At 72.9% G+C, this 56,979-nt stretch carries 53 protein-coding genes and 1 other RNA gene (1 of these 54 only partly in view); 39 read left to right on the top strand and 15 right to left on the bottom strand.

The genetic code is table 11. The annotated features are described in order from the left end of the window. On the bottom strand, nt 1–47 hold the start of the coding sequence (locus FB454_RS31215) for a carbohydrate kinase family protein (RefSeq protein ID WP_145824033.1). 814 nt of this gene lie to the left of the window's left edge; the window shows 47 of its 861 coding nt (coding positions 1–47); its start codon is at nt 45–47; its stop codon lies off the left edge, out of view. 86 nt (nt 48–133) lie between these two features. Between FB454_RS31215 and FB454_RS31210 the strand changes: the two genes are divergently transcribed. Further along, the gene (locus FB454_RS31210) at nt 134–3,370 is read left to right on the top strand and encodes an SNF2-related protein (protein ID WP_145824032.1); all 3,237 of its coding nucleotides are present in this window, start codon (nt 134–136) and stop codon (nt 3,368–3,370) included. Continuing rightward, nucleotides 3,367–4,485: an SWIM zinc finger family protein gene (locus FB454_RS31205; protein WP_145751699.1), complete on the top strand. Its 1,119-nt coding sequence runs from the start codon at nt 3,367–3,369 to the stop codon at nt 4,483–4,485. Before FB454_RS31210 ends, FB454_RS31205 begins: the two co-directional genes overlap by 4 nt. Before the next feature lie 51 nt (nt 4,486–4,536). Here FB454_RS31205 and FB454_RS31200 read toward each other — a convergent pair whose 3' ends face one another. Further along, a complete protein-coding gene (locus tag FB454_RS31200; protein ID WP_018787065.1) occupies nt 4,537–4,794 on the bottom strand; it encodes a DUF3040 domain-containing protein in 258 nt (85 codons plus the stop codon). 450 nt (nt 4,795–5,244) lie between these two features. On the opposite strand from FB454_RS31200, the gene FB454_RS31195 reads away from it, so the two are divergent. The 5 genes from FB454_RS31195 to FB454_RS31175 all read left to right on the top strand — a co-directional run bounded on the left by FB454_RS31195 (nt 5,245) and on the right by FB454_RS31175 (nt 11,498). Then, complete coding sequence (locus tag FB454_RS31195) at nt 5,245–7,290, top strand: DUF1800 domain-containing protein (RefSeq protein WP_145824031.1); 2,046 nt, start codon at nt 5,245–5,247, stop codon at nt 7,288–7,290. A 14-nt stretch (nt 7,291–7,304) separates the two neighbouring features. Next, nucleotides 7,305–8,678, top strand: a complete 1,374-nt coding sequence (locus FB454_RS31190; RefSeq protein WP_244879787.1) for a DUF1501 domain-containing protein — start codon at nt 7,305–7,307, stop codon at nt 8,676–8,678. Next, entirely contained in the window at nt 8,675–10,090 is a 1,416-nt protein-coding gene (locus FB454_RS31185; protein ID WP_145824030.1) for a ferric reductase-like transmembrane domain-containing protein, read from the top strand. The genes FB454_RS31190 and FB454_RS31185 overlap by 4 nt, the downstream gene beginning before the upstream one ends. Before the next feature lie 14 nt (nt 10,091–10,104). After that, the gene (locus FB454_RS31180; protein ID WP_145824029.1) at nt 10,105–10,698 is read left to right on the top strand and encodes an FMN-binding protein; all 594 of its coding nucleotides are present in this window, start codon (nt 10,105–10,107) and stop codon (nt 10,696–10,698) included. A 74-nt stretch (nt 10,699–10,772) separates the two neighbouring features. Beyond that, nucleotides 10,773–11,498, top strand: coding sequence for an FAD:protein FMN transferase (locus tag FB454_RS31175; RefSeq protein ID WP_145824028.1), 726 nt, complete (start codon nt 10,773–10,775; stop codon nt 11,496–11,498). 511 nt (nt 11,499–12,009) lie between these two features. Here the strand turns inward: FB454_RS31175 and FB454_RS31170 are convergent. Next, complete coding sequence (locus FB454_RS31170; RefSeq protein ID WP_071098208.1) at nt 12,010–12,681, bottom strand: bifunctional DNA primase/polymerase; 672 nt, start codon at nt 12,679–12,681, stop codon at nt 12,010–12,012. A 217-nt stretch (nt 12,682–12,898) separates the two neighbouring features. On the opposite strand from FB454_RS31170, the gene FB454_RS31165 reads away from it, so the two are divergent. From FB454_RS31165 to mctP, 7 genes are all read left to right on the top strand, one after another. Then, complete coding sequence (locus FB454_RS31165; protein ID WP_013287790.1) at nt 12,899–14,128, top strand: helix-turn-helix domain-containing protein; 1,230 nt, start codon at nt 12,899–12,901, stop codon at nt 14,126–14,128. Next, nucleotides 14,125–14,706, top strand: a complete 582-nt coding sequence (locus FB454_RS31160; protein ID WP_145824027.1) for a flavoprotein — start codon at nt 14,125–14,127, stop codon at nt 14,704–14,706. The genes FB454_RS31165 and FB454_RS31160 overlap by 4 nt, the downstream gene beginning before the upstream one ends. A 94-nt stretch (nt 14,707–14,800) precedes the next feature. After that, entirely contained in the window at nt 14,801–15,673 is an 873-nt protein-coding gene (locus FB454_RS31155; protein WP_013287788.1) for a Nif3-like dinuclear metal center hexameric protein, read from the top strand. Continuing rightward, complete coding sequence (locus FB454_RS31150; protein WP_030273148.1) at nt 15,663–16,400, top strand: zinc ribbon domain-containing protein; 738 nt, start codon at nt 15,663–15,665, stop codon at nt 16,398–16,400. The genes FB454_RS31155 and FB454_RS31150 overlap by 11 nt, the downstream gene beginning before the upstream one ends. 5 nt (nt 16,401–16,405) lie before the next feature. After that, entirely contained in the window at nt 16,406–17,554 is a 1,149-nt protein-coding gene (locus tag FB454_RS31145) for a bifunctional RNase H/acid phosphatase (protein ID WP_145824026.1), read from the top strand. 127 nt (nt 17,555–17,681) lie between these two features. Then, on the top strand, nt 17,682–17,924 hold the full coding sequence (locus FB454_RS31140; RefSeq protein WP_018787053.1) for a DUF3311 domain-containing protein: 243 nt from the start codon (nt 17,682–17,684) through the stop codon (nt 17,922–17,924). Beyond that, a complete protein-coding gene (mctP, locus tag FB454_RS31135) occupies nt 17,924–19,576 on the top strand; it encodes a monocarboxylate uptake permease MctP (RefSeq protein WP_013287784.1) in 1,653 nt (550 codons plus the stop codon). Before FB454_RS31140 ends, mctP begins: the two co-directional genes overlap by 1 nt. 55 nt (nt 19,577–19,631) lie before the next feature. Here mctP and FB454_RS31130 read toward each other — a convergent pair whose 3' ends face one another. Then, nucleotides 19,632–20,099 (bottom strand): MarR family winged helix-turn-helix transcriptional regulator, encoded by a 468-nt coding sequence (locus tag FB454_RS31130; RefSeq protein WP_013287783.1) that lies wholly within the window; start codon nt 20,097–20,099, stop codon nt 19,632–19,634. A gap of 56 nt (nt 20,100–20,155) precedes the next feature. Between FB454_RS31130 and FB454_RS31125 the strand changes: the two genes are divergently transcribed. Next, a complete protein-coding gene (locus tag FB454_RS31125) occupies nt 20,156–21,379 on the top strand; it encodes an MFS transporter (protein ID WP_145824025.1) in 1,224 nt (407 codons plus the stop codon). A gap of 24 nt (nt 21,380–21,403) precedes the next feature. Here FB454_RS31125 and FB454_RS31120 read toward each other — a convergent pair whose 3' ends face one another. Beyond that, on the bottom strand, nt 21,404–22,165 hold the full coding sequence (locus tag FB454_RS31120) for a sulfite exporter TauE/SafE family protein (protein WP_013287781.1): 762 nt from the start codon (nt 22,163–22,165) through the stop codon (nt 21,404–21,406). A gap of 234 nt (nt 22,166–22,399) precedes the next feature. On the opposite strand from FB454_RS31120, the gene rnpB reads away from it, so the two are divergent. Further along, nucleotides 22,400–22,808: RNase P RNA component class A (gene rnpB / locus FB454_RS31115), an RNA gene on the top strand. A 199-nt stretch (nt 22,809–23,007) separates the two neighbouring features. Here rnpB and FB454_RS31110 read toward each other — a convergent pair. Continuing rightward, entirely contained in the window at nt 23,008–23,385 is a 378-nt protein-coding gene (locus FB454_RS31110) for an ADP-ribosylation/crystallin J1 (RefSeq protein ID WP_123111273.1), read from the bottom strand. Nucleotides 23,386–23,484: 99 nt separating this feature from the next. Here FB454_RS31110 and FB454_RS31105 point away from each other — a divergent pair, with 99 nt between their 5' ends. From FB454_RS31105 to FB454_RS31090, 4 genes are all read left to right on the top strand, one after another. Further along, nucleotides 23,485–23,823 carry an immunity 51 family protein gene (locus tag FB454_RS31105; RefSeq protein ID WP_030273135.1) on the top strand — a complete coding sequence of 113 codons (339 nt, stop codon included), beginning with the start codon at nt 23,485–23,487 and terminating at the stop codon, nt 23,821–23,823. A gap of 183 nt (nt 23,824–24,006) precedes the next feature. Next, nucleotides 24,007–24,351 (top strand): DUF6331 family protein, encoded by a 345-nt coding sequence (locus tag FB454_RS31100; protein WP_013287776.1) that lies wholly within the window; start codon nt 24,007–24,009, stop codon nt 24,349–24,351. A 68-nt stretch (nt 24,352–24,419) separates the two neighbouring features. Then, complete coding sequence (locus FB454_RS31095) at nt 24,420–24,815, top strand: VOC family protein (protein ID WP_145824024.1); 396 nt, start codon at nt 24,420–24,422, stop codon at nt 24,813–24,815. A 179-nt stretch (nt 24,816–24,994) separates the two neighbouring features. Further along, nucleotides 24,995–25,951, top strand: a complete 957-nt coding sequence (locus tag FB454_RS31090) for a threonine/serine dehydratase family protein (RefSeq protein WP_013287774.1) — start codon at nt 24,995–24,997, stop codon at nt 25,949–25,951. Nucleotides 25,952–26,111: 160 nt separating this feature from the next. Here FB454_RS31090 and FB454_RS31085 read toward each other — a convergent pair whose 3' ends face one another. After that, nucleotides 26,112–26,597, bottom strand: coding sequence for a roadblock/LC7 domain-containing protein (locus FB454_RS31085; RefSeq protein WP_013287773.1), 486 nt, complete (start codon nt 26,595–26,597; stop codon nt 26,112–26,114). After that, nucleotides 26,594–26,965: a hypothetical protein gene (locus tag FB454_RS31080; protein ID WP_013287772.1), complete on the bottom strand. Its 372-nt coding sequence runs from the start codon at nt 26,963–26,965 to the stop codon at nt 26,594–26,596. The genes FB454_RS31085 and FB454_RS31080 overlap by 4 nt, the downstream gene beginning before the upstream one ends. Before the next feature lie 238 nt (nt 26,966–27,203). Here FB454_RS31080 and FB454_RS31075 point away from each other — a divergent pair, with 238 nt between their 5' ends. Both FB454_RS31075 and FB454_RS31070 read left to right on the top strand, forming a co-directional pair. Beyond that, nucleotides 27,204–27,530: a PadR family transcriptional regulator gene (locus FB454_RS31075; RefSeq protein ID WP_013287771.1), complete on the top strand. Its 327-nt coding sequence runs from the start codon at nt 27,204–27,206 to the stop codon at nt 27,528–27,530. Beyond that, the gene (locus FB454_RS31070; RefSeq protein ID WP_486485480.1) at nt 27,524–28,489 is read left to right on the top strand and encodes a hypothetical protein; all 966 of its coding nucleotides are present in this window, start codon (nt 27,524–27,526) and stop codon (nt 28,487–28,489) included. Before FB454_RS31075 ends, FB454_RS31070 begins: the two co-directional genes overlap by 7 nt. A 3-nt stretch (nt 28,490–28,492) precedes the next feature. Here the strand turns inward: FB454_RS31070 and FB454_RS31065 are convergent, their stop codons facing one another. Then, nucleotides 28,493–28,909: a M48 family metalloprotease gene (locus FB454_RS31065; RefSeq protein WP_145824023.1), complete on the bottom strand. Its 417-nt coding sequence runs from the start codon at nt 28,907–28,909 to the stop codon at nt 28,493–28,495. A gap of 195 nt (nt 28,910–29,104) precedes the next feature. Here FB454_RS31065 and FB454_RS31060 point away from each other — a divergent pair, with 195 nt between their 5' ends. The 4 genes from FB454_RS31060 (at nt 29,105) to npdG (ending at nt 32,399) form a co-directional block, all read left to right on the top strand. Beyond that, entirely contained in the window at nt 29,105–29,308 is a 204-nt protein-coding gene (locus tag FB454_RS31060; protein ID WP_030273123.1) for a hypothetical protein, read from the top strand. A 77-nt stretch (nt 29,309–29,385) separates the two neighbouring features. After that, entirely contained in the window at nt 29,386–30,135 is a 750-nt protein-coding gene (locus tag FB454_RS31055; protein ID WP_222947130.1) for a histone, read from the top strand. Nucleotides 30,136–30,197: 62 nt separating this feature from the next. Beyond that, on the top strand, nt 30,198–31,634 hold the full coding sequence (locus FB454_RS31050) for an RNB domain-containing ribonuclease (RefSeq protein ID WP_145824022.1): 1,437 nt from the start codon (nt 30,198–30,200) through the stop codon (nt 31,632–31,634). A gap of 66 nt (nt 31,635–31,700) precedes the next feature. Continuing rightward, nucleotides 31,701–32,399 (top strand): NADPH-dependent F420 reductase, encoded by a 699-nt coding sequence (npdG, locus tag FB454_RS31045; protein ID WP_013287766.1) that lies wholly within the window; start codon nt 31,701–31,703, stop codon nt 32,397–32,399. A gap of 86 nt (nt 32,400–32,485) precedes the next feature. Here npdG and panB read toward each other — a convergent pair whose 3' ends face one another. Beyond that, nucleotides 32,486–33,331, bottom strand: coding sequence for a 3-methyl-2-oxobutanoate hydroxymethyltransferase (gene panB, locus FB454_RS31040; protein WP_013287765.1), 846 nt, complete (start codon nt 33,329–33,331; stop codon nt 32,486–32,488). 119 nt (nt 33,332–33,450) lie between these two features. Next, nucleotides 33,451–35,211, bottom strand: a complete 1,761-nt coding sequence (locus FB454_RS31035; RefSeq protein ID WP_145751719.1) for an NAD+ synthase — start codon at nt 35,209–35,211, stop codon at nt 33,451–33,453. 204 nt (nt 35,212–35,415) lie between these two features. Here FB454_RS31035 and glnA point away from each other — a divergent pair, with 204 nt between their 5' ends. The 5 genes from glnA (at nt 35,416) to FB454_RS31010 (ending at nt 41,693) form a co-directional block, all read left to right on the top strand. Beyond that, nucleotides 35,416–36,765, top strand: coding sequence for a type I glutamate--ammonia ligase (gene glnA, locus FB454_RS31030; RefSeq protein WP_013475676.1), 1,350 nt, complete (start codon nt 35,416–35,418; stop codon nt 36,763–36,765). A gap of 80 nt (nt 36,766–36,845) precedes the next feature. Next, nucleotides 36,846–37,271 (top strand): DUF350 domain-containing protein, encoded by a 426-nt coding sequence (locus FB454_RS31025; RefSeq protein WP_013287762.1) that lies wholly within the window; start codon nt 36,846–36,848, stop codon nt 37,269–37,271. Nucleotides 37,272–37,303: 32 nt separating this feature from the next. Further along, nucleotides 37,304–37,996 (top strand): helix-turn-helix transcriptional regulator, encoded by a 693-nt coding sequence (locus FB454_RS31020; RefSeq protein ID WP_030273108.1) that lies wholly within the window; start codon nt 37,304–37,306, stop codon nt 37,994–37,996. A 97-nt stretch (nt 37,997–38,093) separates the two neighbouring features. After that, a complete protein-coding gene (locus FB454_RS31015; RefSeq protein WP_030273106.1) occupies nt 38,094–38,459 on the top strand; it encodes a VOC family protein in 366 nt (121 codons plus the stop codon). 207 nt (nt 38,460–38,666) lie between these two features. Continuing rightward, the gene (locus FB454_RS31010; RefSeq protein WP_145824021.1) at nt 38,667–41,693 is read left to right on the top strand and encodes a carbohydrate binding domain-containing protein; all 3,027 of its coding nucleotides are present in this window, start codon (nt 38,667–38,669) and stop codon (nt 41,691–41,693) included. 133 nt (nt 41,694–41,826) lie between these two features. Here the strand turns inward: FB454_RS31010 and FB454_RS31005 are convergent, their stop codons facing one another. Further along, nucleotides 41,827–42,375: a hypothetical protein gene (locus FB454_RS31005; protein ID WP_030273102.1), complete on the bottom strand. Its 549-nt coding sequence runs from the start codon at nt 42,373–42,375 to the stop codon at nt 41,827–41,829. A 181-nt stretch (nt 42,376–42,556) separates the two neighbouring features. Between FB454_RS31005 and FB454_RS31000 the strand changes: the two genes are divergently transcribed. Next, nucleotides 42,557–43,450, top strand: a complete 894-nt coding sequence (locus tag FB454_RS31000) for a virginiamycin B lyase family protein (protein ID WP_145824020.1) — start codon at nt 42,557–42,559, stop codon at nt 43,448–43,450. 66 nt (nt 43,451–43,516) lie between these two features. On the opposite strand, the gene FB454_RS30995 is transcribed toward FB454_RS31000, so the two are convergent. Beyond that, nucleotides 43,517–44,398: a S66 peptidase family protein gene (locus tag FB454_RS30995; RefSeq protein WP_486485481.1), complete on the bottom strand. Its 882-nt coding sequence runs from the start codon at nt 44,396–44,398 to the stop codon at nt 43,517–43,519. Between the two features lie 112 nt (nt 44,399–44,510). Between FB454_RS30995 and FB454_RS30990 the strand changes: the two genes are divergently transcribed. Beyond that, on the top strand, nt 44,511–45,278 hold the full coding sequence (locus tag FB454_RS30990; RefSeq protein WP_145824018.1) for a type 1 glutamine amidotransferase: 768 nt from the start codon (nt 44,511–44,513) through the stop codon (nt 45,276–45,278). A gap of 2 nt (nt 45,279–45,280) precedes the next feature. After that, nucleotides 45,281–48,304: a bifunctional [glutamine synthetase] adenylyltransferase/[glutamine synthetase]-adenylyl-L-tyrosine phosphorylase gene (locus FB454_RS30985; RefSeq protein WP_071098238.1), complete on the top strand. Its 3,024-nt coding sequence runs from the start codon at nt 45,281–45,283 to the stop codon at nt 48,302–48,304. Nucleotides 48,305–48,489: 185 nt separating this feature from the next. Here FB454_RS30985 and FB454_RS30980 read toward each other — a convergent pair whose 3' ends face one another. Next, nucleotides 48,490–50,133, bottom strand: coding sequence for a hypothetical protein (locus FB454_RS30980; RefSeq protein WP_145824017.1), 1,644 nt, complete (start codon nt 50,131–50,133; stop codon nt 48,490–48,492). A gap of 36 nt (nt 50,134–50,169) precedes the next feature. Between FB454_RS30980 and mptB (FB454_RS30975) the strand changes: the two genes are divergently transcribed. Continuing rightward, entirely contained in the window at nt 50,170–51,582 is a 1,413-nt protein-coding gene (gene mptB / locus FB454_RS30975) for a polyprenol phosphomannose-dependent alpha 1,6 mannosyltransferase MptB (RefSeq protein WP_036311264.1), read from the top strand. Nucleotides 51,583–51,593: 11 nt separating this feature from the next. Then, nucleotides 51,594–53,096, top strand: coding sequence for a polyprenol phosphomannose-dependent alpha 1,6 mannosyltransferase MptB (gene mptB / locus FB454_RS30970; protein WP_145824016.1), 1,503 nt, complete (start codon nt 51,594–51,596; stop codon nt 53,094–53,096). Nucleotides 53,097–53,590: 494 nt separating this feature from the next. Here mptB (FB454_RS30970) and FB454_RS30965 read toward each other — a convergent pair whose 3' ends face one another. Continuing rightward, a complete protein-coding gene (locus tag FB454_RS30965; RefSeq protein ID WP_145824015.1) occupies nt 53,591–53,986 on the bottom strand; it encodes a hypothetical protein in 396 nt (131 codons plus the stop codon). A 411-nt stretch (nt 53,987–54,397) separates the two neighbouring features. Between FB454_RS30965 and FB454_RS30960 the strand changes: the two genes are divergently transcribed. The 3 genes from FB454_RS30960 to FB454_RS30950 form a co-directional block, all read left to right on the top strand. Next, on the top strand, nt 54,398–56,281 hold the full coding sequence (locus tag FB454_RS30960; protein WP_145824014.1) for a hypothetical protein: 1,884 nt from the start codon (nt 54,398–54,400) through the stop codon (nt 56,279–56,281). An 18-nt stretch (nt 56,282–56,299) separates the two neighbouring features. Continuing rightward, entirely contained in the window at nt 56,300–56,485 is a 186-nt protein-coding gene (locus FB454_RS30955) for a tyrosine-type recombinase/integrase (RefSeq protein WP_225319551.1), read from the top strand. A gap of 103 nt (nt 56,486–56,588) precedes the next feature. Continuing rightward, the coding region (locus tag FB454_RS30950; RefSeq protein ID WP_145824013.1) for a leucine zipper domain-containing protein at nt 56,589–56,979 on the top strand (391 nt) is incomplete at its 3' end.

Genomic DNA, 56,979 nt, shown 5'->3' with positions numbered 1-56,979 from the left:
GCGCGGATGTCCACGCCGAGCCCGCCGATCACGAGAAGGTCGACCATGGCGCCGACGATAGCGGCGTCCGGCGGCCTATCCTGGCTCCCCGGGCGCCGTCTTCCGGCCCCGGGGACGTCGTCGAGGGGGAACAGTGCTGGTCATCCACGGGTTGTGGCTGCCCGGCGCCGGGCTCGCCCTGTGGGCCGAGGACAGCACGCTTCCGGCCCGCGCGCCCCGCCGTCCCGGCCGCGTCCCGCGCGAGCGCCCGCACCCGTTCGCCGCCGGCCACGCCGCGCTCGCCGCCGCGCTCGACGGCATGCCGGGCGAGCCGATCTCCGTCCTGCTGGACCTGCCGACCCGGGCCGGCTCGCCGCTGGACTCGCCGGAACTGGTCCGGGCCACCGTCGGGGAAGCGGTCCGCGGCCCGATCACCCGCGCCGGATGGCGGGCTCCCGCCCTGGGGTACGCCCCGGACGACGCGTACGCGTTGCTGCGCGCGCCGATGCCGGGCCCGGTCGGGGCGAGCCTGCGGCACCTGTGCGAGCTGGCCGACTTCGCCGCCGACCTGGTCGTACGCGGGCGGCTGCTGCCGGGCGTGCTGGAGGCGTACCCCGGTGGTGTTCCCGACGGTGGACCGGCCGCGACCGGCCGGCGGACCTCGGCGGTGCGGGTGCCGGCGGCCTCGGGCGTCGCGGGGTCCGGGCGGCGGTTGCGGGCCGTGGGGGAGGACGACGTGGCGACCGGGTGGGCGCTCTGGCGGCCGCTGCTCACCGGCACCGACGCGACCTGGGCGCGTGACCTGGCGATGGCGTTGCCACCGGCGGCCCGCGCCGCCCGGGAATGGCGGCCCGAGCCCTGGGGTGCGCCGGTGGCCGTCGCGGCGGCACCGGTCGGGGCGGGCGGTCCGGTGGAGGACGCGTGGGGCGGGCGGGCCGACGACATCGGGGCCGGTGAGCTGGTCGCGGAGGCGCTGGACGCGCTGGTCGACGCCGCCGCCCGGGTGGCGCTGGCCGACACCCGGCTGCACCGGGGGATGCGCCCGGTCGGCGCGGTGCCGCGCTGGCTGGCCGCGCTGACCGGCCCGGAGCGCTCCTTCCCGGCCGAGCCGGACGCGCTGGCGACGCTGCGCGACGAGCTGGACGCCTGGCAGCGCGACGCCGCGGGCGGCGCGGTACGGGCCACGTTCCGCCTCGTCGAGCCGGCCGTCGACCCGGTCGCCGAACTGGTCGAGGACGCCGCCTGGCGGGTCGAGTTCGGCCTGCACCCGGCCGACGAGCCGGGGCTCGTGGTGGACGCCGCACACATCTGGCAGCGGCCCGCGCCGGCGCTCGCCGCCCGGGGCGTGGAACCGCAGGAGACGCTTCTCGCCGAGCTGGGCCGGGCCAGCCGGCTGTGGCCCGAGGTGGACGCCGCGCTGCGTACCGCCGCGCCCGAGGGGATGGAGCTGGACGCCGAGGGCGCGCACCGGTTCCTGCGCGAGGGCGCGCCGGTGCTGCACGCGGCCGGGTTCGGGGTGCTGCTGCCGTCGTGGTGGCGGCGTTCCTCGTCGCGGCTGGGGGCGCGGTTGCGGGCACGCAGCCGTACCGCCCCGGGCGCTGTCGCCACCACCGCCGGGAAGCTGGGGCTGGACGCGCTCGTCGACTACCGCTGGGAGCTGGCGCTCGGCGACGAGCCGCTGACCGCCGAGGAACTGGCGTCGCTGGCCGACCTGAAGTCGCCGCTGGTCCGGCTGCGCGGCCGGTGGGTCGAGCTGGACCCGCAGCGGCTGGAGGCCGGGCTGAAGCTGCTGCGCTCCTCCGGTGAGCTGACAGTGGCCGACCTGCTGCGGATGGGACTGTCCGGTGACGACCGGGCCGGTGAGCTGCCGGTGCTGGACGTGGTCGCCGACGGCGCACTCGGCGAACTGCTGGCAGGTGAGGCGGAACGGCGGCTCACCCCGGCCGACCCGCCGCCGGGCTTCAGCGGGACGCTGCGGCCGTACCAGCGGCGCGGGCTGGCCTGGCTGGCGTTCCTCCAGTCGCTCGGACTCGGCGGGATCCTCGCCGACGACATGGGTCTGGGCAAGACCGTGCAGTTGCTCGCGCTGCTCGCCGGTGACCCGCCGGAGGCCGGGCCCACACTGCTGGTCTGTCCGATGTCGCTCGTCGGCAACTGGCAGCGGGAGGCCGCGAAGTTCGCGCCGGGGCTGCGCGTCCACGTGCACCACGGCGCCGAGCGCACCCGCGGCGAGGGCTTCGCCGCCGCAGTGGGCGAGGCGGACCTGGTGCTCACCACGTACTCGGTGGCCGCCCGGGACGCGTTCGAGCTGGCAGGCGTCGACTGGCACCGGGTGGTGGTGGACGAGGCGCAGGCGATCAAGAACGCCGCGACCCGCCAGGCCGAGGCGGTCCGGTCGCTGCCCGCGCGGCACCGGGTCGCGGTCACCGGTACGCCTGTGGAGAACCGGCTCGCCGACCTCTGGTCGATCATGCAGTTCGCGAATCCGGGGCTGCTCGGACCGGCCGCGACGTTCCGCAAGCGCTTCGCCGAACCGATCGAGCGGCACGGCGACGCCGAGGTGGCCGAGCGGCTGCGCCGGATCACCGGCCCGTTCGTGCTGCGCCGCCTCAAGACCGACCCGTCGATCATCACCGACCTGCCGGAGAAGCTGGAGATGGAGGTGGTCTGCAACCTCACCGCCGAGCAGGCCGCGCTCTACCGCGCAGTGGTCGACGACATGATGGCGAAGATCGAGTCCAGCGACGGGATCGAGCGGCGCGGACTGGTGCTCGCCACCATGACCCGGCTCAAGCAGGTCTGCAACCATCCCGCCCAGCTGCTGCACGACGGCTCCGCGCTGGACGGCCGATCCGGCAAGCTGGAACGCCTCGACGAGATCGTCGACGAGGTACTCGCGGCGGAGGAGAAGGCGCTGCTGTTCACCCAGTACGCCGAGTTCGGCGGCATGCTGCGCGGGCACCTGTCGGCGCGTACCGGCCGGGAGGTGCTGCTGTTGCACGGCGGCGTCGGCAAGGCCGAACGGGACGCCATGGTGACCCGGTTCCAGACGCCGCAGGGTCCGCCGCTGTTCGTCCTGTCGCTCAAGGCCGGCGGCACCGGGCTCACCCTGACCGCCGCCAACCACGTGGTGCACGTGGACCGGTGGTGGAACCCCGCCGTCGAGGACCAGGCCACCGACCGGGCGTTCCGGATCGGACAGCGCCGCCGCGTGCAGGTACGCAAGTTCGTCTGCGCCGGCACGGTCGAGGAGAAGGTGGCCGCGATGATCGCCGACAAGCGCAGCCTGGCCCGGTCGGTGGTGGGCAGCGGCGAGCAGTGGGTCACCGAGCTGTCCACGGACACACTGCGCGACCTGTTCCGGCTGGAGTCCGGGGCGGTGGTCGAGTGAGCCCCGGGTTTGACGACTACGGCCCGCCGGTACGGGTCGAGGGTGGCCTGCGGGCGCGCAGCACCCGGGGCGCGATCGGGCAGTCCTGGTGGTCCCGGCGGTTCGTCGAGGTGCTGGAGTCGTTCGCGCTCGGCTCCCGGCTCACCCGTGGGCGGGCGTACGCGCGGCGGGGGCAGGTGCTCCGGCTGGATGTGTCGCCGGGGACTGTCACCGCCGAGGTGCAGGGATCCCGGCCGCGGCCCTACCCGGTGCGGATCGGGCTGGCCGCGTACCCGGAGGAGACGTGGCGGCGGATCGAGGCCGAACTGGCCGGGCAGGCGTTCTTCAGCGCCCGGCTGCTCGCCGGTGACCTGCCGGCCGAACTGGAGGAGCTGTTCGCCGAGGCGGGCGCGCCGCTGTTCCCGGCTGCGATCGGCGAGCTGGACCAGCGCTGCGGCTGCCCTGATTTCGCGGTGCCGTGCAAACATCTGGCGGCCACGTTCTACCTGCTCGCCGAGGCGTTCGACGCGGACCCGTTCCACCTGCTGCACTGGCGCGGCCGGTCCCGCGCCGAACTGCTCGACCGGCTGCGTACGCTGCGCGGCGCCGACGCCGGCAGCTCAGGTGGAACCGGCGGTGCGGGCGGAGCCGGTGGTGCGGGCGGAGCCGGCAGCTCAGGTGGAACCGGCGGTGCCGGCGGAACCGGCGGTGCCGGCGGAGCCGGTGGTGCCGGCGGAGCCGGTGGTGCGGGCGGAGCCGGTGGCGCGGGCGGAAACGGCGGTGCGGGCGCGGAGCCGGGCCCGGGTGCCGGGCCGGAGTCGGGCGCCGGGCCGGAGCCGGCCGGGACGACCGGTGTGCCGGTGGTCGGCGCGGCGCGGGCCCTGGCCGGGTTGCCGCCGGTCGAGGCGGAAGCCGAACCGGACCGGTTCTGGCTGTCGCCGGTGCCGCTGCCGGACCGGCCGCCCACGCTCGCCACCGGCTCGGAGCTGCTGTTGCGCCAGCTCGGTTCACCCGGTGCCATGATCGGCGGGCCGGGCCTGGCCGAGCGGCTGCGCCGGGCGTACCGGGAGTTCGGTCGCGGCGAGGCCGCGTCCCCCAGGGAGTTCGGTCGCGGCGAAGCCGCAGGCGAGCGTTAATAAGGGGCCCTTCCTCTACCGGAAGCGTTAAGAAGGGGCCCTTCCTTGCACCTAAAGGAGGCGGCGGCGGAAGCGCCACATCACTGCGGCGTTGGCGACGAGCACCACCGCGCAGATCGCCCCGGCGAGCCGTCCGACGAGCACTGTCATCGCCGGCAGCGACGCCCACAGCACGATCGTCAACAGCATCATGTACCGGCCCCGGCGGCCCTTGATCCGGCTGTCCAACCGGGCGAAGAAGCGTGGATCACTCTCCCGCAGATGACGGGTGATCTGTTCGAACCTGCGCTGATCCTCTTGGCTGAGCATGGCGGTGCCCTTCCCCTCACGGCTTCAGCGGTTCGGCGGCATACCCGGATCGGAGGCCGGTCACGCGCCGCCGCTGCTGCTGTTTCGGCGGACCGGACAGGCGGAACGAGGTTCTCAGCGCAGGCTTATCCGTACCTTAATTTTCGGTGAGGCAATGAACGCCCCCGGCGGCGTCGCCGCTGTGCGAAACCTCGCATCCGGGCGGTGCGCGCCCGGGTCGGCCCTGCTCCGGACGCCGCCGCGCCCCCGCCGCCGCGACGGGCCCTCCGCGGCGGGCCTGAGCACCGTCTTAAGTGCGCTCACGAGCGCGTTCGGCGCGCCTTGAGCGGCCGGGACGGCATGGCTACTTTCCCGTAGGCAACTTCTCCGGCAACCGTCGCCGCCCCTGCGCCACCCCGACCCCCATCGGGTGGCAGGCGTGCCGGCGCTCGAAGAAAACGGGATAGGTACATGGCCGACCTGAACGTGCCACCGCGTCGACCCCGGGACGACCGCGGCTGGGACGGATACCAGCACCCCCATCCGGACGGGTACCGCGACCCGCACGCGCCGCACCCCGGCGCCCACCCCGCCCAGGGCCCGCAGTGGGTCGGGCCGAACGGCTTCGCCCCCGCCGCGCCGGCCCCCGCCGGCTACCCCCAGTCCGGCGGTTACGCCCAGCCCTCCGGCGGGTACGGCCCGCCGCCCGGCGGTGGACTGCCCGACCTGGACGACGACGGCGACGAGGCCCCGAAGCGGGGCCGGCGCCGGGCGCTGGCCACCCTCGGCGGTGCCGTGGTGGTCGCCGGTGGCGCCGCCCTGGCCATGTCCCCGCAGGTGCGCGGCCTGTTCAGTGACGCGCCGGCCGGTGACGCCACCGGTACGGTGACCACCGACGGCAACGCCGCCCGGCCCAGCGGCCAGCAGCCGAGCACGGTACGGACCTACACCGAGCAGAACGAGAGCTACATGGGCTCCCGTGCCGGCGAGGCGCTCAAGCGCAACGCGCCGTCCGGTGGCCGGCTCTACGGCAGCCCGGCCGCCGCCGCCGAGGCGACCAAGGTGACTGTGAAGACGGTCCTCGCCAAGGACCCGATCCGGCACCTCGCCACCCGCACCACGTTCGCCGCCACCCCGAAGGTGATGGCCGACATCAAGCGGCTCGGCATCGACGACTGGCTGCGCCAGCAGCTCGAACCGGAGAAGATCGCCCCGACGAAGGCCGAGCTGAAGCTGGCCGAGCTGCAGTCGCTCAAGCTCAGCCCGACGCAGCTGCGCGACCAGCGCGAGCAGCTCAACGAGAAGGGCGTCGACCCGGCCCGCGAGACGGTGGACGCCACCATCGCCCGGCAGATCTGGTCGGACCGGCAGCTCTTCGAGGTGATGGTCGACTTCTGGAACGACTTCCTGCACGTCGCCGCCGACTTCGACGGCGGGGAGAACTACCGCAACGCGTTCGACCGGGACGTCATCCGCAAGCACGCGCTGGGCAGCTACCCGGAGATGCTCGTCGCCGCGAACAAGCACCCGGCGCTGCTGCTCTACCTGAACCAGGTCGACTCGCGTAAGGACGCGGTCAACGAGAACCTGGCCCGGGAGAACCTGGAGCTGTACTCGGTCGGCGTCGACGGCGGCTACACCGAGAAGGACGTCCGCCAGGCCGCGCTGCTCCAGACCGGACGGGGTGTCGCCGACGGCAAGTACAAGTTCTTCGCCGAGCGGCACTACCTCGGCAAGGTGAAGATCCTCGGGTTCAGCCACGCCAACAACTCCGACGACCCGGTGGCCGCCGACAAGGTCATCGACTCGTACATCCGCTACATCGCGATGCACCCGTCGACCGCCCGGTACGTGGCACAGAACCTCGCCACCCGGTTCGTCTCCGACACCCCGCCGAAGTCCGTGGTGGACCGGCTCGCGAAGGCGTACACCACGAACAAGGGACAGATCCGGCCGGTGCTGGCGACGCTGTTCAGCTCCTCGGAGTTCTGGGCGGCGATCGGCCAGAAGGTACGCCGCCCGATGGAGTACCTGGTCGCCACGTACCGGGTGCTCGGTGTCTCGCCGGACGCGGCCCCCGGCTTCACCGGCGACAACCGGCGCACCCCGTTCGCCCAGGGCCTGCGGCAGATCCAGGACAAGATGCGCGAACTCGGCCAGTACCCGATGGGCAAGCCCACCCCGGACGGCTACGCCGACGTCTACCTGGCCTGGACCTCGGCCGGGACGATGATCGACGGCTGGAACGAGGCCGGTGATCTGATCGGCGGCTGGCGCAAGCAGTTCACTTTCGTCAAGCCGGAGAAGCTGGTCGCGAAGCCGCCGGCCACCGCCGGGGCGTACGTGGACGCGCTGGCCCAGCGGCTGGTGCAGCAGAAGCTCAGCGCCAAGGAGAAGAAGCTCGTGCTCGCCGTGGCCGGTGTGGCCGAGAGCGCCAAGGTCGACGCCACCTTCAACGGGGCCATCGCCGCTGTCGCGCGGACGATCCTCGCGTCCCCCCAGCACCACCTCCGGTGAGGCATTCGATGGAGATGACCGTGAACCCGTACCCCCTGCACCCCGAGTGCCCCGACCTGCGGCGGCTGGCCGACAACCCGGCCGAGGCGCTGCTGCGCGCGGAGGCGGACATCGTCGCGGCCGAGAACGCGGCCGAGACCGACCGGTACCGCCGGCTGGAGGAGATCGAGGAGGCGCAGCAGGACGGCCGGGGCGTCACCCGGCGTACCTTCGTCGCCGGCGCCGCCGCGACCGCGACCGCGCTCGCGACGGCGCAGTTCGTCACCACCTCGGCGTCGTTCGCCGCGACCAAGACCGGCACGCTGATCCACGTCTTCCTCTACGGCGGGCTGGACGGGCTGAGCCTGGTCGCACCCGCCGACGACCCGGTGCTCGCCAAGGCGCGCCCCGACCTGCTGCTCGGTGACGACTCGCTGGCGCTGGCCCGCGGCTTCAAGCTGACCAGCGCGTTCGCGCCGCTGGAGAAGTGGCTCAAGGCCGGGCAGCTCGGCTTCGTGCCGGCCGTGTCGGACCCGCGGCTGTCCCGCAGCCACTTCCAGGCCGCCGACGCGTGCAACCTGGGCGGCCTGCCCGGCGAGACCGGCGGCCGGGGCTGGCTGGACAGCCTGGTCGACTCGCTCGGCAAGGGCACCGCGTTCCGCAGCGTCGGCATCGGCAGCACGCTGCCCCGCTCGCTCGTCGGCGTGAACGGCGCGATCTCCCTCAACAGCGTCGGCGACCTGCGGCTCAACGGCGACGACAAGTTCCGGGCGGCCACCGAGAAGGCGATCCGCGGCCTGTTCACCGGCATCAACCACCCGGTCGAGGAGGCGGTCATCGAGGGCATGGGCGCGCTCGCCACCGCCCAGAAGCTCGCCGCCAAGCCGTACGCCGCCGCCGAGGGCGTCGAGTACCAGGGCGTCGGGAACGCGTTCAAGCAGCTCGCCCAGCTCATCAAGGGCGGCGCGAACGTGCGGGTGGCGACGGTCGGCATGGGCGGCTACGACACCCACGAGAACCAGGGCACCCGCGAGGGCGGCCAGCTCTGGCGGCGGCTCAACGAACTGGCGAACGCGATGGCCGCGTTCTTCACCGACCTGGGCGACCGGTCGGCGGACGTGACCATCATGGTGTCCAGCGAGTTCGGCCGGCGGGTCGGCTCGAACGGCGGCGGCACCGACCACGGGCACGGCGGTGTGGTCACCGTGCTGTCCGGCCGCAAGCTGGCCGGTTCGCTGCTCGGCACCTGGAACGGACTGGACAAGCTGGACAGCGGCGACGTGCCGGAATACAACAACATGTTCAACGTCTACGGATCGGTCGCGCAGGGACGCTTCGGCCTGACCACCGCCCAGGTGGACAAGGTCTTCCCCCGGCAGAAGTTCACCCCGGTCAAGATCTACGCGTGACGTACCAGGACACCCGCGCCGCCGGCCGTCGTACCGGGCATCCCGCCCCGTACGGCGGCCGTCCGGCTGCCCCCGTACCCCCGGGTCGTCCGCGCCGCGGACCCGGCGGCCGGCGGGCGCTCGCCGTGCTCTTCTGGCTGGGCCTGGTCGCCGCGGTCCTGCCGTGGTGGCTGGACACCCCGGCCGGATCGCTCGCCGACACCGCCGACCTGCTCACCGCCGGTGGCCGGATCACCGGGCTGCTCGCCGGCTACCTGCTGCTGGTCCAGGTGCTGATGATGAGCCGGCTCGGCGTGCTGGAACGCGCGCTCGGCGGCGAGCGGATCTCCCGGCTGCACCGGGACCTCGGCGCGACGCTGCTGGTGGCGGTGCTCGCGCACATGTCGCTGCTGGTGGTCGGCTACTCCCGCCAGGAACGCAAGACGGTGCTCGGCGAGGTCGGCGCGCTGCTGACCGACTACGAGGACATGGTCTCCGCGTTCGTCGCCGCGGGCATCCTGGTCGCTGTCGCGTTCACCGCGGTACGCGCCGTGCGCCGCCGCCTGCCGTACGAGCTGTGGCACCTGCTGCACGCCGCCAGCTACCTCACGCTGCTGCTCGGGTACGCGCACCAGTTCAGCAACGGCGCGCAGCTCTACGAACCCGGTCCGGTGCGTACCGGCTGGATCGCCGCGTACCTGCTGGTCGTGGCCGCGCTGGTGTGGGGCCGGATGCTCGCGCCGCTGGTGTTCAACCTGCGGCACCGGCTGCGCGTCGCCGACGTGGTGGCGGAGAGCCCGGACACCGTCTCGGTCTACCTGACCGGGCAACGGCTCAACCAGATCGACCTGCTCGGCGGCCAGTTCTTCCGCTGGCGCTTCCTCAACCCCGGCTGCTGGTGGCAGTCGCACCCGTTCTCCGTCTCCGCCGCCGCCAACGACAGGTGGCTGCGGATCACCGTCAAGGTCGTCGGCGGGTACACCGCCGAGCTGCGCGACCTCACGCCCGGCACCCGGGTCTGGGCGCAGGGCCCCTCCGGTACGTTCACCGCCGCGCACCGCACCCGGGAACGGGCGCTGCTCATCGCCGGGGGCAGCGGCATCGCGCCGCTGCGGGCGATGCTGGAGGAGCTGCCGCCCGGCGCGGCGCTGATCTACCGGGCGCGTACCCCCGCCGACGTGCTGCTGCACCAGGAACTGGACTGGCTCGCGCAGGCCCGGCAGACCTCCGTCTGGTACGTCGTCGGCCGCCGCGACGACCCCGGCCCCCGCCAGGTGATGAACCCCGACGGCCTGCGCCGGCTCGTGCCCGACCTGACCCGCCGCGACGTCTACCTGTGCGGCCCCGGCGGTCTGGTCGACGAGGCAGTCGCCGCGCTGCGTGCGGCAGGCGTGCCCCGCCGCCAGATCCACCTGACCGCGTTCGAGCTGTAGGAGAGGCACCGCCCATGCGTCGCGCGCTGCTCGCGATCACCGGCCTGGCCGCCGGCACCACCGCACTGGTGGTGCTCAAGGGCGCGCCGGGCGCCGGGCAGGCCGGAGCGGATGTACCGGCCGCGCTGGCCCCGGTCGCCCCGGGCGGCTCCGCCGCGCCCGAGCCGCCGTCGCCCACCGGCTCCGCGCCCGGCGTCACTCCGTCGCCGCGTGCCTCGTCGAAGCCCACCCCGAAGCCGTCCGCCGACCGCAGCGCGGCCAGCCGCGGTGGCACCCGCACGCGCACCACACCGGCCGCGCCGCGGACCACCACCAGCGCGCCCAAGGCCACCACCCGCACGGTGACCGGGCCGTCGGTCACCTACGAGTACGGCTCGCTCCAGGTCCGGATCACGCTCAGCGGAAGCCGGATCGTCGACGCCACGGCGATCGGGCTGCCGCTGGGCGGGCAGTCCGGGCAGCGCAGCGACGACGTGCAGGCCCGCTACAGCGGCACCTCCGGCGAGGTGGTGGCCCGGCAGGGCGCCAACCTGAGCACCGTGTCGGGAGCCACCTACACCAGCACCGCGTACAAGCAGTCGTTGCAGGCCGCGCTGGACAAGGCGTGACCGTGCCGGCTCATGCCGGTGCCGTCGGTCCCGGTCCGTCCGCCCGGCGCGGCCTTCGCCGGGTCGAACACATCATGGGTACGGCGATCAGCCTCGACCTGGCCGACGACCTGCCCCCGGAGACCCTGCACGAGCTGGCCGAGGACACGTTCGGCTGGCTGCGCGAGGTGGACGCGCGGTTCAGCACGTACCGCGACGACAGCGAGGTGTGCCGGATCGACCGGGGCGACCTGCGGGTCGCCGACGCCTCCGCCGACCTGCGGGCCGTGCTGGCCGCCTGCGCCGACCTGTGGACCGTCACCGACGGGTTCTTCGACGCGTACGCGACCGGTCGCCTCGACCCGTCCGGCTACGTGAAGGGCTGGGCGGCGCAGGTCGCCTCGGACCGGCTGGTCGCCGCGGGCGCGCCGAACCACTGCGTGAACGCGGGCGGCGACGTGCGCGTACGCGGCCGCGACGCGGCCGGTGAGCCGTGGCGGATCGGGGTGCGGCATCCGTGGGACGCGGGGGCGACCTGTCTGGTGCTGACCGGCACCGACATGGCGGTCGCCACCTCCGGCGTGTACGAGCGCGGCCACCACGTGGTCGACCCGCGCCGGGGCGTACCGGCGACGGGTTTGCGCTCGGTGACTGTGGTGGGGCCGGATCTGGGCGTGGCCGACGCGTACGCGACAGCGGCGGTGGCGATGGGCGGCCCCGGCCTGGCCTGGCTGGACCGCCTACCGTCCCCCTGGCAGCACGCCGTGGTCACGGACGACGCCCACCAACACCACTCCCGCACCCTCCCCACCCTGCCCTGACCGCCGCCTCCCGCCCCCGCCGGTGCGTTTGCGTGCTGCCCTTCCCTCCGCCTGCCCTTGGTGCGGTGATCAAGGAGTTTGTGTCCTCCAGAACGTGCTGGGCGGACGCAAACTCCTTGATCAACCGGCGGTGGGCTGGTGGGGGAGGAAGGGAGAGGGGGAAGGGAAGGGTGCAGGCGGGGTCAGCGGAGGGGGCGGTGGAGGATGGCGGGGCGGGAGCCGGTGGGGCGAGGACGGCCGGGGCGCACACCCAGCGGTCGGGTGAAGGCCCACGGGTGCAGGCGGCGGCGGGGCCGCGCCGGCTCGGTACCGCCGGTGTGGCGGGCAGCGTCGTCCCTGGACATGGTCAAACCCCCGCTCTGGCGCGGACGCGCCCTCGCCAGGAACAACGAGCCCGGTGCCGGGGAGGTCGCTGTCGGCCACCCGTCCGGGTCACCGGACCCGCTGTGACCAGGGAGAACGCTCGGCGTCGGAGCACGCGTTGCGGAAGCACCGGCCGGGTGCTGGGAGGTCAGCGGCCGCGGCGGGGCAGCGGGAGATGACCGGGGAACAGGTCGGCGCCGAGCGTCACCCCGGCCGCCCGTAACGCGGCGATCAGCGCATTCTGCACCAGGTACGAGTCGGGTAGCTGCCACCGGGCCTGCTCGGGCGCGACCACCCAGCGCACCGTCCCCTCGGGCAGCCGGGTCGGTGGCGCGGGGATCCACGAGCCGGGTCCGTGGCGTACCACGTGGAAGCAGTGCTCCAGCTCGGGCCGCAGCGGGTCGCCGGGGCGTACCAGGAACATCCAGCGGCCGGTCGGGGTGACCAGCGCAGGGCCGCGTACGCCGAAGCCGGCGGGGTGGGTGGCGACCGCTTCCAGGACCTGCCGGCCCAGGTGGGCGGCGACCTCCAGGACGTCGAAGGCGCGGCCGGTGGGCAGCAGGATGCCGTGCGGGCGGCTGCGCCACCAGGTGGCCACCCGGGCCGGGTCGGCGCTGGCGGCGTGTTCCCAGTCCTCCAGCGCCGGGTGGCAGCCCACTGTGGGACAGCCGGCCCGGCCGCAGACGAAGCGGCTGTTCGCCAGGCAGGCGCCGGGGGTGACCGGCCAGCCGTGCAGCGCGTACCGCACCGCGACGCGGCGCAGCCGGACCCGTTCCAGCGGCGAGAGGTGAGCGACGCGCGGTCGGACGTTCCTCCACATGTCTGTCGTCCCCTCTGGTCCCGCCGAACCGTCCACAAGCCACACGTCGAAAGCCGTCACTGCCGTAACCCACGCTCGTTGAGGTGACTAACGGTCGGTGCAACTTGCGCGAAAACTACGAGAACTGGCTGGACGGTGGACGCACAACCTGTGCGATCGGCGCGAGCCTGAGGGACGTGGGGGGACCGGCCGGCGCCGTGAGGGGGAGGGAGCGGGAATGGACGAACTGCCCATAGGCCGGCGGGTGGCGTACTGGCGGAGCCGCCGCAAGATGTCCCAGCAGGTCTTCGCCGACCGGCTCGGCAAGTCCAAGAGCTGGGTGGACAAGGTGGAGCGCGGCGTCCGCCGGCTGGACAAGTTCTCCGTGCTCTACGAGATCGCCGACATCCTCCAGATCGACGTGCAGTTGCTGCACGGCAAGGACCCGGAGCGGCGTACCGACGCGCTCAACTGCATCGACCAGGTCGAGGTGGAGGAGATCCGCACCGCCCTGGAGCGGTACGACTCGATGAGCGCCTACTTCGACGCGGCGCCCTACCCTCCGCCGCTGGCCGACATGCGCAAGGCGGTGAACCACGCCTGGCTCACCTACCAGTACGGCCGCTACGGCATGCTCACCCGCGCGCTGCCCAAGCTGCTGCGCGACGCCCAGGCGGCAGACGCCGGCTACGCCGCCGGTGACCAGGTACGCGAGGCCGCCCACCTGCTCGGGCAGGTCTACCAGATCGCCTCCTCGGTGCTGCGCAAGCTCGGCGAGTGTGACCTCGCCTGGCTCGCCGCCGACCGGTCGATGGCGGTGGCCCAGCGGGCCGACGACCCGCTGCTGGCCGGCATCGCCACCACGCGGGTCTGCAACGCGCTCGTCGCGATGGGCCGCCCCCGCCCGGCGCTGGAGCTGAACGTCCGCATCGCGGGGCGGCTCGCGCCCGGCGGCGACAACGACGTCCGGCCGGAACGGCTCTCCGTGTACGGCATGCTGCTGCTCCAGGGCGCGATGGCCGCCGCTCGGATCGGTGACTCGGCGACAGTGGACGACCTGCTCGCCGGCGCGGGTGAGGCGGCCACCATGCTCGGCGGCGACCACAACCACTACTGGACCTCCTTCGGCCCGACCAACCTGGAGCTGCACCGCGCGGCGGCGGCGGTCGAGCTGGGCGACGGCGGCCGGGCGGTGGAGACCCACATGCGGCTGTCCGAGCCGGCGTTCAACGCGCTGCTGCCGGAGCGGCGCGCGCACCACCTGCTCGACCTGGCCCGCGGCTACTCCCAGATCGGTGACGTCGCCAACGCCGGGGACATGCTGCTGCGCGGTGACCGGCTCGCGCCCTCCGAGATCCGGTGCCGGCCGATAGCGCACGAATTGATGTCCGAGATTCTCCGTCGCACACGTGGTGCGCCGCCTCCGCCGATCGCGGAGTTGGCTGAACACATGGGAGTCGGAGTATGAGCGGTCCGAAGACCGCCAGCGGGCACCGGCGGGTGCTCTACGTCATCGCCTGCGGTTCGCCGCTGGCCCGTCACGTCGGCCGGCTGGTCGACCTCGCCCAGCGGGAGGACTGGACGGTCTGCGTGGTCACCACGCCGGACGGCGCGAAGTTCGTCGACCGGACGGAGCTGGCCCGGCAGACCGGCCACCCGGTCCGTACGCACTACAAGAACCCGGGTGACCCGGACGTGCTGCCCCCGGCCGACGCCATGCTGGTGTGCCCGGCCACCGTCAACACGATCAACAAGTGGGCGGTCGGCATCACGGACACCCTGGCGCTGGGCCTGCTGATCGAGGCGCAGGGGATGGGGGTGCCGATCGCTGCCGTCCCGTACACGAACGAGGCGATGGCCGCGCACCCGGCGTTCCGGGCCAGCCTGGACCGGCTCGTGCAGTGGGGCGTCCGGATGGTCTTCGGCGACCACGTCGTACGCCTGCACCCGCCCGGCACGGGGGACCGGCGCGCGGACGCCTTCCCCTGGGACGCCGGCCTGGCCGCCCTGCGCGGCGCGGACCGGCCGGTCGCCCCGGTCGGCTGAGAGGCGCGGTGGGCACGGCCCTCGGCAGACGCCGGGGGCCGCGCCCGGCGACGGTCGGCGTGTACCGGCCCGGACGCCGGTAAGCTGGCCGCCCGTGAGCACAACCGGATCGCCGCACACCGTCGCCGACGTGGTGGCCGCCCTGGACCGCCGTTACCCGCCCGCGTGGGCCGAGGAGTGGGACCGGGTCGGCCTGGTGCTGGGCGAGCCCGACCACCCGGTACGCCGGGTCGCCTGCGTGGTGGACGTGGTCCCGGAGACCGTGGACGAGGCGCTCGACGCCGGCGCGGACATGATCGTCGCGCACCACCCGCTGCTGCTGCGCGGCGTCTCCTCGGTGGCCGCCACCACGTACAAGGGCCGGATCGTGCACCGGTTGATCAAGGCGGACGTCGCGCTGCACGTGGCGCACACCAACGCCGACGTGGCCGACCCGGGGGTCTCCGACGCGCTCGCCGCCCGGTTCGGGCTCACCGGGCTGCGTCCGCTGCACCCGCCCCGCCCCGGCTCGCCCGCCGCCGGGCCCGGCCGGGGCATCGGCCGCATCGGCGAGCTGCCCACCCCGATGACGCTCGCCGAGCTGACCCGGCTGGCCGCCGCCGTGCTCCCGGTCACCGCCTGGGGAGTTCGCGCCGCCGGGGATCCCGGGCGTATGGTTCGTACCCTCGCCGTCAGCGGCGGCTCGGGGGACGGCTTCCTCGCCGAGGCGACCGCGGCCGGGGTGGACGCGTTCCTCACCGCGGACCTGCGCCACCACCCGGCCGGGGAACACCTCGCCGCCGGCGGCCCGGCGCTGCTGGACGCCGCCCACTGGGCGACGGAGCGACCCTGGCTGGACGACCTGGCCGCCTACCTGGCCGCCGAGCTGGACGTCGAGACCGTGGTGTCCGACCTGGACACCGACCCGTGGACCGTGCACGCCGCCGCGCCCCGGCCGGACGACAAGGAGCCCCGACGTGAAGGCTGACCCGAAGGTGCAGCGCCGCCTGCTCGACCTCCAGGCGATCGACACCGCGCTGGCCCAGCTCGCGCACCGCCGCCGCACCCTGCCGGAGCGTGCCGAGCTGGAGGCCCTCGCGCGTGAGCTGTCCGCGCTGGAGGACGAGCGGGTCCGCGCCCAGGTGGCAGTCGACGACCTGGACCGGGACATCGCCCGGATCGAGAAGGACGTCGACCAGGTGCGCGCGCGCAAGAGCAAGGACGAGGCCCGGCTGGCCTCGGGCAGCGGCCCGGCCCGGGAGCTGGAGGCGATCCAGCACGAGCTGGTCTCGCTGAACCGCCGGCAGAGCGACCTGGAGGACGCCGAGCTGGAGCTGATGGAGCAGCGGGAGACCGCGCAGGGCGTGCTCGACGGCATCGAGAGCCGGCTCGCCGAGGCCCGTGAGCGCCGCGCCGCGACCGAGCAGCGCCGCGACGAGACCCTGGCGGAGATCGCCAAGGAGGAGGAGTTCAAGCGCACCTCCCGCCAGCCGCTCGCCGGTGACCTCCCGGCGGACCTGATCGGCCTCTACGACAAGATCCGCGAGGACACCGGCATGGGCGCCGCGCTGCTCACCGGTGGCCGCTGCGGCGGCTGCCGGCTGGAGATGTCCGGCGCCGACCTGGCCCGCATCCGCAAGGCCGACCCGGACGACGTGGTCCGCTGCGAGGAGTGCCGGCGGATCATGGTCCGGACCAACGAGTCGGGGCTGTAGCCGTCGTGGCGGTGCGCGCGGTGGTGATCGAGGCCGACGGCGGCTCCCGGGGCAACCCCGGTCCGGCCGGCTACGGCGCTGTGGTCCGGGACCCGGAGACCGGCGAGGTGCTGGCCGAGCGGTCGGAGTCGATCGGTACGGCGACGAACAACGTGGCCGAGTACCGGGGCCTGATCGCCGGGCTGGAGGCCGCCGCCGAGCTGGGCGCGGCCGAGGTCGAGGCGCGGATGGACTCCAAGCTGGTGGTCGAGCAGATGTGCGGCCGCTGGCAGATCAAGCACCCCGGGCTGCGTCCGCTCGCCGCCCAGGCGGCCGGGCTGGTCAGCCGGTTCGCCGCCGTACGGTTCACCTGGGTGCCCCGGGAGCGCAACCGGCACGCCGACGCGCTCGCCAACGCGGCGATGGACGCCGCCGCGTCCGGCGCCGCACCGGCAGCGGCGGCGGCCGAGGCGCGGGAGGCGACTGTCGTGCGCGCCACCGGCACCGACCCGGCCACCACGCCCGCCTCCTGGGAGCCGCGCCCGACCGAGGAGGCCACCCGGCTGATCCTGGTGCGGCACGGGGAGACCGAGCGCACCGTGCAGAAGCGCTACTCCGGCCGGGGCGACGTGCCGCTCACCGGGCGCGGCCGGGCCCAGGCCCGGGCCACCGCCGCCCGGGTGGCCGCGCTGGCGCCGTCCGTCGCCGCAGTGGTCAGTTCCCCGCTGTCGAGGTGTACGGCCACCGCCGAGGCGGTCGCCGCGCAGGTCGGCAACCCGCCGGTACGCACCGACGACGACCTGATCGAGTGCGACTTCGGCGTCTGGGAGGGGCACACGTTCGCCGAGGTACGCGAGGGCTGGGCGGCCGAGCTGGACGCCTGGCTCGCCTCCACCCGGGTCGCGCCGCCGCGGGGCGAGTCGTTCGTGACAGTCGCCGAGCGGACCGGACGGGCGGTCGACCGGCTGCGGTCGGCGTACCCGGGGGAGACGGTCGTGGTGGTCTCCCACGTCTCGCCGATCAAGCTGGTGCTGCGCGACGCGCTCGCCGCCGGCGACGCGTTCCTGCACCGGCTCTACCTGGACACGGCCGGCATCTCGGTGCTGGACCTGTACCCGGACGGCGGCGTCGCGGTCCGCTCGGTCAACGACACCTCCCACCTCGCGGACGTCTGACGGCCGTTCGGCGCATGCCGGCGGCCGTTCGGCGCATCGACATCACCCGATCGGACGTGACCCCCATCACAGGGTCGTAGCCTCCGGCCGTCACATGGCCCGCTACGAATGCCCGGAGGGGTGTCACATGTCCGCACCGGAACCGGAGGCGCTCGACACGGCGCGATCCAGGGCGAAGGACAAGAGTCCCTGGAACTGGTTGCTCTTCATCCCGATCGTGGTGCCGCTGATCCCGGCACTGTTCAACGCCGATTCGCCCCGGCTGTTCGGCTTCCCGCGTTTCTACTGGTTGCAACTGGTCTGGATCCTGCTCGGCGTCGGCACCACCACGCTGGTCTACCAGATGACCAAGAAGCGGGGTGACCACTGATGTGGCGGGACCACCTCACCGAGATCATCGTCTTCACGCTGCTGTTCCTGCTGGTCAGCGCCATGGGTTTCGTGGCTGCACGGTGGCGCAGACCGACGGACATGGCCCACCTGGACGAGTGGGGACTGGGCGGGCGCAGCTTCGGCGGCTGGATCACCTGGTTCCTGGTCGGCGGTGACCTCTACACCGCGTACACGTTCGTGGCGGTCCCGGCGCTGATCTTCGGGGCCGGCGCGGCGGGCTTCTTCGCGGTGCCGTACACGATCGTCATCTACCCGCTGGTGTTCCTGGTGCTGTGCCGGCTCTGGTCGGTCTCGCACCGGCACGGATTCGTCACCCCCGCCGACTTCGTCCGCAACCGGTTCGGCTCGCCGATCCTGGCGCTGCTGGTCGCGATCACCGGCATCGTCGCCACGATGCCGTACATCGCGCTGCAACTGGTCGGCATCGAGGCGGTGCTCAAGACCATGGGCGTCACAGGGGACAGCGCGCTGGCCCGGCACCTGCCGATCATCATCGCGTTCGCCATCCTGGCCGCGTACACGTACCAGTCCGGGCTGCGCGCCCCGGCGCTGATCGCGTTCGTCAAGGACTCGCTGATCTACATCGTGATCCTGGTCGCGGTGATCTGGCTGCCGTACAAGCTCGGCGGCTGGGGCGCCATCTTCGACGCGGCAGACGCGAAGTTCCAGGCGTCACCCGCGCCCGGCGACGGCATCCTGCTCAACCAGAACAACCAGATCCAGTACGTGACGCTGGCGTTCGGCTCGGCGCTGGCGCTGTTCCTCTACCCGCACAGCATCACCGGTGTGCTGGCCAGCCGGAACCGCGACGTGATCAAGCGGAACATGTCCGCGCTGCCCGCGTACAGCCTGCTGCTGGGGTTGATCGCGCTGCTCGGCTACATGGCCATCGCGGCGAACGTGAAGCCGTTGCCCGGCGCGAAGGAGGGTACGACCGACGGCAACACTGTGGTGCCGCTGCTGTTCGACCAGCAGTTCCCGGACTGGTTCGCCGGGGTGGCGTACGCCGCAATCGGCATCGGCGCACTGGTCCCTGCGGCGATCATGTCGATCGCGGCGGCGAACCTGTTCACCCGCAACATCTACAAGGAGTACCTGAAGCGGGACGCCACCCCGGCGCAGGAGGCGAACGTCTCGAAGATCACCTCGCTGGTGGTGAAGGTCGGGGCGGTGGCCTGCATCGTCTTCCTCGACCCGCAGTTCTCCATCGACCTCCAGCTCATCGGCGGCGTGATCATCCTCCAGACGCTGCCCGCGGTGGCGCTGGGCCTCTACACCCGCTGGTTCCACAGGGGCGCGCTGATCGCGGGCTGGGCGGCCGGCATGGGCCTGGGCATGTGGATGCTCTACCAGATCGGCAACCCGGCGACCGGAAAGAAGCACTTCGCCGGATCGGCGTTCCCGCTGGAGAAGTTCGGTTTCGACACGCCGAAGACCATCTACGTGGGCATCGTTGCGGTGCTGGTGAACCTGGTGGTGGCCGCGCTGCTCACGCTGGTGCTGCGCGCCGCCAGGGTGGCCGACGGGCCGGACGGCACCACGCCGGACGACTACTTCGCCGACGAGGGCGACCCGCGCGTGACGGCGACCGCCGACCGCGGAGACTCCGCGCGGGAGCCGGTGGCGTGAAAGGAAGGGCCCCTTATTAACGCATTCTGCATAATAAGGGGCCCTTCCTAACACCTCAGCGGCGGCGGTTGCGCGCGTCGAGCGCCTCGTTGAGGCGGTGCAACATGTCCGCCAGCGTCTCCCGGTCCGCCTCGGGCCAGGCGGCGAGGATGTCGCCGTACAACCGGGTGCGGGCCGCCCGGACGGCGGCCATCCGCTGGAGCCCGGCCGCCGTCGCGGAGATCACCGTGCCGCGCCCGTCGGCCGGGTCGGGGGTACGCGAGATCAGCCCGTCGCGCTGGAGCGCGGAGACCTGCCGGGTGACGGTGGAGCCGTCCAGGTTCAGCCGCGCGGCGAGCGCCGACACGTTCTGCGGGCCGGCCGCGTCCAGGTGCCGCAGGATCACGTACGCGGCGCGGTCCAGCAGTCGGTGCTCCATCGTGCCGGTGCCCCGGCGGGTGGCCTCACCCAGGCGCATCAGCAACGCGACCTCGGTTTCGATCCGGCCGAGGGTGACCTCGGGAGCGTGGACGTCGTCACTCATAGCTGTATGATACAAGAAAAATACCTGTACGATACAGCTATCTGGGAGGTTGCGGAGTGGATCACCGATCCGAGCCCAACCGCAGTGCCATCTACGCCACCACGCTCGTGGCGTTCCTCGCCATCGCCGGCATCGCCGTGGTCGACCCGATCCTGCCCGCCATCGGCGAGGCGATCGGCGTCACCGCCTGGCAGGTCGAGCTGCTCTTCACCGCGTACATCGCGGTCATGGCCGTCGGCATGATCCCGGCGACGCTCGCCAGCGGGCGGTTCGGTTTCAAGCCGGTGCTCGTCACCGGCGTCTCGGTCGTCGGCCTGGCCGCCATCGGAGCCTCGTTCAGCAACGACATCGTGCAGCTCTCCGTGCTGCGCGGCGTCTGGGGCCTGGGCAACGCGATGTTCTTCGCCACCGCCATGGTCGTGCTGGTCAACCTCGCGAACGACAGGGAATGGGTGGTCGGCCTGTTCGAGACCGCCCTCGGGCTCGGCTTCGCGGTCGGCCCGCTGATCGGCGGCCTGCTCGGCGAGGTGAGCTGGCGGCTGCCGTTCTTCGTCTGCGGCGTGTTCATGGTGCTGGCGCTCGGCGTCGCCGCCCGCAAGCTGCGCGAACCGGCGAACAAGCAACAGCCGGTACGCCTCGGCCAGATCTTCGCCACCTACCGCAGACCCGCGTTCGTGGCGCTGTGCGTGGTCACCGCCGCGTACAACTTCGTCTTCTTCGTCGTGCTCGGCTACACGCCGCTGTTCCTGCGCCTCGACGTCATCCCGCTGGGCCTGGCGTTCACCGGCTGGGGCCTCGGCCTGGCCGCCGGCATCCTGCTGATCGGGCACCGGCTGGCCCACCGCATCGGCGCGGTGCAGACAGTCGGCGTCGCACTGCTCGGCCTGCTGGTCTGCATGGTCCTGTTCGCCACCTCCACCGGCACCGCCATGTCGCTCGTCGTCCTCGTCGTCGCCGGCCTGTTCATGGGCCTCGCCAACGCCAACCTGACCGACCTGGCGCTCGGGCTCGGCTCCGCCGACCGGCGCGTCGCCACCGGCGCGTTCAACCTGGTCCGCTGGGGCGCCGCCGCGCCCGCGCCGATCATCTCCGGCAAGCTGGCCGAGCACGGCCTCGCGCTGCCGTTCTGGGTCGGCTTCGGGGTGCTCGCCGCCGGCGTGCTCGCGTACCTCGCGTTCGGGCACCTGATGGCGGCCGGCTACGGCGAACGGGTCATCTGGAACCGGGCCGCCCGCCGCGCCGAGCACGCACCGGAGGAGCCGGTGGGGGAGGCCTACTGAGGGGTCCGGTCTTGCCGGGTGGCGTCAGGTCAGCGCGCGCCACAGCAGGTAGAACCCGATGGCGGTGCCGAACACCACGATCACCGTCTTCAACACCACCTGCGGAAGCCGACGGGCCAGCCGCGCGCCCGCGTACCCGCCGAACAGGGTGGCCGGCGCGACCACCGCGACGGCCGCCCAGTTCACCGGGCCGAACAGGGCGAACACCACGAGCGTGGTCAGCCCCACCACTGCCGAGAGCAGGTTCTTCATCGCCGACACCCGGGCCAGCGTCGCGTCGAGCACCAGCGCCAACCCGGCCACCAGCATCACCCCGAGGGCCGCGCCGAAGTAGCCTCCGTACACAGTGCCGAGCGCGACCATGGTCTGCACCGTGACGGTACGGCGGCGCGCGCCCAACCGTTCCGGATGGCCGACCAGCCGGCGCAGCGGACCCTGGAACGCGAGTACGGCGGTAGCGCCCAGCACGAGGAACGGCACCACCAGCTCGAACGCGCGCGCCGGAGTCGCCAGCAGCAGCGCGCACCCGGCGATCGTGCCGAGGACGGCGGTGGGCAGCAGCGACCACAGCTCCCGCCCGCGCGGCAGGTCCACCCGGCTGCCCGCCACGCTCGCCACGTACCCCGGGAAGACCGACACCGAGTTCGAGACGTTCGCCGCCACCGGCGGCAGGCCGGTGGCGATCATCGCCGGGAACGTGATCAGTGAGCCACCACCGGCCACCGCGTTCACAGTGCCCGCGGCGAGACCGGCGGCGAGCAGGAGCGCGGCGTCGGAGAGATCCATGGTCCCCCGAGGCTAGTCGGTCGGGGCGGCGAGCGCGCACCGCGCCAGTTCGGACGCGCACCGCGCCCGTTCGGGCGCGCATCGCGCCCGTTCGGGCGCGCATCGCGCCAGTTCGGGGAAGTGGCGGTATCCCGGGCCGGTTGATGCCGCCACCTCCCCGAAGTGGCGGACGAGATGGTGGGCGGGGTGGAAATGGGCGCGGCGGGTGCGTCGTTAGGATGAGGGCGCGACGGACGAGTCGACCGGGCGGTCGCGTCGACGGGCTCCGGCCCGTCGCCGAGGAACGTCCGGACTCCACAGGGCAGGGTGGTTGCTAACGGCAACCCGGGGTGACCCGCGGGACAGTGCCACAGAAAACAGACCGCCGGCCCGTAACGGGACGGTAAGGGTGAAACGGTGGGGTAAGAGCCCACCAGCACCCCGGGTGACCGGGGTGGCTCGGTAAACCCCACCCGGAGCAAGGCCAAGAAAGGGCCGTCACCGCAAGATGACGACCCGCGCAGACGCTTGAGGGCTGCCCGCCCGATGTCTGCGGGTAGGCCGCTGGAGCCTGCCGGCAACGGCAGGCCGAGATGGATGGCCGCCGCCGGTGCGCCTACGGGCGTGCCGGTCACAGAATCCGGCGTACAGGTCGACTCGTCCGTCGCCCACCCAGCTCAGAGCTTTGATCAAGGTTCTGAGCTGGTTCTAGTAACGTCGACGGTCGTCGTTGGTCAGCAAGCTCTCGCGGTGCCGACGTCGCCCGTCGTCCCGGCGGTGCTGCCTCCCCGCGGCGTCGTCCAGCCAAACCGGCCGCACGTCGTCGGGATCCTCCGATGACCGCCGTCTGTACCGGTCACCCGCTATCGGAACTCGTGGATGACCTCGATCGAACCGACGATGTGCGCGTTGAACTCGTCGAGTTCGTCGGCTGCAACCCACAGCATCGGAGCGGCGGATCCGCCGAAGGACCGTGTCGAGTAGCGGCCCAGGAAGCCTGTCTCGACGTGGAAGCGGGCCACGTAGCGCACGGGTCCGAACAGGTTCCAGTTCTGCGCAGCCCTGACCGCGAAAGCCTCGTCGAGCATCGGGAAGAAGTGAGTTTGCTCCGGCGACAGTGGCGGCCACCTGCGCCCCCCTGCCTCGCGGACGAGGTCGAGTTCCTGCTGTCCCAGGGGGCGCCACAGCACTGTGGTTACATCGCTGCTCACGTCGCCCCCGCTGCCTTGATCGGTCGTCATACCGGACAGTCCCGCCGGATCGAATGGAGGAGCGGAACTGAGCGTGCGACGGAGACTTCGGATCTTGCCACGAGCACCGACCACTGTCAGGCTTCGAAGATGACCTTGCTCAGACTGATCGAGACCACTCCCGGACAGTATTCGCTGCTGCTGGATGCCGGGACCACTCCAGTCGACAGTGTGATCGGGGAGCTTGGTCACGAGCCCAACGGGTACTTCTGGGCAGGCGTCGCGGAGGTTCTTGTCAGCACCGAGGCCCCGACGCTCGAAGGTCGATTCGCCTATGACCCTGAGGCCGGCATGTTCTGCGCCTACGGCACCGATCGAGGCGCGCTGCAAGAGCTGGAGGCCTTGATGAAGGCGGTAGCCACCGGCGGCGAACGTATGCGGCGGCTGGTCAACGACGCCGAAGCGCGCGGGTTCGAGTTCGACGACTGACAGCTGAAGCGGGCGGTTGACGAGGGAGACGTAGCGCTCCACGCGGTGTCCACCGGCAACCTCCTCGACGATCGCGACGCTCTGGCTCCGGAGTGGTCGCCGAATTCGCAGGAGTGCCAGGCGGTCGTGGCGCTAGCATCGGCCACCCGTCACTGTCGCGGTGGGCTCAGGGGAGGAGAGGCGATGGCGGACGTATCGGTCGATGTGCCGTCGCCCCTGCGTACGTGCATCGCCTTCTGCGAGGTCGAGTGCGTTGTCGGATGCTGCGGGATCGATGCCGTCTCCACGGACCCCGACCTGATCGAGGAATGGTGTCGCCAGGTGGGCTCGGCCGCGGTGATCGAGGCTCGGCTTCAACTCATCGAGCTGATCGAGGTGGTCGAGGACCGCTCCCGTTGCGTCGCGTCGGACGTCCTGAACCACCGCACGCATGACGAGGCCGCGCGGCGTGAGTTGCTGGACTTCCTGGCCGCGCTCGACGCCGGACTGGCTGCCGGCGATGCGTCCGTGAGCGGCGCTGACACCTAGGGAGCCGGTGGCCGGTCCGGGAACGGCTGGGTAGCCCGGGGGCCATCAGGACTTGCGATGATCCGGTGATGACCTCCTACGTGTCCCACACCACCGTGGACTGTGCCGACGCCTACGCCCTGTCCCGCTGGTGGGAAGCCGTCCTCGACTACCGGGAGGACCCGGACGATCCGAACGAGCCGGGCCACGAGGAGTGCATGATCTACTCGCGGGACGGGCGGCACCGCCTGCTCTTCATCGAGGTACCGGACGCCAAGCAGGTCAAGAACCGCATCCACCTCGACCTGCGCCCGGTCGAGGGCACGCGCGACGAGGAGTTGGCCCGGCTGACCGACCTGGGCGCGGCGGTGGTGGCCGACCGGCGTGAGCCTGACGGCACCGGCTGGGTGGTGCTCGCCGACCCGGAGGGCAACGAGTTCTGCATCCTCCGCAGCGACGCCGAGGTGGCCGCCAGCCGACCGTGACAGGTCCGTCCCACTCCAGCGATCTTGGAGTTGTGGCGCCCGGAACGGCCCTTCCGCGCAGTTCGCGAGGTGCCACAACTCCAAGATCGACGAGTGTCGGAGCGTGGGGCGGCGGAGCGGCGGGGCGCCGCGCGGTGGCACGGCGCGGGGCACGGGGGCCGGTGTGGGACGCTGCGGGGGTGATCGAGCTTGCGGACATCCAGGCGGCCGCCGACCGGATCGCCGACGTCGTCGTACACACCCCGACCGTGCCCAGCCCGGGACTGACCGAGCTGCTCGGCGTACCGGTCACCGCCAAGCTGGAGCTGCTGCAACGTACCGGCTCGTTCAAGGCCCGTGGTGCGGCGGCCAAGCTGCTCGCGCTCGACGACGCGGAGCGGGCGGCCGGGGTGGTAGCGGTCAGCGGTGGCAACCACGGCATCGCGGTCGCGGTGATGGCCGGCGCGCTCGGGGTGGCGGCGACAGTGGTCATGCCCCGGACGGCGCCCGCCCGCGCGGTCGAGGTGGCCCGCGCCGCGGGGGCGGACGTGCGCCTGACCGAGGACATGGCCGGCGCGTTCGCGCTGATGAACCGGCTGCGGGACGAGGGCGTCACGCTGCTGCACCCGTTCGACGATCCGATTGTGCTGGCCGGGCAGGGCACTGTCGGGCTGGAGTTCGCCGACGACGCCGGTGAGCTGACCGACGTGCTGGTCAGCATCGGCGGTGGCGCGCTGATCTCGGGCGTGGCGGCGGCGCTGCGGGCGCGGCGGCCGGGGGTACGGATCTGGGGCGTCGAGACCGAGGGCGCGCAGGCGATGTCGCAGGCGCTGGCGAAGGGCGGCCCGGTCGAGGTGCCGCTGTCGTCGATCGTCACCACGCTCAGCGCGCCGAGCGTCTCGCAGCTCACCTATGACCATGTGACCGCGCTGGTCAGCGACGTCCTCGTGGTCTCCGACGCCGAGGCGGTGCGGGGCACGCTGGAGCTGGCCGAGCACGCCAAGGTGTGGGCCGAGCCCGCCGCCGGGTGCCTGCTGCCTGCCGCCCGCCGGGTGGTCGAGCGGGTGGGCGCCGACGCCCGGATCGGCCTGGTGGTCTGCGGCGGCAACGCCACGGTGGCCGACGTGACCGCGTGGGCCGGCCGCTTCGGCCTCTGACCCGCCGCGCCGCGACCGCCGCGACCGCCGCGACCGCCGCGACCGCCGCGCCAAGCGCGCGACCGCGCCGCGCGACCGCCGCGCCACACGAACGACAGAACCCGGGGGTACGCCGGCCGCCTCCGGTCCGGACGGGTGGGATCGGGACGACCGGCGTACGTCAGGACGTGGCCGGGCTGACGCCGTCGAGCAGTTCGGCGAGCCGGGCCGCGGTGGTCGGGGCGTGCAGGTGCAGCCGCGCCACGTTGATGCTGTCCGTGCCGACCACGGCGAGCAGCGCCTCTCCGTTGATCGCGTACACGCTGAGGTAGCCGCCCGCGTTGCGCACCGTGGACTGCTGGAAGTCGCCCTGTCCGAGCCGGAACCCGACCTGGCGGCCGAGTCCGTACGTGGTGGCGGCGAGCGCGGCCAGGTCGTCCGGGTCGGCGCCGTTCTGCAGGTTGTGCGTGACGAGCAGGCCGTCGACGCCGCCGAGGACGCAGCCGTGCACGCCGGGGATCTGCAACCGCAGCGCGGAGAGTTCCTGGGCGATGGCCGGGTACGGCAGTGCCGGGTTGCCGGCCAGCGACTGTGGAAGCGCCCGTGGTGGCGGCAGGGTGCCGGCTTGGGCGCGCGTACGGCGGGGGAGGTCGTCCACCCGGCTCACAGTTCCAGGCTCTCCTCGATCGTGCGCAGTTGGTGCCGCGCCATCGCGAGGTTGGCCCGGCTCTTGCTCACCATCAGGTAGAGGAACAGGCCCTTGCCGGTGCGGTTGCTCAGCGGGCGGATCAGGTGGTACTGGCTGCCGAGCGTGATCAGGATGTCCTCGATCTCGTCGTCGAGCTTGAGCATCTCGATGGTGCGCAGCTTGGCGCGTACGACGTCGGTGTTGCCGGCGGCGGCGACCGTCAGGTCGATCTCGCCGGTGCCGCCGGCGACGCCGAGGGTCATGCCACTTGTGTAGTCGACGAGCGCGGCCCCGATCGCGCCGTCGATGTTCATCGCGTTCTTCAGCGCGATGTCAAGGTTGCCCACGATTTTCTCTCCCCAGCTCGGGTCGCTGTCCGCTGGAAGCGCGACAGCGGATTCGTCCGTCGAGGCTCGCATATGGAGTCGTGCGATGCACCCGGGCCACCGGTGATCCACCTGAGCGGGCCCTGCCGGACCGGCCACCGGTTCCGCCGAAGGGGACACACCGTCCCATTGTCGATCACCGTTCGTCCTGCTACCTCGGGTGCACCCGCCCTATGTAGAGTTCCGATAGAGTGCCGCTGTGCGACTGACCATCCCGGTGGCGAAGGTGCTCTCGGCGCTGCTCGCCGAGCCCGAGGCGCCGCGTTACGGCCTCGACCTGATGCGGCTCACCGGCCTGCCCAGCGGGACGCTCTACCCGGTGCTGCACCGTCTCCAGGCGGCGGGCTGGCTCGCCGCCGACTGGGAGGACGTCGACCCGGTGACCGCCGGCCGCCCGGCCCGCCGCTACTACCGCCTCACCGGCGAGGGCATCCGGTCGGCCCGGCTGGCGCTGGCCGAGCTGCGTGCCCTCGTACCCTCCGAACGTGCCGGCGGCGCGGACCCGGCCGGGGCGCCGGCGTGGTGACCCGGCGGGTGGCGGCGCTGCTGCTGCGGGTCGCGGTACGCCGGTGGCCGGCGGAGCTGCGTGCCGGCCTGGCCCGGGAGTGGGCCGCCGAGCTGCACGAGCTGGCCCGCACCGGCCGCCGCTGGGGGATGCTCCGGTTCGCCGCGAGCCTGGCGGCGCGCCGGGCGGCCACGCCACTGACCGGCCGGGCCGGGTCGCGGCAGCTGGGGCGTACCGCAGGGGTGTTGCTGCTCGCGCCGCCGGCCTGCGTCGCGGTGCTCGTGCTCGCCGGCGCGGTGATGGCCCTGACCCACGGGTGGCTGGAGATGCGCGTGCCGTGGGCCGCAGCCGCGCAGCTGCCGACCTGGTCGGCGCTCACCGCGCTGCTCGGCACGGCGCTCGCGCTCGGAGTCACCCGGGCCGCACGCCGGACCGTACGCGTGGGGGCGCTGCCCACCGCGCTCGGCGTGGTGCTGCCGATCGCCGCGACGGTGAGCGCGACGCTCGCGCTGCTCGCCGCGCGAGGTGAGAGCCGGGTGTGGGAGACGGTGCCCGGGCTGCTGCTCTGGCTGGCGCTGCTGACGGCGGCGCTCTGGACCGCCGGGGCGCTGGCCCGCCGGGGCCGGGTCCGGCTCGCGTGGTCGGCCGGGCTGCTCGGCGCGCTTGTGGCGGCCGACGCGGCGGTGGTGCTCGCGGTGGTCACCTCGATCCCGGCCACCGCGCCGGTGGCGGACGGCCTGCCGCCGGACGCGGTGGACCGGATCTCCGCGCCGCTCTGGCTGTTCACCTGCTGGACCGACTCGTCGTTCGGGCTGCCCCGGCCGACCGGGTGGGAACGGTTCCTCATCACCGACCGGGTGCTCGTCGAGCCGATGTTCCATCTGGCCTGCACGCCCTACGCCCTCGCGTACGCGATCGCGGCGGCCCGCCCGGCGCCCGCCGCCGTACCCGGTCCGGAGCCCGTCCCGGCACCCGCCTGAGCGTCAGGCGTTCCAGCTCAGCGCCCGGCCGGCCCGCTCGTAGTGCCCGGCCAGCTCGGCGTCGATCCGCGCGGCGCGCGCCTCGGTGAGCGTCACCGGCGGGTCCTGCCAGGGCCTCGCGCCGAGCATCCGGTGCCGCAGGCCGGTCGGCGGGTGCGTGGCGAACAGCGAGGTGTCCTCCCGGACGGTGAGCTGGCGTTCCAGCGACAGCCGCTCGGCGGCGGCGTCCAGCGCGCGTCCCGTCTCCACCCGCCAGGTGCCCGGCCCGTGGCCGCCGCGTACCGCGTTGCGTACCGCCGTGGCCACCTCCCGGACCAGGGCGTGCAGCTCCGGCGCATCCCGTTCGGTGAGCACGTCCAGGTTCCGGTCGAGCCGGCCGAAACGCGGCCGCAGCGCCACCGCGAGCGCGATGAGCGCCACGCCGACCGACCACCGCGAGGTTCGGGAAGGGGTACGCGAACAGCAGCCACACCCCGTTCGGACGAGGGCGGGCATGTCCGGGGTCTTCCGCCGTTCCCCGCCGCAACCGCCCCGACCAGGTCTAATGTGGAGAAGGACGTGACTATTTGTGCCGTTCCGGTGGCGGCCGGGCGGTTCCCGGTGCACAGTGATCGCATGAGCGACGACGGAAGTGGTGGGCACTACTACTGGTGCACGCGACACCACCGGGTCGAGACCGATGCCGACGTGTGCCCCGCCAAGCACGTTCTCGGACCGTACGCCTCAGCCGCCGACGCGGACAACGCCCTGCAGACAGTGCGGGAGCGTAACGACGCGTGGGACGCCGAGGACGCCCGTTGGGCCGGGGAGGGCCGCTAGACGGCGCGGGAGGGCCCGCGTCGAGGTGATCCGTGCTCCGCGAGGGCGAGAGCACGTCCCCAGGAAAGGGAACCGAGATGGCCGAAGCACAGCAGGCCACCCGCCCGGCCGCGAAACGGACGACCGCGAAGAGGACCGCCGCGGGCAGGACGACGACGGTCACCAAGGCGTCGCCGAACGCCTCGGGCGCCGGCGCCGGACGGACACCGGCGAAGAAGGCGGCGGCCAAGAAGGCGGCCGCCAGGAAGGTCGTGTCGGCGGCTCGTAAGGCGCCGGCCACCAAGGCCACCACCAGCAGGACGACGGCGAAGAAGACCGCCGCTCGTACGGCGCCGGCCGGCCGGGCCACCGCCAAGACCGCGCCGGCGAAGAAGACCACGGCGAAGAAGGCGACCGCGACGAAGACCACAGCGGCCAAGAAGACGGCGGCGAAGAAGACCACAGCGGCCCGGAAGACCACGACGCCCCGGACCACCGCGACGCCCCGGACCACCGCGACCGCGAAGAAGGCGCCGGCCCGCAAGACGACGGCGGCGAAGAAGACGACGACGGCGGCCAAGAAGACCACCGGCGCGCGGAAGGTCACCTCGGCGGCGAAGAAGACGACCGCCGCCAAGAAGACCACAGCGGCGAAGAAGACCACAGCCTCGACGCGTCCCACGGCGCGCAAGGCGGCGGCGAAGAAGGCGCCCGCCCGCAAGACCACCACCGCGCGCAAGACCACCACGACGGCGAAGAAGACCACCGCCGCGAAGAAGGCGCCGGCCCGCAAGAGCACCGCAGCCAAGAGCACCACCGCACGTAAGGCGCCGGCCCGCCGCGCCTGACGCCGCGGACACCGCTCCCTCCCGGGGAGCGGAACGTGCGGGGCGCTGTCAGGATTGACCGCGTGGTGATCCGACGCGTACTGGCGCCCCGTATCGACTTCGGCGCGCTGCGCCGCGAGCTGGGACTGCCCGAGGGCTTCCCGGCCGCGGCGCAGCGCGAGGCCGACCTGGCGGCCGCCGCGCCGCCGCCCGCAGTCGCCGACCGGACCGACATCCCGTTCGTCACCGTCGACCCGGCGACCTCGCGCGACCTCGACCAGGCCATGCACCTCACCCGCCGTCCCGGCGGCGGCTACCGCGTCCGGTACGCGATCGCGGACGTCCTGACCCACGTACGCCTCGGCGGTGACCTGGAGGCCGAGACGTGGCGCCGGGGTCAGACGGTCTACCTGCCCGACGGCAACGTGCCGCTGCACCCGCACACGCTCAGCGAGGGGGCGGCCAGCCTGCTGCCCGACGCCGACCGGGCCGCCGTGCTCTGGACCGTCGACCTGGACGCCGACGGCGGCACCGCCGCGGTCACGCTGGAGCGGGCGCTGGTGCGCAGCCGGGCCAAGCTCGACTACGGCGGCGTGCAGCGCGACGCCGACGCCGGACGGCTGCCCGAGCCGATCGCCCTGCTGCCCGAGATCGGGGCGCTGCTCACCGCGCGGGGCCTGAGCCGGGGCGCGATCAACCTGCCGCTGCCCGAGCAGGACGTCGAGCCCGACGGCGACGGGTGGCGGCTGGTGCTGCGCGGCCCCGGCCCGATGGAGGAGCACAACGCGCAGATCTCGCTGCTGACCGGGATGGCCGCGGCCGACATCATGCTGGCCGGCCGGATCGGGCTGCTGCGCACCATGCCGCGCCCCCGCCCGGAGGCGGTCGAACGGCTGCGGCTCGCCGCCGGCCCGCTCGGCGTGCCCTGGCCGGACGGCACACCCGTGGGTCAGGTGCTCGACGGGCTGGACACCTCCCACCCCCGGGTGGCCGCCTTCGTCGACCAGGCCGCCGAGCTGATGCGCGGCGCCGCGTACACCTCGTTCGACGGTGACCTGCCCGAGCAGCCCGAGCACGGCGGGGTGGCGGCCGCGTACGCGCACGTCACGGCGCCGCTGCGACGGCTCGCCGACCGCTACGCCACCGAGGTCTGCCTGGCGCTGCACGAGGGCCGCGAGGTGCCCGAGCAGGTCCGGGCCGCGCTGCCGAAGCTGCCCGAGGTGATGGCCGCGACCGATCGCACCGCGGGCGCCGCCACCCGCGGCGCTGTGGAACTGGCCGAGGCGGTGCTGCTCGCGCACCGGGTGGGGGAGACGTTCGAGGCGGCGGTGCTCGACGTGGACGAACCGCGTCCGGCGGGTAACGGCCGTCCCGGCCGTCCGCCCGGCGGCACGATCGCGCTCGACGAGCCGCCGGTGCGCGCCCGCTGTACCGGTGAGCTGCCGCTGGGCGAACGCGTCCGGGTACGCCTCACCGCCGCCGACCCGGCCCAGCGCCGGGTCGCCTTCGAACGGGCGTGACCAGCGCGGCGATTGTCACAGCATCGGGATGCACCGCTCGCGGCCCCGCTTTGCGAGGATGAGCGCATGGCTTACGACGCGACCACGCTGCCCGACGTCTCCGGGCTGACCGTCGGCATCATCGGTGGCACCGGCGACCAGGGACGGGGTCTCGCCTACCGGTTCGCCCGGGCCGGGCAGACCGTGCTGATCGGCTCCCGCACCGCCGAGCGGGCCACCCAGGCCGCCGCCGAGATCGCCGCCCTGCCGTACGTACCGGAGGGTGCCGTCGTCTCCGGCGGCGACAACGAGGACGTCGCCCGGCGCAGCGACGTGGTGATCGTGGCGGTGCCGTGGGACGGGCACGCGGCCACAGTCGCCGCGCTCGCCGGACCGCTGGCCGGCAAGATCGTGGTGGACTGCGTCAACCCGCTCGGCTTCGACAAGCAGGGCCCGTACGCGCTCACCGTCGCCGAGGGCAGCGCCGTTCAGCAGGCCGCCGCACTGCTGCCCGAGTCCCGGGTCTGCGCCGCGTTCAACCACGTCAGCGCGCCGCTGCTGGCCGACCCGGAGATCGACCGGATCGACCTGGACGTGCTGATCTGCACCGAGGACCGGGAACTGGTGGGCGTGGTCGGCGCGCTGGCCGCGCGGATCCCCGGCATGCGGGGCATCTACGCCGGGCGGCTGCGCAACGCCCACCAGATCGAGGCGTTCACCGCCAACCTGATCGCGATCAACAAGCGCTACAAGGCGCACGCCGGCATCCGGGTCACCGACCTCTGACGCGTCGCGCCGCCGTCGCGGCGGCGCGTGTTAAAAAGGGGCCCCTTCTCTACGCCAGGCGTTAAGAAGGGGCCCTTCCTTACACCTCAGAAGGTGTGCTCGGCCGCGGGGAACTCGCCGCCGCGCACCTCGTCGGCGAACCGGCGGGTGGCGTCGGTGAGCGCGCCCGCCAGGTCGGCGTACCGCTTCACGAAGCGCGGCGCCCGGCCGGTCCGCAACCCGGCCATGTCCTGCCAGACCAGCACCTGCCCGTCGGTGTCCGGGCCGGCCCCGATGCCGACGGTGGGGATGGGCAGCTCGGCGGTGACCCGCTTGGCCACCTCACCCGGCACCATCTCCAGCACCACCGCGAACGCGCCCGCCTCGGCCACCGCCCGCGCGTCGGCGAGCACCTCCTCGGCGGCCTCGCCCCGGCCCTGCACCCGGTAGCCGCCGAGCGTGTGCTCGCTCTGCGGGGTGAAGCCGATGTGCGCCATCACCGGGATGCCGGCGCCCGTGATCGCCTCGATCTGGGCGGCGCAGCGCCGCCCGCCCTCCAGCTTCACCGCGTGGCAGCCGCCCTCCTTCATGAACCGCACAGCGGTGCGCAGCGCCTGCGCCGGCCCCTCCTCGTACGAGCCGAACGGCAGGTCACCGACGATCAGCGAGTGCTTCGTGGCCCGTACCACGGCACGCACGAGCGGCAGCAGCTCCTCGGCGGTCACCGGCAGCGTGGTCTCGTAGCCGAAGACGTTGTTCGCCGCCGAGTCGCCGACCAGCAGCACCGGGATCCCCGCCTGGTCGAAGATCGAGGCCGTGTACTGGTCGTACGAGGTCAGCATCGCCCACCGCTCGCCGCGCTCCTTGGCGGCGATCAGGTCGCGGGTGCGTACCCGCCGGGTGGCCGGCCCGCCGTAGAGGGCGGCCACCTCGGCCGGGGTGGACTCCACCATGACAATCTCCTTCCTCGAGGCCGCGCACGCGGTCCCCGGGTTCCCCGCGATCGTCGCACCGGGCGGCGGGCCGCGGGCAGGTCGGAGTGGAGGATGTCACTCCCCGGCCGGGGGAGCGGTCAGCCGTCCTCGCGCCACCGGTTGGTGATCGGCAGCCGCCGGTCCCGCCCGAACGCCTTCATGGAGATCTTGGTGCCGGGCGCGGACTGCCGTCGCTTGTACTCGGCGGTATCCACCATCCGCAGCACCTTGTCCACCACGGCCGGGTCGTGGCCGGACTCGACCAGGCCGTCGCGGCCCAGGTCGCCGTCGACGTAGCCGATCAGGATCGGGTCGAGCACGTCGTAGTCGGGCAGCGTGTCGCTGTCGAGCTGGCCGGGGCTCAGCTCGGCCGACGGCGGCTTGCCGATCGAGTTCTCCGGGATCGGCGGCGTCTGCCCGCGCCGCACCGCGTCCGTGTTGCGCCACTTCGCCAGCCGCCACACGAGCGTCTTCCAGACGTCCTTGACCGGGTTGTATCCGCCCACCGAGTCGCCGTAGAGCGTCGAGTAGCCCACCGCCAGCTCGCTCTTGTTGCCGGTGGTGAGCACCAGGTGGCCCTCCTGGTTCGACAGCGCCATCAGGATCACGCCGCGTACCCGGGCCTGGAGGTTCTCCACCGCCACTCCGGACAGCGACATGTTCGCCAGGAACGTGTCCACCATCGGCTGGATCGGTTCGACCCGGTAGTCCAGGCCGGTGCGCTTCGCCAGGTCCTCGGCATCGGTGCGGGAGTGCTCGGAGGAGTGCTGGCTGGGCATCGAGACTCCGACGACCCGCTCCGGGCCCACGGCGTCCACCGCGATGGCCGCCGCCACCGCCGAGTCGATGCCGCCGGACAGGCCCAGCACCACCGAGGGGAAGCGGTTCTTGTCGATGTAGTCGCGCAGGCCCAGCACCAGCGCGTGCCACACCTCGGCCTCGTCGGCGACCGGCTCGATGATCCCGCCGTCCGCAGCCGGACCGGACGGCGCGGCCGGGATCGCCGGGATCTCGTGGCGGGCCACCCGCATCCCGTCGGCCGGCGCGACGGTCCCGCCGGGCGCCCCGGTCGCCGCCGGCAACTCCAGGTCGTGCACGAGCAGGTGCTCGACGAACTGCGGCGCCCGGGTCAGCAGCGTGCCGTCCGCGGCGACGACCATCGAGTCGCCGTCGTAGACCAGCTCGTCCTGGCCGCCGACCATGTTCACGTACGCGATGGCGGCCCCGGCCTCGGCGGCGCGCCGGCGCACCAGCGGCAGTCGCACGTCGTCCTTGTTCAGCTCGTACGGCGAGCCGTTGATGCTCAGCACCAGCCCGACGCCCGCCTCCCGGGCCACCGCGAACGGCCCGCCGGCCTGCCACAGGTCCTCGCAGATGGTCAGCGCCACGTCCACCCCGCCGACGCGCACCACTGTCAGCGTGTCACCGGGCACGAAGTAGCGGTCCTCGTCGAAGACGCCGTAGTTGGGCAGATGGTGCTTGAAGTAGGTGGCCACCACCTCGCCCCGGTGCAGCACCGCCGCCGCGTTGCGGGCGCCCCGGCCCGGTTCCGCGTCCGAGCTGACCTGGGGAGGGCCGTCCGCGTCCAGGTAGCCGACCAGGACCGGCAGGTCACCGAGGCCGTCGGCGGCCAGGTCGGCGGCGAGCCGGTGCAGCGCGGCGCGGGACGCGGCCACGAACGAGCGGCGGAACACCAGGTCCTCGACGGGGTAACCGGTGAGCATCAGCTCGGGGAACAGGACGAGCTGGGCGCCGGCGTCGGCGGCCTGACGGGTCCACGAGCGGACCAGGCCGGCGTTTCCGGCGAGGTCGCCTACCGTCGGGTTGACCTGGCACAGGGCGAGACGCAGGGTGGGCATGCGTTTATCTTCCCCCAGCCGTCCGGGCCGAATCCGACAGGTCGCGGGAGACCGGGGCGGCGCAGCGCGCGTCCCGCCCGGCCGGACACGGCGGGACGGCCGGCCGGGGAAGGCGTAACGTCGGCGTAACGAGCCCGGTGGAGACTGGGCGGTCAGGCCGGGCCGGCCCGACCGGTGCGGACGTACGTGTCACGAGGGGTGGAAGTGGACCGTCAGCAGGAGTTCGTCCTCCGCACGCTGGAAGAGCGGGACATCCGTTTCGTCCGGCTGTGGTTCACCGATGTGCTCGGCACGCTCAAGAGCGTCTCGGTGGCCCCGGCGGAGCTGGAGGCGGCCTTCGAGGAGGGCATCGGCTTCGACGGCTCAGCGATCGAGGGCTTCGCCCGGGTGTTCGAGTCGGACATGGTGGCCATGCCGGACCCGACCACGTTCCAGGTCTTCCCGTTCGAGGGCGGGGTCAGCGGCGAGAGCGCCCGGATGTTCTGCGACATCATGCTGCCCGACGGCAGCCCGTCCTGGGCCGACCCGCGGCACGTGCTGCGCCGGATGCTCTCCCGGGCGGCCGACAAGGGCTTCACCTTCTACACCCACCCGGAGATCGAGTTCTTCCTGCTGGAGAACGGTCCGCAGGACGGCTCGGTGCCCACCCCGGTGGACACCGGCGGCTACTTCGAGCACACCACGCACGCCGTCGCGCGGGACTTCCGCCGCCAGGCCGTGCTGGCGCTGGAACGGATCGGCATCTCGGTGGAGTACAGCCACCACGAGGTCGCCCCGGGCCAGCAGGAGATCGACCTGCGCTACGCCGACGCGCTCACCACCGCCGACAACATCATGACGTTCCGGCACGTGGTGAAGGAGGTCGCGCTCTCCACCGGCGTGCAGGCCAGCTTCATGCCGAAGCCGTTCACCGACCAGCCGGGCAGCGGCATGCACACGCACCTGTCGCTGTTCGAGGGGGAGCGCAACGCGTTCCACGACGCCGGCGACCCGATGAAGCTCTCCAAGGTCGCGAAGTCGTTCATCGCCGGGCTGCTCACCCACGCCCGGGAGTACACCGCCGTCACCAACCAGTGGGTCAACTCGTACAAGCGGCTGTTCCCGCAGGCGCTGCCGGACCGGATCACCGAGAGCCCCGCGTACGTCTGCTGGGGTCACCTGAACCGGTCCGCGCTGGTGCGGGTGCCCGCGTACGGCAAGCCGAACTCGGCCCGGGTCGAGGTCCGCTCGCTGGACTCCGCGACCAACCCCTACCTCGCGTTCGCGGTGATGCTCGGCGCCGGCCTCAAGGGCATCGAGGAGGGCTACGAGCTGCCCCCGGGCGCCGAGGACGACGTCTGGTCGCTGAGCAGCGCCGAGCGCCGCGCCATGGGGTACGAGGCGCTGCCGGAGAACCTGGCCGAGGCGATCGACGTGATGGCCGGTTCCGAGCTGGTGGCCGAGGTGCTCGGCGAGCACGTCTTCGACTTCTTCCTGCGCAACAAGCGCTCCGAGTGGGAGCAGTACCGCCGCGAGGTCACCCCGTACGAGCGGCAGCGCTACCTCTCGCTCTAGATCACGCTGGCGCGGTGCCGCTATCGTCTGCGGCACCGCCCCGGCACCACCGCCGGGCGGCGTGAGCCGGGGAGGCGTTGGTGCTGGGAGATCTGCTCGACGGGGCGTGGCAGAGCATCGTGTTCGGGATGGTCGGGGTCGCCCTGATGGCCGCCGGATTCCTGCTCGTCGATCTGCTCACCCCGGGCAAGCTGCGGGAGCTGATCTGGGTGCGCCGCAACGGCAACGCCGCGCTGCTGCTCGCCGCCAACCAGCTCGGCATCGCCGGCATCGTCTTCACCGCCGTGCTGACCAGCTACAGTTCGTTCACCAAGGGGCTCGCGTCCACTGTGGTGTTCGGGCTGGTCGGCCTGCTGGTGATGGCGCTGGCGTTCCTGGTGCTGGACCTGCTCACCCCGGGCAAGCTGGGCGACGTCATCGCCGCCGACGAGCCGCACCCGGCGGCCCGGGTCAGCGCCGCCACCCACTTCGGCGCCGCGCTGATCGTCTGCGCCTGCATCGCCTGAGGGGTGTCGTACCCCCGGGTTAGCGTCCGGGGGTGAACCGCACCGACCGCCTCTACGCCCTGGTCGAGGAGCTGCGGGCGGTCTCGCCGCGCCCGCGCAGCGCGTCCTGGCTGGCCCGCCGCTTCGAGGTGAGCACCCGCACCGTCGAGCGCGACATCTCCGCGTTGCAGGGCGCCGGGGTGCCGATCTGGGCCGAGCCGGGCCGCGCCGGCGGCTACGTGGTCGACCGGGCGCGCACGTTGCCGCCGGTCAACCTGACACCGGCCGAGGCGGTGGCGATGGCCGTCGCGCTGCACCGGCTCGGCGGCTCACCGTTCGCCCCGGCGGCCGGCGCCGCGCTGCGCAAGCTGGTCGCGGTGATGCCGCCCGCCGCGGTGGCCGAGGCGCACCGCCTCGCCGGCCGGGTGCACCTGGTCGGCGACGGGCCGGGCACACCCGTCCCGGCCGCCGTCGCCGACGCGGTCGCCGCCGGGCGGGTCCTGCGCCTGCGGTACGCCGACCGCGGCGGTGCCGATTCGGCGCGCGACGTGGAGCCGCTGGCCTACCTGGGCAACTCGGTGCACTGGTACCTGGTCGCCTGGTGCCGGCTGCGCGACGGTCTGCGCTGTTTCCGCACCGACCGGATCCTGTCGGTGCATCCGCTGGCCGAGCCGGTGACCCGGGAGTTGCGTCCCGGCGACCTCGACGTGCCGGTCGACCGGGTGCGCCCGCTCACCCTGGTCTGATCCGGGTGGAAACACCGACAGGACGCTGTCGTGGCCCGATACGAGGCTGAATCCTGACGACGTCGGCCGACCGCCGGCGCGAACCTCAGGAGGAAGCATGTCCAGCACGCCCGTGACCTGGTTCGAGATCGGCTCCGACCGCCCGGACGAGGCGCAGCGGTTCTACTCCGAGCTGTTCGGCTGGAGTTTCGACGAGCAGGGCGGCCCGAGCGGGTCGTACCGGCAGACGACGGCCGGCGGTGAGCGGGGGATCGGCGGCGCGATCCGGGACACGGACACCGGCAACTACGCGATCTTCTACGCCGAGGTGGCGGACGTGCCGGAGACCTGCCGCCGGGCGGAGGCGACCGGCGGCACCGTTCTGACGGCGCCGGTGACCACGCCGACCGGTCTGGTGCGTGCCCTGTTGCGCGACCCGTCGGGCAACCTGCTCGGCGTGTTCACCCCGCCCGCCGAGGGCTGAGCGCCGCGCCCTTGCTCCCGGCCCGGCCGGTCGCCGGCCGGGAGCAAGTCGTTGCGGGCCGTGCAATCCGTTACGCCCGTGTCTACTGTGAACCACTGGTTTCGTGGAATCGAAGCTGGTAACTTCCTGGCACCACGCGTCGCAAGTTCTTGCAACGCCTTCATCCCCTTGCGCCCGTCGTGCGGGCGTGGGTGTCAGGAGAGCGCCATGAGGGGCACCACCACCAACCGCCGCCGGTGGGGAGCGTTCGCGCTCGCCGCCGGCGTGCTCGCCGCGCTGCTGCCGTTCACCGCCGCCGCGGCGGCGAACACCGTCACCGTCTACTACCAGCCACCGGCCGCCTGGGGCACGTCCGTCAACATCCACTACGGCGTGGACGGGCAGGCATGGACGCCGGTGCCCGGCGTGCCGATGGACACCGCCTGCGCCGGCTGGCGTCGCAAGACCGTCGACCTGGGCGCTGCCACCGGCGCCCAGGTCGTCTTCACCAACGGCAGCGGCGTCTGGGACAACAACAACGGCGCCAACTACCGCCTCGGCGCCGGCACCGTGACCGTCGCCGGCGGCCGGATCGGCACGGGCGACCCGTGCGCCACCCCGTCGCCGTCCGGCACCCCGACTCCGAGCCCGTCCACCACTGTCGCGCCGAGCCCGACGCCGGGGAACACCGCCGAGGTCTGGTACCACCTCACGCCGCGCGGCTGGACCGCCGCGAACCTGCACTACCGGCCCGCCGGCGGCGCCTGGACCACCGCCCCGGGCGTCGCCATGGAGACGCGCTGCGCCGGCTGGGCCCGCCGGATCGTCGACCTCGGCACGGCCACCGGCCTGACCGCCGCGTTCAACAACACCGCCGGCGCCTGGGACAACAACGGCGGCGCGGACTACACCCTGGGCGCGGGGCGCAGCGTCGTCGACAACGGCCGGGTCACCGCCGCCGCCGCGGACCCGTGCGCGCCGGTCACCCCGGACACCACCCCGCCGTCCACGCCGGGCGGCCTCACCGCCGTCGCCGACGGGCTGGCGGTCACCCTGACCTGGACCGCCGCCACCGACGACCGGGGCGTCACCGGGTACGAGCTGACCCGCACCGGGGGAGCCGGCGGCACCACGGTCACCAGCGCCACCACCCGGCACGTCGCGTACGACCTGCGGCCCGGCACCGCGTACACCTGGACCGTGCGGGCCCTGGACGCGGCCGGCAACCGGTCGGCGGCGAGTGCGCCCGCCTCCGCGACCACCGGCACCCCGCAGACCGGCGGCACCCCGCTGGGCGGCGACCCGCGCGAGGACACCATCTACTTCGTGATGACCGCCCGGTTCGCCGACGGCGATCCCACGAACAACCGCGGCGGCAGCCAGCACGTCGCCTCCGGCAACGCGGCCAACGACGACCCGATGTTCCGGGGCGACTTCAAGGGGCTGGTCGACAAGCTCGACTACATCAAGGCGCTCGGCTTCTCAGCGCTCTGGATCACCCCGGTCGTGCTCAACCGGTCCGACTACGACTTCCACGGCTACCACGGCTGGGACTTCTACCGGGTGGACCCGCGGCTGGAGAGCGCGGGCGCCTCCTACCAGGACCTGATCAACGCCGCGCACGCCAAGGGCATCAAGATCTTCCAGGACGTGGTCTACAACCACAGCTCCCGGTGGGGCGCCAAGGGCCTGTTCACGCCCACCGTCTACGGCACCCGCGACGACCAGTGGAAGTGGTACTACGACCAGCCGCAGGCCGGCCGGGAGTACGACCCGATGGTCGAGGCGACCGGGAACGACCCGGCGCTCACCCCGGCGCAGAACGCCAAGGCCAAGGGCCGGCCCTACAACGGCGACGTGTGGTCGTCCGCCGCGCCGGCCGGAAACCAGTGCCTGAACTGGGGTACGCCGACCGGCGGGCGCAGCCCCGAGGGCTACACGCTCTACCAGTGCCAGTGGCCGGTCCCGACCAGCAAGCTCTTCCCCGCCGACAAGTACCACCAGTGCTGGATCGGCAACTGGGAGGGTGAGGACTCACGCAGCTGCTGGCTGCACGAGGACCTGGCCGACTTCAACACCGAGAACGCCGCCGTGCAGCAGTACCTGATCGACGCGTACAACCGGTTCATCGACATGGGCGTGGACGGCTTCCGGATCGACACCGCCGTGCACATCCCCCGGGTCACCTGGAACCGGCGCTTCCTGCCCGCCATCCAGCAGCACGCGGTCGCCCGGTTCGGCGAGAAGGGCAAGGACTTCTACGTCTTCGGCGAGGTGGCCGCGTTCGTCAACGACAAGTGGAACCGCGGCTCGGTCAACCACTCCGCGCAGTTCTACACCTGGAAGGAGCGCAAGGAGTACAGCCCGGACGACGTACGCGCCGCGATCGAGCAGTACGACCACGAGCAGCTGCTCGGCCCGAACGGGCAGCCGACCACCGACAACGCGTTCCTGCGCGGCAACACGTACCACGCGCCGGACCGCTCGCAGTTCTCCGGCATGAACGTCATCGACATGCGGATGCACATGAACTTCTCCGACGCCGGCAACGCGTTCGGCAACGGGAAGGACTCCGACGACAGCTACAACGACGCCACGTACAACGTGGTCTACGTCGACAGCCACGACTACGGGCCGAACAAGTCCTCCACCCGGTACACCGGCGGCACCGACGCCTGGGCGGAGAACATGAGCCTGATGTGGACGTTCCGCGGCATCCCTACGCTCTACTACGGCTCGGAGATCGAGTTCCGCAAGGGCGCCCGGATCGACTGCGGGCCGACCTGCCCGCTCGCCACCACCGGACGGGCCTACTACGGCGACCACCTGGCCGGCAGCGTCACCGCCGCCGACTTCGGGGTGGTCGGCTCGGCCGGCGGGGCGGTGGCCACCACGCTCGCCCAGCCGCTGGTCAAGCACGTGCAGCGGCTCAACCTGATCCGGCGGGCAGTGCCGGCCCTGCAGAAGGGGCAGTACTCGACCGAGGGTGTGAGCGGCGCGATGGCGTACAAGCGGCGCTTCACCCAGGGCACGGTGGACAGCTTCGCGCTGGTCACCGTGTCCGGCGGCGCCACGTTCCGCGGGGTGCCGAACGGCCGGTACGTGGACGCGGTCACCGGCGACGTGAAGACGGTCACCGACGGCACGCTCACCGCCGCGGCCGGCGGCAAGGGCAACCTCCGGGTCTACGTGCTCGACCTGCCCGGCAACCCGGCGCCGGGCAAGATCGGCGCGGACGGGCCGTACCTGCGCTGACACGGGCGCGGCGGGGTGGCGGTGCGAGTGCACCACCACCCCGCCGCGGTCCGAGGGGATCAGGCGTGGGTGGCCCCGCCGGGCGCCGGCCAGGAGGAGGGAACGGCCGGTGAGGGGCGGCGGGGCCACCGCGTCACTTGCCGCCCTGGCCCTCCTGCTCGGCCTCGGCGCCCTGGTCGGCCTTGCCCTCCGGGCCGCCCTTGTCGCCACCCTTGCCGTGGTGGCCGGGCCTGCCGTCCGGGCCGCCCTTGCCCGGGCCCGGGAACACGCCCGCCTCGGCGGCCTTGAGCACCGCGTCGGCCTGCTCCTGGGTGAGCTTGCCGTCGGTGACGGCCTGGTCCAGCCGCTCCTTCAGCGCGGCCTGCCGGTCCTCGGTCGACGGCCGCTCCGGCCGCTCCGGGCGATCGCCCTGGCGCTGCTCGTGCAGCTTCTCCAGCGCCGCGGTGACCTTGTCGGTCGAGACGCCCAGCTCCTTGGCGAGCGCCTCGGAGAACTCGGCCTGCCGGTCGGCGTGCTTCTGGCGGCGGTCGTCACCCTGGTCGGTGGTGCTGCTGGCGCTCGAAGACGGGTTCGGGCTCTTGTCGTCGGCGAGCGCCACCGTCGGGGCGGCGATCCCGACGCCGAGCACGCCGGCGGCGGCCAGGCCGGCCAGCAGGTGCTTCTTCGACATCGTGCGGATCATGCGATTCTCCTGTTCGGTGGTGGTGCGATGACGTCACCGACAGTGGTCGCCGGAACTGAGGGCCACCCGTGGCGAACCTGTCAGCGAGCTGGCAATCCCGTCCGGAAGGCCCGAATTATTCGTGTTGCCGGGGTGCCGGAGCGCCCGCGAGGCTAGGCGAAACCCGACGAAAGGCCACTCGATGACACAGCCCGCCATCCGCGAGATCCCGCTCACCGGGCCGGGCTCCGGGCCGTACTCGATCACGGTGGGGCCCGACGGCGCGCTCTGGCTGGCGCTGGCCGGCTCCGGCGGCGTCGCCCGGCTCGGCCTCGACGGTGAGGTACGGACCTACCGCGACGACCCGCCCGGCAGCCGCCCGCTGATCATCGTCGGCGGCCCCGACGGCGCACTCTGGTACACCCGCTCGGGCGACGACCGGCTCGGCCGGATCACAGTCGACGGCGAGACCGGCTCGGTGGCGCTGCCGCCCGGCTGCGGCCCCTGCGGGCTGGCGGTGGGTGCGGACGGCGCGCTCTGGTACGCCGGCATGAGCGACGACACGATCGGCCGGGTGAGCGTCGACGGGGAGGTGACGTCCTTCCCGCTGCCGGTGACCAAGGGTTTCCCGTCGATGCTGGCGGCCGGGCCGGACGACGCGCTCTGGCTCACGCTCAACCAGGCGAACGCGATCGCCCGGGTCGGCCTGGACGGGTCGGTGACTGTGCATCCGCTGCCCACCGAGGCGGCCGGGCCGGTCGGCATCACCCGGGGCGGTGACGGCGCGCTCTGGTTCGTCGAGATCGTCGCCGGGCAGATCGGCCGGATAATGCCGGACGGGCGGATCGACGAGTTCCCGCTGCCGGACCGGGCGGCGCGCCCGCACGCGATCGTCGCCGATCCGGCCGGTGGCTGCTGGTTCACCGAGTGGGGCGCCAACCGCATCGGCCACGTCGACCCGGACGGCCACATCACCGCCCACACCCTGCCCACCCCGGCCTCGGAACCCCACGGCCTCACGGTCACCCCCGACGGCGCGGTCTGGGCCGCCTTGGAGATCGGTGCCGTGGCCCACCTCACGCCGCTTCAGCGTTGATCATGAGGTTGGCGGCAGTTGTGGATCTCTGAACTGCCGCCAACCTCATGATCGCCGGGGTGGGCCTCAGCCTTGGCGGACGGCGGCGGTTGCCGTCAGGGTGCCTGTGGTGGCGTCCAGGGTGGCGGGGGTACCCACCGGGACGGTGAGCTGGTTGGGGCCGTGGCCGATGGGTAGGCCGCCGAGGACCGGCACGCCCAGGTCGCCCAGGCGGTCGGTGAGCACGTCCACGACTGTGATGTCCCAGCCGTCCGCGCACTCGGTGAACTGGCCGACCGCCACCCCGGCGATCCCGTCCAGCGCACCGCAGCGGCGCAGGTGGGTGAGCATCCGGTCGATCTTGTACGGCGGCTCCTGCACCTCCTCGACCAGCAGGATCGCCCCGGTCAGGTCGGGCATGTCCGGGGTGCCGATGGACGCGGTGATCAGGCACAGGTTGCCGCCGAGCAGCCGGCCCTCGGCCCGGCCGGGCACCCGCACCGGGAACGTCTCCTCCGCCTCGACCGCCGTCACCGTCACCGGCTCGGCGCTGGTCAGCGCGGCGTGCAGCGACTCCGCCGAGCGGATCGGCGTGCGCTCGTCCCGCCACGCGGCGCCCGGCCCGTGCACCCCGGCCAGGCGGGCGCCCCGCCAGAGCGCGAACTGCAACGCGGTGATGTCGGAGAACCCGGCCACCACCTTCGGATCCCGGCGTACCGCCGCCATGTCGATCAGGTCAACCACCCGCTGCGCGCCGTAGCCGCCCCGGGTGCAGATCACCCCGCGGATCTCCGGGTCGGCGAACGCCGCGTTCAGGTCCGCGGCCCGCAGCGCGTCGTCGCCGGCCAGGTAACCCCGCCTGGCGTACGCGTTCGGCGCGGGCACCGGCCGCAGCCCCCAGCCGGTGAGCAGCTCGATGCCGCGGGCCACCCGTTCGGGACGGGTCGGCCCGGACGGGGACACCAGCATCACCGCGTCGCCGGGACGCAGGGCCGGTGGGCGCAGGCAGTCGTCAGGCACGATCGGAGCCTAGGGCCTGCCGGACCGTGCCCTGTCGGGCGTACCGGTTAGCCTCGACGTCGTGGCGACCGCGCTGGTGATCGAGAACGACCCGACCGACGACCTCCGCCGCCTGGGGGAGTGGCTCACCGAAGGGGGCCTTGAGCTGCGCGTGCTGCGTCCGCACGCCGGTGACCCGCTCCCCGGCGACCTGGAGGGGTACGCCGCGCTGGTGGTGCTCGGCGGCGACCAGCAGGCATACCCGGGGCGCGACGGCGGCCCCGGCGCGCCCTGGTTCCCGGCGCTGGAGGGGCTGCTGCGCAAGGCGGTCCGCGGGCGCGTGCCCACGCTCGCCGTCTGCCTCGGCGCGCAACTGCTGGCCACCGCGCACGCGGGCCGGGTCGAACGCAGCCCGTCCGGTCCGGAGGTCGGTCCGGCGCTCGTCGGGCGGCGCGACGCCGCCGAGGACGACCCCCTGTTCCGGTACGTGCCGCTGATGCCCGACGTCCTCCAGTGGCACGCCGACGAGATCACCGAGCTGCCGCACGGCGCGACGCTGCTCGCCGCGTCCACCCGCTACCCGCACCAGGCGTTCCGGCTCGGCGACCGGGCCTGGGGCCTGCAGTTCCACATCGAGTGCGACACCGCGATGATCGCCGAGTGGTCCCGCGACTCGGCCGTGCTGGCCGAGCTGGGCTACGACCCGGAGCTGGTGGTGGCGGCCTGCGACCGGGTGATGGCCGACGTCGAGGAGGCGTGGCAGCCGTTCGCGATCCGGTTCGCCGCGCTCGCGCTCGGCGAACTCGGCGACGACAACCCGCGCCGTAGCCTGCCGCTGCTCGGGGCCTGACGGTGACCCGGCCGGCCCGCGGGCGCCTGGCCCGCTACGGATTCGCCGAGGGCGACGGCGCCACCCGCGCCGCGGACCTGCTCGGCCCGGACGGGCTCGCCCTGTGGCGGCCCGACACCCAGGAACCCGCCGACGAACGCGCCGCCGAACTGCTCGCCGCGCTGTCCCGCGCCGCCGACCCGGACCTGGCCCTGCGTCAGCTGCACCGGCTGGTCGAGTCCGAGCGGCGCTCCGGCGACGAGGTGGCCGTACGCGACGCCCTGGCCGCCGACCCCGGGCTGCGCCGCCGGCTGATCGCGGTGCTCGGCGCCTCGTCCGCGCTCGGCGACCATCTGGTCGCCAACCCCGGGCAGTGGGCGGTGCTGGCGACCGAGCCGGACGGGCTCGCCCCCACCGCGGAAGGGCGGCTCGACCTCGGCGTCGCCGCCCGGCTCACCACCGTCACCGGCGCGGTCCCGCTGCTGCGGCAGGCGTACCGGCTCGCGCTGCTGCGGATCGCGGCGGCCGACCTGACCGGCGGGCGCGGCCTGGAGCAGACCATGGCGGCGCTGTCCGGGCTGGCCGACGCCACGCTGGCCGCCGCCTACGACATCGCCGCCGACGAGCTGCCGGAGGGCACGCCGCGCCCCCGGCTCGCAGTGGTGGCGATGGGCAAGTGCGGTGGCGACGAGCTGAACTACGTCTCCGACGTCGACGTCATCTTCGTCTCCGCCACCGACGACGACCTGCCCGCCGCGACCCAGATCGCCACCCGGCTGATCCAGATCTGCGGGCTGGTGGCGTGGCCGGTCGACGCGGCGCTGCGTCCCGAGGGCAACCGGGGGCCGCTGGTGCGCACGCTCGCCAGCCACCTCGCCTACTACAAGCGCTGGGCGCGCACCTGGGAGTTCCAGGCGCTGCTCAAGGCCCGCCCGGCCGCCGGAGACCTGGAACTCGCAAAGGAGTGGATCGACGCGCTGGCCCCGCTCGTGTGGACCGCCGCCGAGCGCCCCGAGGCGGTCGAGGACGTCCGGTCCATGCGCCGCAAGATCCTCGACAACGTGCCGCCGAAGGAGCTGGAACGCGAGATCAAGCGCGGCCCGGGCGGGCTGCGCGACATCGAGTTCGCCGTCCAGCTGCTCCAGCTCGTGCACGGCCGGGGCGACGAGTCGCTGCGGGTGCCCGGCACCGTGCCGGCGCTGCGCGCGCTCGTCGCCGGCGGCTACGTGGGCCGCGCCGACGGGGAGGCGCTCCTGCGTGGCTACCGCTTCCTGCGCGCCGTCGAGCACCGGCTCCAGCTCCAGGCCCTGCGCCGCACCCACACCGTGCCGACCGAACCGGCCGCGCTGCGCTGGCTCGCCGCCGCGCTCGGCTACGCGGCCACGCCGGGCCGCAGCGCCGTCGAGGAGTTCCGCGCCGAGTGGGTCACCCACGCCACCGAGGTACGCCGGCTGCACGCCAAACTGCTCTACCGGCCGCTGCTCGAATCCGTGGCCCGCGTACCGGCCGAAGGGCTGCGCCTCACGCCCGAGGCGGCCCGGCACCGGCTGGAGGTGCTCGGCTTCGCCGACCCGGCCGGCGCGCTGCGGCACCTCCAGGCGCTCACCGGCGGGGTCAGCCGGACCGCCGCCATCCAGCGCACGCTGCTGCCGGTGCTGCTCGACGAGTTCGCCGACGCCCCCGAACCGGACCGCGGACTGCTCAACTACCGGCAGGTCTCCGACAAGCTCGGCAGCACCCCCTGGTACCTGCGCCTGCTGCGCGACTCCGGCCCGGTGGCGCGCCGGCTGGCCCGGGTGCTGTCCTCGTCCCGGTACGCGGCCGACATGCTGGCCCGCGAACCGGAGGCGCTGCGGCTGCTCGCCGAGGACAGCGAACTGACCCCGCGTCCACGGGAGACGCTCGTCGACGGCTTCGCCGCCGCTGCCGCCCGCCACGACGACCCGGTCGAGGCGATCCGGGCGGTCCGCGCGCTGCGCCGCCGGGAACTGGTCCGGATCGCCGCCGCCGACGTGCTCAGCCGCGCCGGTTCGCTCGCCCCGCTCACCCCGCGCCCGGTCGGCGGCGGGGAACGCCGGCCCACAGTGGTGGACGTGACGGCTGTCGGCACCGCGCTGTCGCACGTCGCCGACGCCACGCTGGCCGCCGCGCTGCGCGCCGCCCGTACCGTCCACCCCGGACCGCCCGGCCTGCGCTTCGCGGTGATCGGCATGGGCCGGCTCGGCGGGTACGAGTCGAACTACCTCTCCGACGCCGACGTGCTGTTCGTCTACGACCCGCCGCCCGGGGTGGAGGAGAGCGCGGCGAGCGCAGCAGCGCACGCCATCGCCGAGGAGTTGCGCCGGCTGCTGTCCGCGCCCGCCCCCGACCCGCCGCTGGGCGTCGACGCCGACCTGCGCCCCGAGGGCCGGCAGGGCCCGCTGGTCCGCAGCCTGGCCGCGTACGCGCAGTACTACGCGCGCTGGTCCCGGGTGTGGGAGGCGCAGGCGCTGCTGCGCGCCCGGTTCGTCTGCGGCGACGCCGACCTGGGCGCCGAGTTCGAGGCCATGATCGAGCCGGTGCGCTACCCGGCCGAAGGGCTGAGCCGCGAGCAGGTGGTCGAGATCCGCCGGATCAAGGCGCGGGTGGAGACCGAGCGGCTGCCCCGCGGCGCCGACCCGGCCACCCACACCAAGCTGGGCCGGGGCGGGCTCGCCGACGTCGAGTGGGCGGTGCAGTTGCTGCAGCTCCGGTACGCCGGTCAGGTGCCCGCCCTGCGCGGCACCCGTACGCTCGACGCCCTCGCCGCCGCCCGCGACGCCGGGCTGCTCGACGCCTCCGACGCCGCCGAGCTGGCGGCCGGCTGGACGCTCGCCGCCGAGGTGCGCGACGCGCTGATGCTGGTACGCGGCCGGGCCGGCGACCAGTTGCCCCGGCACGGGGTGGAGCTGGCCGGTGTGGTGCGGTTGCTGGGGCGCGAGGACCAGGGCGAGTTCCTCGACGAGTACCTGCGCACCGGCCGCCACTCCCGCACAGTCGTCCAGCGCATCCTGGAGTCCCCCCTCTAGACCCGAGTCCGGATGCCGGCCCGGGTGCCACGGCGTGCCGGGGCCTCGCTGACCGCCTTCGCTGCTCCTCTACCGAGGCTTGTCCCGACACGCGAGCCATGCGTTCCGCATCTCGGGAACGCCGAGAGATCTTGGCAGCAAACGGCCCCTATGAGGGCCTTTTCGTACCAAGATCTCTAGCCGGGTCAGCTCGTGAGGGTGTAGGTGCCGGGTTGGGGGACCGTCACGGTGGTCCACTTGCCGGCTCGGGTGACCGTGGCGCCGTTGGAGACGGTGAGCCAGCGGTCGTGGCGTACCCGGATCGGGATCGGGCCGGGGGCGAGGGCGCGGAACGTGATCGAGGCGCCGTCCTGGCTGATCAGCTCACCCGGCGCGCCGACGATCGGGGTGGGTTCGGCCACCGCGTACAGCTTCCAGTGCCGGTTCGACCAGACCTCGGTCAGGTACGGCTGGCCCAGCTCGACCAGCTTCGCCTCGGATCGCCCCACCCAGGAGAACTCGGCATCGGGCACTGCCACGTACTGCACCGCGTTGTCGGCCAGCCAGTCCCGGTAGGTAACGGAGGTCAGCGGAATGCCGGTGCCGTCCGCGCCGGGCACAGTGGTGAAGAACAGCGGGTTGCGGTCGATGTCGGCCTGGCGTAGCCAGCCCCGGGCCAGCGGCACCTCACCCATCCGGGCCGACTCCCAGTAGTTGCGGGTCGGCGGCACCTCCACCCGTCCGGTGAGCCCGCGCCGGGCCAGTTCCGCGCGCAGCGGAGCGAAGTACGCCGGGTCGGCCGTCGGATCGTCGGCGCTGCGCAGGTCGGCGGTGACCACCGGCGGCTGCCACCAGCAGACGACGGCGAGCAGGGCGGCCAGCCCGGCCGCTCCGACAGCCCGGCGGGACCGACCCTGGCCGAGCCGGCCAATGCCATGCGCGTCGCTGTCGGGACGGCCCGCGCCGAGTCGGCCCGCGCCGAGTCGGCCGCCGAGGCGGCTCGCGGTGAACCATGCGGGGGGCGTCGCCGCGGCGGCCAGCACCGGCAGCGCGAACATCACCACCAGGCGGGTGGCGTTCAGCCCGACCGGTGTGTGCAGCAGCGCCGACGCCAGCACCCCGGCCGCGGACAGCAGCGCGCCCACCCGCACCGGCCGGTACGCCACGAGAGCCGCCACCACCAGGCTCGTCACCACGGCGTGCACGGTGTCGGCCGTGCTGATGTTCATCCAGCCGCCCTCGCCGAACAGCAGCCCGGTCACTGCCAGCGGCACCGCGGCCGGTACGGCGAGCAGCAGGCCGTCGGCGTACCGGCGGGACAGCAGCAGCGCGACGCCGGCGAGCCCGACGAACAGCCCGGCCACCGGGCTGGCCGCCGAGGCGAGCAGCGCGGCGGCACCGGCGGCGACGAGCCGGGCTCGGCGGGCGGGGACGGTGAGCGCGAGCAGCGCGGCCAGGCCGAACGCGACGCCGAGGGCGTACGTGACCCGGCCGGACACCAGGTTGCCGGCGATCGTGACCACGCCGACCAGGCTGCCGAGCAGCGGACGGGGCACCCGGGTCCGCACCAGCAGGGCGGCGAACGCGGTGGCGGAGGCGAGCAGGGCGAGCGCGCCGGTGACGCGTACCCCGAGCAGCGCCATCAGCGGCGGCGAGACGAGGCTGTAGCCCCACGGGTGCACGCCGCCGTACCAGCGCAGGTCGACCAGGGCGGCCCCGTGCTCGGCGAAGAACCCGGCGCGGGCGACCTGCGCGGACAGGTCCGAACCGGTGGCCGGCAGCGTGAGGTAGAGCACGCAGAGGACGAGTGCCGACACGGCGGAGACCGCCACCACCCGACCGCCCCGCATGCCCACCTCCTGATCGCGAACCACCGTACTGGCAGCATGTCGGACGTGCCTCACCACCTCTCGCGCTGGATCGGCCTGGCGGGTTCGGTGCTGCTCGCCGTGGCCGCGTTCCTCGGCGGCGCACTGCCCGACGGCGAGTTGCGTCCCACCCCGGTCAGCATCTGGCAGGGCCCGAACGGGCCGCTGATCATCGGGTTGTGGCTGGTCGGCACCGCGCTGCTGGCGTGGGCCTGGTGGTCGCTGCGGGACCGGGTGCCGTCGTCCCGGTGGGTGCTGGTCACAGTCGCGCTGTGGCTGCTGCCGATGCTGGTCGCGCCGCCGCTGGGCAGCCGGGACGTGTACGCGTACGCCTGCCAGGGCGCCAGCTTCTCGGCCGGGATCAACCCCTACGAGCAGGGCGTCTCAGCGCTGCCCTGCCCCTGGCTGGACACCATCTCCTACATCTGGCGGGACACCCCGGCGCCGTACGGGCCGCTGTTCGTGCTGCTCGCCGGCGCGGTGGTGGAGGCCACCGGCTCGCTGCTCGCCGCCGTCGCGCTGTTCCGGGTACTGGCCGTGGCCGGGGTGGCGCTCACCGCGTGGGCGCTGCCGGTGCTGGCCCGCCGCTGCGGGGTGCCGCCGCGGCGGGCGCTCTGGCTGGCGCTGGCGAGCCCGCTGGTGCCCGTGCACCTGGTGTCCGGCGCGCACAACGACGCGCTGATGATCGGCCTGCTCGTGGCCGGGCTGGCCGTGGTGGCCGCCCGGCCGGGCCGGCCCGGACCGCTGCTCGCCGGTGGGGCGCTGCTCGGACTGGCCGCCGCCGTCAAGATCACCGCGCTGGTCGTGATGCCGTTCGCCGCGCTGGCCGCGATCGTCGGGGCGTACCGGATCAGGACGCTGGTGCGCGACGGCGGGTGGGTGGTCGGCGGCTCGCTCGCCGCGCTCGCCGCCGTGACCCTCGCCTCCGGGCTGGGGCTGGGGTTCGTCGGCGGGCTGGAACAGGGCGGGCTGGTGGTGGCCTGGACGTCGCCGCCGACGGCGGTGGGGCAGACCGTCGGCTACCTGCTCGCGCCGTTCGGCGTGCACGTCGATGCACTGCCGGTGACCCGGGCGATCGGCATGGTCGTGCTGGTCGCCGTGCTGATCTGGCTCTGGTTCCGGTCGTTCCGTCGCGGTGAGCCGTTCTGGCACGCCGGGCTGGCGCTGACCGCCACCGTCGCGCTCTCCCCGCTGTTCCACCCCTGGTACTGGCTGTGGCCGCTGGCCGTGCTCGCCGCCACCGCGCACCGCACGCTCTGGTTCTCGATCGTCACAGTGGTGTCGTCGTTCCTGGTGCTGGCCGACGGCACCGGTTTACCCCGGTACACCAAGATGCCCGGTGCGCCCTTGATGACCCTGTTCGTGATCGGGGTGGTCGTGTGGTTGGTACGGTCGGCTCGCAAGGGCCGGCAGCCGGTTCCCGTGGACTGAGGAGTGTGCCGGTGAGCGAGCCCGACGGACCCGTCCGGCCGATCGCCGCCGGTCTCGCCCGCTACGCCGGCCTCGCCGGTGCCGTACTGCTCACCGTCGCCGGATGGCTCGGCGGCGCGCTACCGGGCACACCACCGCGCGGCACGCTCACCGCGATCTGGGCCGCACCGCACGGGCCGGTGATGCTCGGCTGCTGGCTGGCCGGGACGCTGCTGCTGGTGGGCGCCTGGTGGTCGCTGCGGTGGGGCGCACCGACCGGCCGGTGGGCGTACGTGACCGCCGGGCTCTGGTCGCTGCCGCTGCTCGCCGCGCCGCCGATCGGCAGCCGCGACGTCTACTCGTACGCCTGCCAGGGCTGGACGTGGACGCAGGGGCTCAGCCCGTACCGGGTGGGGGTCGCGGCGGCCGGCTGCCCGTGGACCGACTCGGTGTCGCCGATCTGGCGGGACACCCCGGCGCCGTACGGGCCGTTCTTCGTGCTGCTGGCCGGGCTCGCAGTCCTCGCCGGTGGCGGCCTGATCGGGACGATCGTGGCGCTGCGGCTGGTCGCGGTGGCCGGGGTACTGCTGGCCGCGCTCTGCCTGCCCGGCCTGGCCCGCGCCGCCGGGGTGCCCGCCCGCCGCGCCGCCTGGCTGGTGCTCGCGTGCCCGCTGGTCGGGATCCACCTCGTGGCGGGCGCGCACAACGACGCGCTCGCGCTCGGGCTGCTCCTGCTCGGCCTGCTGGTGCTGGTCCGCCTGCCGGGCAAGCCGCGCGCGCTGCTGGTGGCCGGGGTGCTGCTCGGCCTGGCCGTGGCGGTGAAGGCGGTCGCCGTCGTGGCGCTGCCGTTCGCGGCGCTCGCCGCCGTGCTCGGCCGCTACACCTGGCGGGCGCTGCTGCGCGACGGCGGGCAGCTGGCCGCCTCGGTGCTCGGCACGCTGCTGGTCGTGTCGCTCGCCACCGGCCTCGGGCTGGGCTGGGTGGAAGGGCTCGGCCACAGCGGCGACTCGCAGCAGTGGACCTCCCCGCCCACAGCGATCGGCTTCGTGATCGACTACGCCGGTGAACTGGCCGGGCAGCGGCCCGCGGCGGTGCCGGTGGCCCGGACGGTCGCGCTGGTGCTGCTCGCCGGGACGCTCGTCGCCCTGTGGTGGCAGGCGTGGACGGCGCTGCGGCGGCTCAACGACACCCGGCAGCGGGTGGCCCGGCTGACGCTGGCCCGCCCCCGGGTGGCGCTGCTCGGCGCGGGGCTGGCGCTCGCCGCCACGGTGCTGCTCGCCCCGGTCTTCCACCCCTGGTACGCGATCTGGCCGCTGACAGTGCTCGCGGTCGCGGCGGTGCCGCTGGCCCGGCAGGTCTGGTTCGTGGCGCCCTGCGCGGTCGCGTCGGCGCTCACCCTGCCGGACGGATCCAACCTGGCCCGGTTCAGCAAGGCACCGGGCGCGGTGCTGATGACGGTGCTGGTGGTGGTCGTGGCGGTGGCCGGCGTCCGGGCCGCGTTGCGCCGCCGTGAAGGGCCGGACCGCGCTGCGTGAACGGCCGGGCCGGCTCCGCCATCGCGGAGCCGGCCCGGCCGGTGCTGACGTACGTGCTCAGCAGTCGAAGTGCATCGCGAACTAACTGCGCTTGGCGGTTGACCTGGGGGAGTGGCGTCGACCAAGCCGTTGAGCAGGTCCTACACCGTATATCAACTTCCACCGTTATTCAGTGTTTCCAGGCGGCATCTGTACCCCTCGTGTACCTAACGATCATGGGGTGGGGGTGTGTGCGTGCGGTTCCGAGGTGGACCGGCGCGGTCTGGTGGCCTCCGGTGTGCGACGGGTACCCGGTCGCGGCCGGGGCATCCCAGAGTCGCCGAGGGTCCGGGGCGAGTAGCCCCGGCCGCCGGAGGCTACGGCCCGGGCCAGGCTCACCCCGAACAGCCCGTCCGGGTCGGCATCCCCGGGTCGTAGGGCCGGAGGCTCTGCCCGCCGGAGGCACGATTGTGCGACATCGGCCACTGTCGGGACGGTCGGTCGGGACGGTCGACCTAATCGCGCTTGCGCCTACTGGCGTACTCGATGAGAGCGGGGCCCAGGTAGTACCGGTGTGGCTTGGCGCTCTCGTCTTTCTGCACCAAACCCTGGCGGCTCAAGGCACCGAGCGCCAGGTAGGTATTCGTCTGCTCGTAGTCGATGGCTCGCCAGATCGGACCGGTGCCGGTGCCTTGCGGATGCGCCTTTGCGACCTCGCTGAGGACCTGGGCTTGGCGGTCGCCGAGCGCAGGATGCAGCTCGCGGGCGTAAGTGACCCAGTCAGAAGCGGACAACTCTTCGTCGGCAATCGGCGGTGGGGTGGCGGCGTCGTCCTCGGCAAGGCGGCGCACCAGCGAAGCTGCAGCCTCCAGGTGCGCAGCCAGTTCGCGAAGAAGATCCTTGTTGGTCATCAGCCCTCCTTATGCAGTCCCTATAGAGGGTATGCATAGGAGATTCATATCTTCAAGGTGTAGCGGAGGTTCCACAACAAGCTTGGCGGCGACCCCTCGGGGTTTGCCCCAGCGCAGGCTGAAGCCCCGGCGTCCTCGTTGCGTGGAGGACGCCGGGGCTTCGGCGTGTCCGCCGGGCTCGCGGATGCCCCTGCCGGTCCGCGCCGGGAGCGAAGCGGCAAGGCGCGGACGGCCGGCGAAGTGGCTCCGCGCGGCGGCCGGAGGCCGCCCTTGAAGACGTATGGAAAGTTCTCACCGCGCCAGCCTGCGGTTGTGTGTCCTCTGCCGATGAACCAACTCTGCGAGGCTGACGGCAAGTTGCTTCGCTCGCCTGGCCATGCTAGATCGTTGTTGTCGCGAAGGAGCTGATCCATGTCAAGAGGCAGCGGGACCACGTGGTTCTTCGGGGACGACGCGCTCCGCGAGATAGCCCAGTGCCTCACCTCGCCTGACGCCTTCTGGGATCAGAACCGCCAGATCGACGTCGTGGTGGCTCTGGAGGAGCTGGCCGCGTGGAGTGCAGACTCCCGGGACTACGACGAGAGAATGCACAAGTCGGGCTGGGCATCGGCCGCCAAAGATTTCGCGACCGCCTATGACGCCCTTGGGCTAAAGGTCAAGTCCTTAACGGAGTCGGCCGCGCGACCGGCCCTCGGGCTATGCGCAGGCAACCTCGGCCCGAATGCCGATGAGGTCCAGTCGTTGCGCGAGTCGCTTGCGACGCTCCGCGAGGTCCTCGCCTTGCCGGACGCGCTGGCGGCGGCGTGGGACGACCTGGTAGCGACCTCTTCTAAGCAGGCCCCACCGATCGATTCTTTGGATAGTCGGCGGGACGCTTTCTGGGCGATCGCACGCGTTGGCGACCGCAATGTGAAGGAGCTGGCCGATCGGCTTCGCGGTGTCCTGAGCGGTGATCCACTCGGATTCTACGTCGCTGAACGTCACCTCGGCGAGGTATCTCTTGAGCCGGCGGCTTTCGAGCAGATCCGGCAGCGTCCCATAGCAGACCCGAGGACGCGGATGGAACTCGCTCGCCGGCTGCTCAGATTCGAACCCTCGCCACGGCGCCACGTCGTGTGGCTAGGATTCCGTGACGCCGGCCTGCATCCCTCTATGGTCATTCAAGGAGACATCAGCCTCTACGACGGTCAATACCTCCACTCCCTTCTAGCCGCTCCCCCCGAGGCCGTCAATCGCGTTCCTGAAGAGCTCCGTGAACTGCATGGGGACGTCCTCACCGATGACGAGCATGACGTCGTGTTAGCACGCATTGACCTCGGCGTCGGGCGCTTCCCTGATGCAATCGGCCTCGCTAGTAATCATGCTGCGGCGCTGATCGCCATCGCAGCAATCAGAGGGGGCGGGAAGCCATGGAAGCAGATGTCTGGTTACCTGCACGCCGAGGACGGCCGCATCACCACGCATCAGAGCTTCGTCCGCAATGAGTTTGCAATCCCTTACTCCGTCAAGAGGGACGGGACAGCGCTAAGTATCGGCGAAGTTGTGCGAGACCTGACCGGTAAGCTGACCCTGGCAAGAAGTGAGCTGAGGGAGATTGTCGAGGCCCTCCACTGGTGGCAGTCCTCGGCCGAGGATAGGGACGCCAAATCCGTTCTACTGAACGTGCGCCTTATCGAACTCGTGGCGGCCCGAACGGGTGAGACGGCGTGGACCACGTTCCTCGAAAAGTACTTCAAGAACACTTGGATACAGCACGTCATGAAACGTTCGCTGCATGAAGCTTTCAACGACGCCTTGCACACTTCGCAGGTAAACGACGGTAGTGAAGCTGCCCAGAGGCGTATTCGCGCCGAAGTGATCAAATATGGTCCTGGTGGGTACAACACGTTTGACATTGCCACAGCTCTGCATGCGGCCGAGCGCATCGAAGCACTGCTGCCACCGAGAACCACCACGGCCAGAGCCGTCCGGACTGTCCGGCGCAAGGTCGCCGATCCTAGGAGCATGGTGCTCTGGGCCCGCAACCTTGAGGCCGATTGGTCTGCCGCCGTGCACCGGCTCGAACGGATTCGCAACTCCATCATGCACGGCGGCCCTTTTACCGATGCCGCCGTGACCCGCGTGCACAGCTTCAGTCATCAACTCTCGGCATGGTCAGTCGTCGAGTCCATGGACGCCGTGCTCGAGCAGGTAACGGTCCGCGATAAGCACATCTCGACCGCCCGCCGAATGGACAGGTGGCGGCAGGACCTAGCCACGACGGACCCCTCTCAAGCAGTGTTCATCGCCTCTTAACAGGCGTCAGCCGGGCGCATCAACGCGGCGACCTTCTCCCGGACGTGGGCGTGTGCCCGGGAGGCGGTCGGCCTGCCAGCGCGGTGGGGGATGCACGGACTGCGGCACTACTACGCGACGGTCCTGATCCACGCGGGCGCGTCGGTGAAGACGGTCCAACTCGCGCTCGGGCACAGCACGCCGACCGTCACGCTCAACACCTAGTTGTAATGCCCATGAGGGTTGTTGACGGCGTGGCGGCTTGAGACGAGGCGAGACCTCCGGCGAGGTGTGAGGTGCTGACGCCCACACGGAACCGGAGGTCTCCATGGCCCACCGTAATGCCCGGCTGACCATCCACGGCCGGCGGCTGCTCATCACGCGTGTCGTTGACCAGGGTCGGCCGGTGGCCCACGTCGTGAAGGAACTGGGCTGTTCTCGGGCCACCGGCTACAAGTGGCTACAGCGGTGGCGGGCCGAGGGCGACGCTGGTCTGCGGGATCGATCCAGCCGGGCTCACCACCAGCCGCACAAGACGCCCGCCCAGTTGGAGGCGCGGGTCTGCCAACTGCGCCAGGAACGCAAACTCGGGGCTCGCCGGCTCGGACCGTTGCTCGGGATGCCGGCCTCGACGGTGCACGCCGTTCTGACGCGGCACGGTCTACACCGCCTGGCCTGGCTCGACCGGCCCACCGGTCAGCTCATCCGCCGCTACGAGC

This window comes from Micromonospora sp. CNZ297 (assembly GCF_007827625.1).
The sequence above is the reverse complement of the archived record's forward strand: the minus strand, read 5'-3'. Positions and strand labels throughout refer to the sequence as shown.

What these genes read in the sequence shown, in the direction of transcription:
- FB454_RS31015 (WP_030273106.1), top strand. Translation starts at nt 38,094, where the DNA reads ATGTCCAGCACGCCCGTGACCTGGTTCGAGATCGGCTCCGACCGCCCG.
- FB454_RS31100 (WP_013287776.1), top strand. Translation starts at nt 24,007, where the DNA reads ATGGCGGACGTATCGGTCGATGTGCCGTCGCCCCTGCGTACGTGCATC.
- FB454_RS31195 (WP_145824031.1), top strand. Translation starts at nt 5,245, where the DNA reads ATGGCCGACCTGAACGTGCCACCGCGTCGACCCCGGGACGACCGCGGC.
- FB454_RS31105 (WP_030273135.1), top strand. Translation starts at nt 23,485, where the DNA reads ATGACCTTGCTCAGACTGATCGAGACCACTCCCGGACAGTATTCGCTG.
- FB454_RS30965 (WP_145824015.1), bottom strand. Translation starts at nt 53,986, where the DNA reads ATGACCAACAAGGATCTTCTTCGCGAACTGGCTGCGCACCTGGAGGCT.
- npdG (WP_013287766.1), top strand. Translation starts at nt 31,701, where the DNA reads ATGGCTTACGACGCGACCACGCTGCCCGACGTCTCCGGGCTGACCGTC.
- FB454_RS31130 (WP_013287783.1), bottom strand. Translation starts at nt 20,099, where the DNA reads ATGAGTGACGACGTCCACGCTCCCGAGGTCACCCTCGGCCGGATCGAA.
- FB454_RS31170 (WP_071098208.1), bottom strand. Translation starts at nt 12,681, where the DNA reads ATGTGGAGGAACGTCCGACCGCGCGTCGCTCACCTCTCGCCGCTGGAA.
- FB454_RS31060 (WP_030273123.1), top strand. Translation starts at nt 29,105, where the DNA reads ATGAGCGACGACGGAAGTGGTGGGCACTACTACTGGTGCACGCGACAC.
- FB454_RS31095 (WP_145824024.1), top strand. Translation starts at nt 24,420, where the DNA reads ATGACCTCCTACGTGTCCCACACCACCGTGGACTGTGCCGACGCCTAC.
- mptB (WP_036311264.1), top strand. Translation starts at nt 50,170, where the DNA reads ATGTCGGACGTGCCTCACCACCTCTCGCGCTGGATCGGCCTGGCGGGT.
- FB454_RS31165 (WP_013287790.1), top strand. Translation starts at nt 12,899, where the DNA reads ATGGACGAACTGCCCATAGGCCGGCGGGTGGCGTACTGGCGGAGCCGC.
- FB454_RS30995 (WP_486485481.1), bottom strand. Translation starts at nt 44,398, where the DNA reads ATGCTGGTGTCCCCGTCCGGGCCGACCCGTCCCGAACGGGTGGCCCGC.
- FB454_RS30980 (WP_145824017.1), bottom strand. Translation starts at nt 50,133, where the DNA reads ATGCGGGGCGGTCGGGTGGTGGCGGTCTCCGCCGTGTCGGCACTCGTC.
- FB454_RS31005 (WP_030273102.1), bottom strand. Translation starts at nt 42,375, where the DNA reads ATGATCCGCACGATGTCGAAGAAGCACCTGCTGGCCGGCCTGGCCGCC.
- FB454_RS31035 (WP_145751719.1), bottom strand. Translation starts at nt 35,211, where the DNA reads ATGCCCACCCTGCGTCTCGCCCTGTGCCAGGTCAACCCGACGGTAGGC.
- FB454_RS31200 (WP_018787065.1), bottom strand. Translation starts at nt 4,794, where the DNA reads ATGCTCAGCCAAGAGGATCAGCGCAGGTTCGAACAGATCACCCGTCAT.
- FB454_RS31055 (WP_222947130.1), top strand. Translation starts at nt 29,386, where the DNA reads ATGGCCGAAGCACAGCAGGCCACCCGCCCGGCCGCGAAACGGACGACC.
- FB454_RS31010 (WP_145824021.1), top strand. Translation starts at nt 38,667, where the DNA reads ATGAGGGGCACCACCACCAACCGCCGCCGGTGGGGAGCGTTCGCGCTC.
- FB454_RS31140 (WP_018787053.1), top strand. Translation starts at nt 17,682, where the DNA reads ATGTCCGCACCGGAACCGGAGGCGCTCGACACGGCGCGATCCAGGGCG.
- FB454_RS31160 (WP_145824027.1), top strand. Translation starts at nt 14,125, where the DNA reads ATGAGCGGTCCGAAGACCGCCAGCGGGCACCGGCGGGTGCTCTACGTC.
- FB454_RS31175 (WP_145824028.1), top strand. Translation starts at nt 10,773, where the DNA reads ATGGGTACGGCGATCAGCCTCGACCTGGCCGACGACCTGCCCCCGGAG.
- panB (WP_013287765.1), bottom strand. Translation starts at nt 33,331, where the DNA reads ATGGTGGAGTCCACCCCGGCCGAGGTGGCCGCCCTCTACGGCGGGCCG.
- FB454_RS31110 (WP_123111273.1), bottom strand. Translation starts at nt 23,385, where the DNA reads ATGACGACCGATCAAGGCAGCGGGGGCGACGTGAGCAGCGATGTAACC.
- FB454_RS30960 (WP_145824014.1), top strand. Translation starts at nt 54,398, where the DNA reads ATGTCAAGAGGCAGCGGGACCACGTGGTTCTTCGGGGACGACGCGCTC.
- FB454_RS31120 (WP_013287781.1), bottom strand. Translation starts at nt 22,165, where the DNA reads ATGGATCTCTCCGACGCCGCGCTCCTGCTCGCCGCCGGTCTCGCCGCG.
- FB454_RS31000 (WP_145824020.1), top strand. Translation starts at nt 42,557, where the DNA reads ATGACACAGCCCGCCATCCGCGAGATCCCGCTCACCGGGCCGGGCTCC.
- FB454_RS31190 (WP_244879787.1), top strand. Translation starts at nt 7,305, where the DNA reads ATGACCGTGAACCCGTACCCCCTGCACCCCGAGTGCCCCGACCTGCGG.
- FB454_RS31180 (WP_145824029.1), top strand. Translation starts at nt 10,105, where the DNA reads ATGCGTCGCGCGCTGCTCGCGATCACCGGCCTGGCCGCCGGCACCACC.
- mctP (WP_013287784.1), top strand. Translation starts at nt 17,924, where the DNA reads ATGTGGCGGGACCACCTCACCGAGATCATCGTCTTCACGCTGCTGTTC.